General features: G+C 61.9%; 39 protein-coding genes and 1 rRNA gene (1 of these 40 only partly in view). 16 read left to right on the top strand and 24 right to left on the bottom strand.

Annotated elements, in window-relative coordinates:
- Positions 1-1444 (bottom strand): 16S ribosomal RNA (locus VIZ63_RS10805); the annotation flags it as partial.
- A 617-nt stretch (positions 1445-2061) separates the two neighbouring features.
- On the bottom strand, positions 2062-3270 hold the full coding sequence (gene tyrS / locus VIZ63_RS10800; RefSeq protein ID WP_331609608.1) for a tyrosine--tRNA ligase: 1209 nt from the start codon (positions 3268-3270) through the stop codon (positions 2062-2064).
- A 222-nt stretch (positions 3271-3492) separates the two neighbouring features.
- On the opposite strand from tyrS, the gene VIZ63_RS10795 reads away from it, so the two are divergent.
- Both VIZ63_RS10795 and ppk1 read left to right on the top strand, forming a co-directional pair.
- Complete coding sequence (locus tag VIZ63_RS10795; protein WP_331609606.1) at positions 3493-4791, top strand: OapA family protein; 1299 nt, start codon at positions 3493-3495, stop codon at positions 4789-4791.
- A gap of 88 nt (positions 4792-4879) precedes the next feature.
- On the top strand, positions 4880-6955 hold the full coding sequence (gene ppk1, locus VIZ63_RS10790) for a polyphosphate kinase 1 (RefSeq protein ID WP_331609605.1): 2076 nt from the start codon (positions 4880-4882) through the stop codon (positions 6953-6955).
- Positions 6956-6961: 6 nt separating this feature from the next.
- On the opposite strand, the gene ppx is transcribed toward ppk1, so the two are convergent.
- The 4 genes from ppx to VIZ63_RS10770 all read right to left on the bottom strand — a co-directional run bounded on the left by ppx (position 6962) and on the right by VIZ63_RS10770 (position 10254).
- Positions 6962-8461 (bottom strand): exopolyphosphatase, encoded by a 1500-nt coding sequence (ppx, locus tag VIZ63_RS10785; protein ID WP_331609604.1) that lies wholly within the window; start codon positions 8459-8461, stop codon positions 6962-6964.
- A gap of 104 nt (positions 8462-8565) precedes the next feature.
- Positions 8566-8925 (bottom strand): iron-sulfur cluster insertion protein ErpA, encoded by a 360-nt coding sequence (gene erpA, locus VIZ63_RS10780; RefSeq protein ID WP_331609603.1) that lies wholly within the window; start codon positions 8923-8925, stop codon positions 8566-8568.
- A gap of 83 nt (positions 8926-9008) precedes the next feature.
- Positions 9009-9428 (bottom strand): polymer-forming cytoskeletal protein, encoded by a 420-nt coding sequence (locus tag VIZ63_RS10775; protein WP_331609602.1) that lies wholly within the window; start codon positions 9426-9428, stop codon positions 9009-9011.
- Positions 9429-9513: 85 nt separating this feature from the next.
- Positions 9514-10254 (bottom strand): DUF6776 family protein, encoded by a 741-nt coding sequence (locus VIZ63_RS10770; protein ID WP_331609601.1) that lies wholly within the window; start codon positions 10252-10254, stop codon positions 9514-9516.
- A 137-nt stretch (positions 10255-10391) separates the two neighbouring features.
- Here VIZ63_RS10770 and hemJ point away from each other — a divergent pair, with 137 nt between their 5' ends.
- The gene (gene hemJ, locus VIZ63_RS10765) at positions 10392-10808 is read left to right on the top strand and encodes a protoporphyrinogen oxidase HemJ (protein ID WP_331609600.1); all 417 of its coding nucleotides are present in this window, start codon (positions 10392-10394) and stop codon (positions 10806-10808) included.
- Between the two features lie 37 nt (positions 10809-10845).
- On the opposite strand, the gene VIZ63_RS10760 is transcribed toward hemJ, so the two are convergent.
- Positions 10846-11430 carry an RNA pyrophosphohydrolase gene (locus VIZ63_RS10760; RefSeq protein WP_349261165.1) on the bottom strand — a complete coding sequence of 195 codons (585 nt, stop codon included), beginning with the start codon at positions 11428-11430 and terminating at the stop codon, positions 10846-10848.
- Positions 11431-11558: 128 nt separating this feature from the next.
- On the opposite strand from VIZ63_RS10760, the gene VIZ63_RS10755 reads away from it, so the two are divergent.
- Entirely contained in the window at positions 11559-12539 is a 981-nt protein-coding gene (locus VIZ63_RS10755) for an iron ABC transporter permease (RefSeq protein ID WP_331609599.1), read from the top strand.
- A gap of 6 nt (positions 12540-12545) precedes the next feature.
- Here VIZ63_RS10755 and VIZ63_RS10750 read toward each other — a convergent pair whose 3' ends face one another.
- The 5 genes from VIZ63_RS10750 to VIZ63_RS10730 form a co-directional block, all read right to left on the bottom strand.
- On the bottom strand, positions 12546-13586 hold the full coding sequence (locus tag VIZ63_RS10750) for an ABC transporter ATP-binding protein (RefSeq protein WP_331609598.1): 1041 nt from the start codon (positions 13584-13586) through the stop codon (positions 12546-12548).
- Positions 13576-15237: an iron ABC transporter permease gene (locus VIZ63_RS10745; protein ID WP_331609597.1), complete on the bottom strand. Its 1662-nt coding sequence runs from the start codon at positions 15235-15237 to the stop codon at positions 13576-13578. Before VIZ63_RS10745 ends, VIZ63_RS10750 begins: the two co-directional genes overlap by 11 nt.
- Before the next feature lie 10 nt (positions 15238-15247).
- Complete coding sequence (locus VIZ63_RS10740; RefSeq protein WP_331609596.1) at positions 15248-16267, bottom strand: extracellular solute-binding protein; 1020 nt, start codon at positions 16265-16267, stop codon at positions 15248-15250.
- 104 nt (positions 16268-16371) lie between these two features.
- Complete coding sequence (locus VIZ63_RS10735; RefSeq protein WP_331609595.1) at positions 16372-17460, bottom strand: GGDEF domain-containing protein; 1089 nt, start codon at positions 17458-17460, stop codon at positions 16372-16374.
- A 10-nt stretch (positions 17461-17470) separates the two neighbouring features.
- Positions 17471-18568: a prephenate dehydrogenase/arogenate dehydrogenase family protein gene (locus tag VIZ63_RS10730; RefSeq protein ID WP_331609594.1), complete on the bottom strand. Its 1098-nt coding sequence runs from the start codon at positions 18566-18568 to the stop codon at positions 17471-17473.
- 145 nt (positions 18569-18713) lie between these two features.
- Here VIZ63_RS10730 and pdxH point away from each other — a divergent pair, with 145 nt between their 5' ends.
- Positions 18714-19379, top strand: a complete 666-nt coding sequence (pdxH, locus tag VIZ63_RS10725; RefSeq protein WP_331609593.1) for a pyridoxamine 5'-phosphate oxidase — start codon at positions 18714-18716, stop codon at positions 19377-19379.
- A gap of 6 nt (positions 19380-19385) precedes the next feature.
- On the opposite strand, the gene VIZ63_RS10720 is transcribed toward pdxH, so the two are convergent.
- The 5 genes from VIZ63_RS10720 to petA all read right to left on the bottom strand — a co-directional run bounded on the left by VIZ63_RS10720 (position 19386) and on the right by petA (position 23079).
- Positions 19386-19805, bottom strand: coding sequence for a ClpXP protease specificity-enhancing factor (locus VIZ63_RS10720; protein WP_331609592.1), 420 nt, complete (start codon positions 19803-19805; stop codon positions 19386-19388).
- A 12-nt stretch (positions 19806-19817) separates the two neighbouring features.
- Positions 19818-20414, bottom strand: coding sequence for a glutathione S-transferase N-terminal domain-containing protein (locus VIZ63_RS10715; protein ID WP_331609591.1), 597 nt, complete (start codon positions 20412-20414; stop codon positions 19818-19820).
- Between the two features lie 64 nt (positions 20415-20478).
- Positions 20479-21237, bottom strand: coding sequence for a cytochrome c1 (locus tag VIZ63_RS10710; protein WP_331609589.1), 759 nt, complete (start codon positions 21235-21237; stop codon positions 20479-20481).
- A complete protein-coding gene (locus VIZ63_RS10705) occupies positions 21227-22480 on the bottom strand; it encodes a cytochrome bc complex cytochrome b subunit (protein WP_331609588.1) in 1254 nt (417 codons plus the stop codon). Before VIZ63_RS10705 ends, VIZ63_RS10710 begins: the two co-directional genes overlap by 11 nt.
- Complete coding sequence (gene petA, locus VIZ63_RS10700) at positions 22477-23079, bottom strand: ubiquinol-cytochrome c reductase iron-sulfur subunit (RefSeq protein ID WP_331609587.1); 603 nt, start codon at positions 23077-23079, stop codon at positions 22477-22479. Before petA ends, VIZ63_RS10705 begins: the two co-directional genes overlap by 4 nt.
- 323 nt (positions 23080-23402) lie before the next feature.
- Between petA and VIZ63_RS10695 the strand changes: the two genes are divergently transcribed.
- Positions 23403-24515 (top strand): S1C family serine protease, encoded by a 1113-nt coding sequence (locus VIZ63_RS10695; protein WP_331609586.1) that lies wholly within the window; start codon positions 23403-23405, stop codon positions 24513-24515.
- 45 nt (positions 24516-24560) lie between these two features.
- On the opposite strand, the gene murA is transcribed toward VIZ63_RS10695, so the two are convergent.
- Both murA and VIZ63_RS10685 read right to left on the bottom strand, forming a co-directional pair.
- Positions 24561-25820, bottom strand: coding sequence for a UDP-N-acetylglucosamine 1-carboxyvinyltransferase (gene murA, locus VIZ63_RS10690; protein WP_331609585.1), 1260 nt, complete (start codon positions 25818-25820; stop codon positions 24561-24563).
- A 2-nt stretch (positions 25821-25822) separates the two neighbouring features.
- A complete protein-coding gene (locus VIZ63_RS10685; protein ID WP_331609584.1) occupies positions 25823-26071 on the bottom strand; it encodes a BolA family protein in 249 nt (82 codons plus the stop codon).
- A gap of 145 nt (positions 26072-26216) precedes the next feature.
- On the opposite strand from VIZ63_RS10685, the gene VIZ63_RS10680 reads away from it, so the two are divergent.
- From VIZ63_RS10680 to mgtE, 9 genes are all read left to right on the top strand, one after another.
- Positions 26217-27200 (top strand): KpsF/GutQ family sugar-phosphate isomerase, encoded by a 984-nt coding sequence (locus VIZ63_RS10680; protein ID WP_331609583.1) that lies wholly within the window; start codon positions 26217-26219, stop codon positions 27198-27200.
- Between the two features lie 18 nt (positions 27201-27218).
- A complete protein-coding gene (gene kdsC, locus VIZ63_RS10675) occupies positions 27219-27725 on the top strand; it encodes a 3-deoxy-manno-octulosonate-8-phosphatase KdsC (RefSeq protein ID WP_331609582.1) in 507 nt (168 codons plus the stop codon).
- Positions 27722-28273, top strand: coding sequence for an LPS export ABC transporter periplasmic protein LptC (gene lptC / locus VIZ63_RS10670; protein WP_331609581.1), 552 nt, complete (start codon positions 27722-27724; stop codon positions 28271-28273). Before kdsC ends, lptC begins: the two co-directional genes overlap by 4 nt.
- Positions 28251-28931, top strand: coding sequence for an LptA/OstA family protein (locus VIZ63_RS10665; protein ID WP_331609580.1), 681 nt, complete (start codon positions 28251-28253; stop codon positions 28929-28931). Before lptC ends, VIZ63_RS10665 begins: the two co-directional genes overlap by 23 nt.
- Entirely contained in the window at positions 28928-29653 is a 726-nt protein-coding gene (gene lptB, locus VIZ63_RS10660) for an LPS export ABC transporter ATP-binding protein (protein WP_331609579.1), read from the top strand. The genes VIZ63_RS10665 and lptB overlap by 4 nt, the downstream gene beginning before the upstream one ends.
- 78 nt (positions 29654-29731) lie before the next feature.
- Positions 29732-31180: an RNA polymerase factor sigma-54 gene (locus VIZ63_RS10655; RefSeq protein WP_349261168.1), complete on the top strand. Its 1449-nt coding sequence runs from the start codon at positions 29732-29734 to the stop codon at positions 31178-31180.
- Positions 31181-31297: 117 nt separating this feature from the next.
- The gene (gene hpf / locus VIZ63_RS10650; RefSeq protein WP_331609577.1) at positions 31298-31609 is read left to right on the top strand and encodes a ribosome hibernation-promoting factor, HPF/YfiA family; all 312 of its coding nucleotides are present in this window, start codon (positions 31298-31300) and stop codon (positions 31607-31609) included.
- 126 nt (positions 31610-31735) lie between these two features.
- Positions 31736-32608: an RNase adapter RapZ gene (rapZ, locus tag VIZ63_RS10645; RefSeq protein ID WP_331609576.1), complete on the top strand. Its 873-nt coding sequence runs from the start codon at positions 31736-31738 to the stop codon at positions 32606-32608.
- Between the two features lie 194 nt (positions 32609-32802).
- Entirely contained in the window at positions 32803-34155 is a 1353-nt protein-coding gene (gene mgtE / locus VIZ63_RS10640) for a magnesium transporter (RefSeq protein ID WP_414703788.1), read from the top strand.
- Here mgtE and VIZ63_RS10635 read toward each other — a convergent pair.
- Positions 34120-35349: a patatin-like phospholipase family protein gene (locus tag VIZ63_RS10635; protein ID WP_331609574.1), complete on the bottom strand. Its 1230-nt coding sequence runs from the start codon at positions 35347-35349 to the stop codon at positions 34120-34122. The genes mgtE and VIZ63_RS10635 overlap by 36 nt on opposite strands.
- A 137-nt stretch (positions 35350-35486) precedes the next feature.
- Between VIZ63_RS10635 and VIZ63_RS10630 the strand changes: the two genes are divergently transcribed.
- Positions 35487-36026 carry a peroxiredoxin gene (locus tag VIZ63_RS10630; RefSeq protein ID WP_331609572.1) on the top strand — a complete coding sequence of 180 codons (540 nt, stop codon included), beginning with the start codon at positions 35487-35489 and terminating at the stop codon, positions 36024-36026.
- A gap of 86 nt (positions 36027-36112) precedes the next feature.
- Here VIZ63_RS10630 and VIZ63_RS10625 read toward each other — a convergent pair whose 3' ends face one another.
- The 4 genes from VIZ63_RS10625 to pyk form a co-directional block, all read right to left on the bottom strand.
- A complete protein-coding gene (locus VIZ63_RS10625; RefSeq protein ID WP_331609571.1) occupies positions 36113-37288 on the bottom strand; it encodes a VWA domain-containing protein in 1176 nt (391 codons plus the stop codon).
- Positions 37289-37311: 23 nt separating this feature from the next.
- Positions 37312-38160 (bottom strand): MoxR family ATPase, encoded by an 849-nt coding sequence (locus VIZ63_RS10620; RefSeq protein WP_331609570.1) that lies wholly within the window; start codon positions 38158-38160, stop codon positions 37312-37314.
- A gap of 105 nt (positions 38161-38265) precedes the next feature.
- The gene (locus VIZ63_RS10615) at positions 38266-40638 is read right to left on the bottom strand and encodes a penicillin acylase family protein (RefSeq protein ID WP_331609569.1); all 2373 of its coding nucleotides are present in this window, start codon (positions 40636-40638) and stop codon (positions 38266-38268) included.
- Positions 40639-40708: 70 nt separating this feature from the next.
- Positions 40709-41866, bottom strand: partial view of a pyruvate kinase gene (pyk, locus tag VIZ63_RS10610; protein WP_331609568.1) — the 3' portion only. Its footprint extends 276 nt past the window's final position; 1158 of the gene's 1434 nt are visible here — the last part of the coding sequence; its start codon lies off the right edge, out of view; it ends in the stop codon at positions 40709-40711.

Below are 41866 nucleotides of genomic sequence, written 5' to 3'. Positions count from 1 at the left end.
GGTTAGGCTACCTACTTCTGGTGCAGTCAACTCCCATGGTGTGACGGGCGGTGTGTACAAGACCCGGGAACGTATTCACCGCGACATGGCTGATTCGCGATTACTAGCGATTCCGACTTCACGCAGTCGAGTTGCAGACTGCGATCCGGACTACGATCGGCTTTAAGGGATTAGCTCCCCCTCGCGGGTTGGCGACCCTCTGTACCGACCATTGTAGCACGTGTGTAGCCCTGGTCATAAGGGCCATGATGACTTGACGTCATCCCCACCTTCCTCCGGTTTGTCACCGGCGGTCCCCTTAGAGTTCCCAACTAAATGCTGGCAACTAAGGGCAAGGGTTGCGCTCGTTACGGGACTTAACCCAACATCTCACAACACGAGCTGACGACAGCCATGCAGCACCTGTCTCTGCGCTCCTTTCGGCACTCCAGCTGCTAAGCTAGATTCGCAGGATGTCAAGGGTAGGTAAGGTTCTTCGCGTTGCATCGAATTAAACCACATGCTCCACCGCTTGTGCGGGTCCCCGTCAATTCCTTTGAGTTTAAACCTTGCGGCCGTACTCCCCAGGCGGAGAACTTAACGCGTTAGCTGCGACACCGAAGAGCAAGCCCCCCGACATCTAGCACCCATCGTTTACAGCGTGGACTACCAGGGTATCTAATCCTGTTCGCTCCCCACGCTTTCGCGCCTCAGCGTCAGTGTTGGACCAGGAAGCCGCCTTCGCCACTGGTGTTCCTTCCGATATCTACGCATTTCACCGCTACACCGGAAATTCCACTTCCCTCTCCCATACTCTAGCAATGCAGTCTCGAATGCAGTTCCCAGGTTAAGCCTGGGGATTTCACACCCGACTTGCAAAGCCGCCTACGCGCGCTTTACGCCCAGTAATTCCGATTAACGCTCGCACCCTCTGTATTACCGCGGCTGCTGGCACAGAGTTAGCCGGTGCTTCTTTAGTAGGTTACGTCAATACTCCGACGTATTAGGCCGAAGCTTTTCTTCCCTACCGAAAGGGCTTTACAACCCGCAGGCCTTCTTCACCCACGCGGCGTCGCTGGATCAGGCTTTCGCCCATTGTCCAATATTCCCCACTGCTGCCTCCCGTAGGAGTCCGGACCGTGTCTCAGTTCCGGTGTGACTGGTCGTCCTCTCAGACCAGTTACGGATCGTCGCCTTGGTGAGCCTTTACCTCACCAACTAGCTAATCCGACTTGGGCTCATCTATTAGCGCCAGGCCTTGCGGTCCCCGGCTTTCATCCGTAGATCGTATGCGGTATTAGCCAACCTTTCGGCTGGTTGTCCCCCACTAATAGGCAGATTCCCAAGCGTTACTCACCCGTCCGCCGCTCGTCAGCATGTATTGCTACACCTGTTACCGCTCGACTTGCATGTGTTAGGCACGCCGCCAGCGTTCAATCTGAGCCAGGATCAAACTCTTCACTTGAAGGCTTGAGACCTATCAAATGACGAGAGCATCCCAATCAAGCTCTACTGGCTAAATTGGTAAACTCATCGTCGTGTTGCGTTAGCAGACGACCGACGCGAGTTCCCACACAAATTACCTGTTTCGATTTTTAAAGAACGGCCAGTGCGCGGTGGCAAGGCAGAAGCGGAATGTTAAGCCGCTTTTTCACTTTCGTCAACCCCTTCGTTTTATCGAAGCGGTCACTTTATCTGTCTTTCTGTCGCTCAACCCGGTCGCCGTAGCGTCCGGGTCTTGCGAGGCGGCGCATCATACTGATGACGAACCGCGAGTCAAACTTTCTTTCGTTCGACCCGTTCGCCGTAGCGTCCGGGTCTCGCGAGGCGGCGCATCATACTGATGACGAACCGCGAGTCAACTCTTCAATTTCCTCTCGTTTCGGCCGGTGCGCTGTTGCGTCCGGGCCTCACGAGGCGGCGCATCATACTGATGACGAACCGCGAGTCAACAAACGTTTTGAATATATTTGGCCGATCCGCACATACACCGAATTGCTCCGGTAAATTCCGGAAATCAAGCTCGCTGCGAGACTAGCGACGGATGGTTCCGTTCTCGAATCATCATCTCGGGCGCGCAATTTACGCCGCGCGATTGATCGTGATCTCCTCGAAAACTCGTTTGCCGACTTGAAACAGATACGTCGCACCGGACTTAACTGCGGTCTTTGGGTCACTGACCTTTTCGCCATTGAGGCGAACGCCGCCTTGACCCATGAGGCGAAATGCAGCGGAGGTGCTCTCCACCAGGCCGCACTGCTTTAGCAATGCGGCGACGCCAATCGAGTCAGCACTGATGGTCACCGTTCGCTTCGGTACATCGTCGGGCACTTCGCCCTTCTGACTGCGTGAGCGGAAACGCTCGTATGCTAGTTTCGCGGCGGCGTCATCGTGGAATCTGGCAGTGATTTCCAGCGCCAGCTCGAATTTCACCTCCATGGGATTGCGACCATCCGTCACTTCGCGCCTGAAGCTCGCGAGCTGCGCATTCGGCCTGAAAGACAGCAGATCGAAGTAACGCCACATCAGGTCATCGGAGATGGACATCAGCTTGCCGAACATGTCGTCAGGTGCGTCGGTAACACCGATGTAGTTGCCCAGTGACTTGGACATCTTGTTGACGCCGTCCAGTCCTTCGAGCAATGGCATCGTAAGTACGACCTGCGGTTCCTGTCCGTATCCCTCCTGCAGCTGCCGACCTACCAGCAAGTTGAATTTCTGGTCGGTACCGCCGAGTTCGACGTCCGCGTGTAACGCGACGGAGTCGTAACCCTGGACCAGCGGGTACAGGAACTCGTGGATCGCAATTGGCTGTCCGTTCTTGTACCGCTTGCTGAAATCGTCGCGCTCGAGCATGCGGGCGACGGTATGTTTCGCGGCGAGCTGGATGAGCCCCGCCGTACCCATCTGCGCCATCCAGCGCGAGTTGAAGTCGATTCGGGTTTTTTCGGGATCGAGAATCTTGAAGATCTGCTGCTTGTAGGTTGCAGCATTGGCGTCCACATCAGCTGGCGTCAGCGGTGGTCGCGTTGCGTTGCGACCCGAGGGGTCACCAATCAGTCCGGTGAAATCCCCGATCAGGAAGATAACCTCATGGCCGAAGTCCTGAAACTGGCGCATCTTGTTGATGAGGACGGTGTGCCCAAGATGCAGATCGGGCGCGGTCGGATCGAAACCCGCCTTGATCCGCAAGGGCTTGCCCCGGCGTAACTTGGTGAGCAACTCCGATTCGAGAAGTATCTCGGAAGTCCCACGACGCAACTCGGCTAACTGTTCTTCAGGCAATAACATGCGTTCCACGACCAGCAACTTGTATCGCGCTGGACTCTAGGGGTTCGTCGGATTGCGTGCAAATTCGCTGATGGCGGAACGTTCATCAATGGTTGACGGTCTGGGTACCGATCTTCTATTTTCCCCGAAACTTCAAACTTACTGAATTACTGAGGAAGGGTCCTGCAGGTGCGACCAGATTCGAGGATCGGATTCGACTACAAAACAAGATCCGCGAAGCCCTTGTCCGCAATTCACGCGCGCTGGTTTGTCTCCGGTCTCATGCTGCCGCTGGCGGGAGCACTCATCGCCTACTTCGTCGCGCGTAATCCTGTCGAGGAGGCCCTACCTGGCGTCACGGCAATTGGCCAGGGAGTACTGCCGGCGCTTGAACCGGTAACGCTCGCGTTGCCCCCCGTCCCCGAACCGTTGGGTGACACGCTCGAATTTGTGGTTCGCCGCAATGACACGATGGATCGCATCTTCCGGCAGTTGAAACTCAGTCTGAACGACCTGGCAAACATTCGTGATGTCCCCGGCGTACGTCAAAGCCTCGATCGGCTGCGACCTGGTGACACGATCAAGCTCACGCACGACGAGGGCACGGTTTACGAACTCACGCGCCGGATCAGCGACACGGAAGTTCTTTCCGTCAAACGCAGCGACGACGGATTCGCCGCAGAGGTCATCGCCACTCCCATAGAGATGCGGACGATTCACACCCACGGGTCGATCAATTCATCCCTGTTCGTCGCGGCGCGCTCGGCCGGGGTCAGCGCGGATCTCATCATGCGACTCGTCAACGACATCTTCGGCTGGAAGATCGATTTCGCCCTGGAAATCCAGCCTGGCGACAGTTTTGACCTGGTCTACGAACAGAAATATCGCAATGGGCAATACATCGGTGACGGCAACATCCTCGCCGCCGATTTCATCAACCAGGGGAAACTGCATCGCGCCGTCTACTTCGAGTCCTCCGACGGCGAAGTCGCAGGCTACTTCGGCACGGATGGCCGCAGCATGAAGCGGCAATTCCTGCGGGCACCGCTCGATTTCACGCGGATCAGCTCCAACTTCAATCCGTCTCGCCGCCATCCAATCCTCAACACGATCCGCGCGCACAAAGGCGTCGACTACGCAGCACCGACTGGAACGGTCATCAAGGCTGCCGGCGATGGACGTATCGGATTCCTCGGCACCCAGGGCGGTTATGGCCGGGTTGTGATCCTCGAGCATGGCGCCGGCATAACGACGCTCTATGGCCACATGTCGCGTTTCGTGAACGGAATGCGCAACGGCCAGCGGGTGAGCCAGGGACAGACCATCGGGTACGTCGGCAGCAGCGGCGCTGCTACAGGCCCGCATCTTCACTATGAATATCGCATCAACGGCGTGCACAAGAATCCCCGGACTGTGCCCCTGCCCGATGCGAAACCGATCCCGGATCAGTACATGGCCGAATTTCAGCAGAAATCAGGGGCATTGCTGGCCGACCTCGATCGCACTCGCGATGCGGCAGTTGCGGTCGCGCCAGCCACCTGACCTCTCGCTGCTCGACACAGCAGGTCTGTAACACAGCAGGCCACAGACCCGTAGTATCCTCGGTTCGCCCTCCTCTTCGGCGACACCAATGCTCGATGTGAATTTCAAGGCGCCCGAGTACTACATCAATCGGGAGCTCTCCTTCCTCGATTTCAATTCGCGCGTGCTGGCGCAGGCACACGACGAAGCACTGCCACTGCTCGAGCGCATCCGCTTTCTGGGGATCTCCTGCTCGAACCTCGATGAGTTCTTCGAGATCCGTGTAGCGGGCCTCAAGCAGCGACTCGAACTCGGTTCGCTGGGGGGTGGTCCGGACGGGATGAGCGTTCCCGAGCAGCTGACCGCCATTCACGAGCGTGCGATGGCGATGGTGAAGGATCAGTACGACCTGCTGCATCACCTGGTTTTCCCGGCATTGGCAGCTCATGGCATTCAATTCGTCAACGGCAAGACCTTCACCGCGCGCCAGCATGCGTGGCTGGCCGACTACTTTGCCAAGGAAGTCGAGCCGGTTCTGACGCCATTGGGTCTCGATCCAGCCCGACCGTTTCCCAGAATTCAGAACAAGAGTCAGAACTTCATAGTTCGCCTCTCGGGCAAGGATGCATTTGGTCGCGATGCCGAACTTGCGGTCGTGCAGGTGCCTCGGGCACTGCCGCGCATCATCAGGCTGCCGCAGACGGATGAAGCGCCTGGCACGACTCATTTCGTGTTCCTGTCGGCCGTCATTTCGACATTTATCGCGCAGCTTTTCGGCGGCATGGCGGTTGAAGGCGCCTGGCAGTTTCGCGTCACGCGCAACAGCGATCTGTTCGTCGACGACGAAGAAGTGGACAACCTGCTGAGAGCCATCGAGGGTGAACTGGCGCAGCGACGCTATGGCGCCGCGGTTCGCATGGAAACCTCGATGGATTGCCCGGAAGACATCACGAATTTCCTGTTGCGCCATTTCGCATTGACGAGGAACGACCTGTTTCAGGTGAACGGTCCACTCAATCTGAACCGCCTGATGTCGATCTACGATCTGCTCGAGCGCCCGGATCTCAAATTTCCGCCGTTCACGCCGGCCATTCCGCGAAGAATCGTCGCAAAAGAAGATATTTTTGCGGTGATGCGCGACAGCGATCTGCTGCTGCACCATCCGTTCGAATCGTTCGTACCGGTCATCGATTTTCTGCGCCAGGCCAGCCTCGATCCGTATGTGCTGGCCATCAAACAGACGTTGTATCGCGCGGGGCCGCAGTCTCCGATCGTCGATGCGCTGGTCGATGCGGCTCGCAATGGCAAGGAAGTCACGGTCATCATCGAACTCATGGCGCGCTTCGATGAAGCTGCGAACATCGCGCTGGCCACGCGACTGCAGGAAGCGGGCGCGCACGTCATGTACGGCGTCGTCGGTTACAAGACACACGCCAAGCTGATCATGGTCGTGCGACGGGAGCACGGAAAACTACGGCGCTACTGCCACCTGGGCACCGGCAACTATCATCCGAACACCGCGCGTGTTTACACCGACTACGGACTGTTCACTTGCGATGAAGCGGTCGGCGAGGACCTGCACGAGTTGTTCCTGCAGCTCACCAGCCCGACACGCGTGGCGACCATGCAGAAAATCCTGCAATCGCCGTTCACGCTGCATGAGTCGCTGCTGGAAAAAACCCGGCGCGAAATCCAGCTGGCGCGCGCCGGCAAGCCGGCCCGCATCGTTGCCAAGATGAATGCGCTGATCGAGCCGCAGATCATCCATGCGCTCTACCAGGCGTCGGTCGCCGGCGTGAAAGTCGATCTGATCGTGCGTGGCATCTGCGCCCTACGCCCTGGAATTCCGGGAGTCTCCGAGAACATCACGGTACGTTCGATCGTCGGGCGCTTCCTGGAGCATTCGCGCGTCTATTACTTCCAGAACGACGGCGATCCCGAGATGTACTGCGCGAGCGCGGACTGGATGGAGCGCAATTTCTTCCGACGCATCGAGGTCGGATTTCCGCTGGGCCGCAAGCATCGCGATCAGATCCTTGCCGACCTCGAAACCTATCTCACGGACAACGTGCTGGCATGGCAGCTGCGTGCAGACGGCGAGTACGAACGATGCGTGCCGGGAGAACAGCCGCTGATGAATGCCCAGACAACGCTGCTGCGGCGCTATACCGAGTCTACCGACTGACGAAAATCAGACGACCTTCAGCCTGAAGCCGGTCGACCTCAGGTGTTCACACTCGTTGTCGAGATCCGCCATGGTGAGCGGATGATCATCGATCCAGCCGCGGGGAAATCCAATCTCCAGCGAGCGTCCCTTGGCCTGCAGCGCGATTCTCGGCAGTGCTGCAGCGCTTCGGCCGCGGTGGAGCAGGACCGCCAGCCGCAGAATCACGATCAGGAATTCCACCTTGAGATGCCAGGGCGGACTCAGATCCTCGAGATCCTCCAGATGGATCTTGCGTCGATGGGCACCGACGATGCACGCCAGGATTTTCTGTTCTTCCTGAGGGAATCCCGGCATGTCGGCGTGTTCGAGCAGGTAAGCGCCGTGCTTGTGGTAGTGCGAGTGCGACACGTCGAGTCCGATCTCGTGCAACTTGGCCGCCCAGGACATGACGAGCGCAGCGAATGGTTCCTCGAGCCCCCAGGCTTCCTGCGTCTGTGCCAGAAAGTCCTGCACGGTCGCCTCAACCCGCTCGGCCTGTACGACGTCGACGTGATAGCGACCCTGCATCGCGCGCACGCTGCGACTGCGAGCGTCCTCGTTCGTGAGGCGGCCGACCATGTCATACAGCAGCCCTTCGCGCAGGGCGCCCTCGGCAACCCGCATGTGCTCTATGCCGAGAATGCCGAGAATCTCGGCCAGGATGGCCAACCCGCCCGCGAACACCGGAATTCGTTCTTGCGACAATCCCGTCAAGCGCATCCGCTCGATGCTGCCGGCTCGTAAGGCCTGTTCAATCAGCGATTCCAGGGCGACCGGCGTGATTACGCCATCACTCACGCCGCGCGATCTCAACACGTCACTGACCGAACGGATCGTGCCAGATGCGCCGACCGCCTGATCCCAACCGTAGTCGAGGAACGTGGACCGCACCGGCTCCAGCTCCAGCCTCGCAGCGAGGCGAGCGCGCTTCATGCGCTTCTCGGTGACCTCACCATCGGCGAAAAAGCGCGAACTGGTGCTGACACACCCCATGTAGAGGCTCTCGAGCTTCCGTGCATGGACGCCTTCGCCGATGATGATTTCCGTGCTGCCCCCGCCGATGTCCGCTACCAACCGGCGGCCGGGTTCGCTGGGCATGCTGTGCGCAACCCCCAGATAGATCAGGCGCGCTTCCTCGATACCGGAAATGATTTCGATGGGATGACCGAGCGCCGCGCGTGCGCGGTCCAGGAACGCGCCCCTGCGTTTCGCACGCCGCAACGTGTTGGTCCCGACGACGCGAACACTTTCGGCGTTCATGTCACGCAGCCGCTGGCCGAACCGTTCGAGACAGGAGAGCGCGGTATCGATTGCTGTGCGATCGAGGCGCCCGGTCTCGTCCAGACCAGCGGCCAGTCGGACCATTTCGCGCAGGCGATCGAGAATGATGAGCTGCCCGTGCGAATACCGGGCGACCACCATGTGAAAGCTGTTGGAGCCCAGATCGACGGCTGCGATGACGTCCGGGACTTTGGATCGGGCCATGAATATCAGGTCTAGGCGGTAGGCTCTGGGCTGTAGCCAGAATGAGAAGACGCCGCTTCCGCATTCCGACCTACAGCCTACGACCTACAGTCTACAGCCTCATTTCAGGCAGAGAATGACGAACCGCAGCCACAGGTGGTGGCGGCATTCGGATTGCGAATGACGAACTGCGCACCTTCCATGTCCTCGCGGTAGTCGATCTCCGCGCCGGAGAGGTACTGGATGCTCATGGGATCGACGAGCAGCGTGACGCCGTGATTCTCCACCTGGGTGTCACCCTCTTCGATGTTCTCATCGAACGTGAAGCCGTACTGGAAGCCAGAACAGCCACCGCCTTGCACGAACACGCGCAGCTTCAGGTTCGGATTCGCTTCCTCGCGGATCAGTTCGCCCACCTTCGCTGCAGCCGCGTCGGTGAACAGCAGCGCAGAGGACGAGTCGAGAGTAGCTGTTTGGGTGGACATGACGGGCTTATGGGGGCAGAGGAACCGGATTCAAGTCTACGCAGCACCCTTCGCCGGCGTCAAAAGGGGGTGTTGAAACAGTGTCATGACGTGCTGTCAGCAACCGCCTCGACTGGCACGGCGGATGAAGTCTTCCCCGGGTCGGTCTTACGGGGCTCATGGATCATCTTGCCATTGATCTCGGCGCCCATTTCCATTTCGATCAGTCGGTAGTACACATTGCCGGTGACCTTGGCGGTCGCCCCGAGCTCGACACGTTCGTGAGCCAGGATGTCGCCATTGACCGTGCCATTCAGAATGACATGGGGGACTGCCACCGCGCCCTCCACCACCCCGCTGTCGCTGACGCTGAGCGTAGCGCCGGACTCGGCCTTGGCGTCGACGTTGCCCTTGATGTGGCCGTCGAGGTGGAAGCCCCCGGCAAACTGGACGTCGCCGATAATGCGGGTGCCGGCACCGATGAGCGTATCGATGCGCTGGGGTTTGGGTTTGCTTCTGAACATGTGCAGGGTCCCTGACCGATGACTGGCGACAACAGGGTGGGGTCTATCCTGTGGCCGGCCGGACGAGCGGTAAATCAGCCCTTCCCTAGCTTTGGGCCTGTACCTGCCACGGATAGGACTCCTTGACCGGGGCAAGTCTGCCCGATCGCACCTCCACCGTGACTGCACGTGGTTCAAAGTCTGGAGGCAGGACGATGTCCTGGTCGATCTCCTGGAAGTACCGGAACTTGAACTCCACGGAGCCGTCGGCCCGGGTTTCGCCGCCAATTTGCGACAGCGGCAGAACTTCCGCCGCATTGTTGCGCACCCCTTCGATGGCGATGCTCACGACCCCGGAAGCCGCCGTGTCCTGGCGCATGGATTGCAGCAGCACGAGCTGCAGGTGGTAGTGATTCTCGGCCCCGCCAGCGCTGACCTGGAACCCCTGGACCCGCAGTCCGCCGATGCCATCTTCGGGGGCGACAATGCCGCGGTAGAAGGTCAGCTCCTCCCGGTGTTTCAAGACCTGCGACTGCAGACCAGACAGGCTCTTTTCGACTTCCGCGTAGGCCTGCTTCTCGACATTCCGCGCAAGTTCAGCGGCCGCGAGTTCGGTCTTGAGCTTTTCGTTGGCCTCACGCAGCGTTTCCATTTGCGAGGTGAGTTCGCGCCGGCGCTGAATCTCGGCGAACTTGCTGTATCCGCCCTGAAAGCGTCCGGTCTCGTAGGCAACGTAGAGCAGCAGCAGCGCAGCGAGCGCTCCGCTCACGAGGAGCAATCGACGCTGCCATTGCGGGCGCGTACGAATGACGAACTGCCCTGTGCGCATACCGCTGGTGTCAGCCATTCACCTCAATCCCATACATCCCCAGCCCCCAATGCATATCGTCATCAGTCGCGGTAACCTGCCCGCATTAAAACACAGCCGCGGACACCATCCGCGAATCCGTCGTCCCTATCCGCCTGCCGACAGAAAGGTTGCCCATGCTCTGGTTAAAGGCATTTCACATCGTCTTCGTCATCACCTGGTTCGCGGGCCTGTTCTATCTGCCGCGACTCTTCATGTATCACGCCGAAGCGACCGACCAGGTCGGCATCGAGCGCTTCAAGGTCATGGAACGACGCCTGTTCGTGATCATGACCATCGGCGCCACGCTCGCAGCGATCTTCGGGGTTTCACTGCTGATGAGCGCACCGGGCCTCATGAAAGCCGGCTGGATCCACGTCAAGCTGACGCTGGTGGTGCTGCTCATTGGCTATCACATCTGGTGTCAGCGACTGATGGTCTCGCTGCGCGATGGCACCAATCGCCACTCGGCCCGCTGGTTTCGTATTTTCAACGAAGCGCCGGCCCTGCTGTTGATCGCGATCGTGGTGCTGGCGGTCGTCAAACCGTTCTGACGAGGTGCGATCAGTGAGTCCACGGGTTCACTGATCGCTACTGACCGCTCGTTTCTTCCTGCTCCGACTGCCCCTTCCTGCGCGCGAGATTGCGCAGATTCTTTTCCCCCGCTGACCAATCCGGCAGCGCGGGCGGATCTGCGGGCCAGGCGCGATGCGCCAGTTCATCCAGGGCTCGCACGTACACGGCACGTTTGAAGTAGATCACTTCGCGGACCGGCGTCCAGTAGTCGACCCAGCGCCAACGATCGAATTCCGGCGTACTGGTGGAATCGAAATGCAGCCGATCCTCCGGCGCCGTCAGTCGCAGCAGGAACCAGCGCTGCTTCTGACCGATACAGCGCGGCTGGCTGTTGCGCCTCACGTACTGCCGCGGCAGTCGGTACCGCAGCCAATGACGTGTCGCTGCGACCAGTTCAACGTCGGACTGCTCCAGACCGATTTCTTCCTTGAGCTCGCGAAACAACGCCTGTTCCGGAGTTTCGTGACGCAAAACGCCGCCCTGCGGAAACTGCCAGCCTCGGCCGCCGGGACGACCGCCCAGAAATACCTGGCGATCATCGCGGCACAGCACGATTCCGACATTGGCGCGAAAACCTTCGGCGTCGATGAAATCTGTCATGTGTGCGGCGATTGTTCCACAAGGCTCCGCGCTGAACTACCCGCAAACGCAAGACGGGCGCGCATTGAATCTGCTCACACCACCCCCTTACCCTTGCGCCCCGTCCTCCGTTCCCACAACCTGCACCCTTGTTCGCAACGACTCACAGAATCAGCTCGGTTTACGGCCTGCTCGCCCTCGCGGCACTCGTGGCATTCGCGTTGTCGCTGCTCACGGGCAGTCTGATGCTGAGTCCGGTCCGGCTCTGGGAAGGGCTCACGGGCTCCGATACGCTGGCGCGATCCGTCGTGCTCGATCTGCGTCTGCCGCGCACGCTGACGGCCTTCGCGGCCGGCGGCCTGCTCGCCATGGCGGGTGTCCTCATGCAGGTCCTGCTGCGCAATCCTCTGGCGGATCCGTTCGTCATGGGCATTTCTGGCGGCGCCGCAGTCGCTGCTCTGGCGGCCATGCTGCTGGGATTGACCGGGCTCACCGTCGATGTTTTCGCGACGCTGGGCGCGCTGGCCGCGACACTGATCGTGTTCGCGCTCGCCCACGGTGAAGGAGGCTGGACGCCCACGCGACTGCTGCTCACCGGCATCGTGATGGCCGCTGGCGCCAGTGCCCTAGTGAGTGTGTTGCTTGCGATGGGCAACGACAACGAGCTGCGCGGCATGCTGTTCTGGCTGATGGGCGATCTCTCCATGAGTTCCCGGCCCTGGCCGCTGCTCATTCTGTTCGTGATCGCGTTGCTCGTCGCATTGCCGTTCTCACGGCAGCTGAATGTCCTCGCGCGCGGTGAGTTGCAGGCACGAGTGCTGGGGGCGCCCGTGCAGGGGCTGCGCATTGCCATCTTCGTGGGAAGTTCGATCCTGACAGCGGCCACCGTGACGAGCGCCGGAACGATCGGGTTCGTCGGCCTGGTCACTCCGCATCTGGTTCGCCTGATGCTGGGTTCCGATCACCGCTGGGTCATGCCAGCCTCGGCCATGTTGGGCGGGACACTCGTGATGCTCGCCGACCTGTGCGCCCGTACGCTGCTGGCGCCGCGGCAATTGCCGGTGGGCGCGCTGACAGCCATCGCTGGAGTACCGCTGTTCCTGGCCCTGATGCGACGATCGCGGCGGTAACGCGCGTCACTGCCGCGTAAACGCCACCACGTGATCCGGCTCGATCCGGATGCCGATCTTCTCGCCCACGGCATGATTGTGGTGACTCGGCACCAGCGACAGTACACGCGCGCCGCTCGGCAACTCGAGCGTGTAGAGAAATTCGGCGCCACGAAACGCGCGATGACAGACCTCCGCCCGATATTCACTGGCATCGTCGTGAATCACATCGTCCGGCCGTAACAGCAGATCCACGCTCGCGCCTTTCATCCAGTGAGCCTGGCCGTTCGCGCGCATGACGCCGATCTCCGTCTGTACGGCATTCTCGGCGATCACCTCGCCCGCAATGAACACTCCCTGGCCGACGAAGTCCGCGACGAAGCGGGTGGCAGGGCGGTGATACAAATCGTAGGGCGAGGCCCATTGCTCGAGTTGGCCTGCGCGCATCACACCGATCATATCTGCGACCGCAAACGCTTCCTGCTGATCATGCGTCACCAGCAGCGCGGTGGCATTGAGGCTTTTCAGCACCGTTCTGACTTCCGCGCTCAGACGCTCGCGCAACTCGACATCAAGACTCGAAAACGGTTCGTCCAGCAACACCAGCTCCGGTTCCGGCGCCAGCGCGCGAGCCAGAGCCACGCGCTGTTGCTGGCCGCCTGACAGTTGATGGGGGTACTGCTGGGCATAATCAGCGAGACCCACGGTTTCGAGCATGTCCTGCACACGCCCCGTGCGCGCGGCGGCAGCAGTCTTGTGCAGACCGAATGCCACGTTCTGCGCCACCGTCAGATGCGGAAACAGCGCATAGTCCTGAAAGACCATGCCAATGCGGCGCTCACCAGGCGACATGGTGAATCCTGGCTGCGCGAGGAATCGTTCACGGGCACGAATGGAGCCGCCGTCCACGGGCTCGAATCCGGCGATACAGCGCAGCGCGGTGGTCTTGCCGCAGCCGCTCGGACCCAGCAGGCATCCGATCGACCCCTGCGGCAATCGCAATGACAAGCCGTCGACTGCGCGACGCTCGCCGAAAACCCTGACCACATCCTGCAACTCAAGCCACATTGGAATTTCCACGACTCAGCATTGCTGCAGGCACCAGGCCCACCGCGACGATCAGCACCGCCGGCAGCGCCGCGCGCTCCCATTCACCGTTCGATGTCATGTTGAAGACACGCACGGCAAGCGTGTCCCAGCCGAAGGGACGCGTGATCAGCGTAATCGGCATTTCCTTCATGACGTCCACGAACACCATGATGGCCGCAGTGATCAGGCTGGAACGCAGCAAAGGCACATGGACACTGCCCACGAGGCGCGCTCCGCCGACACCGAGACCGATCGCGGCTTCATCGAGGCTGCGGGTTACACGCTGCAGCCCACTTTCGACGGGATGAAACCCCACAGCGAGAAAACGCGCCATATAGGCCAGCAGCACTCCGAGCAGTGTGCTCTGCAGAAGCAGCGTGGGCGCCGACGTCCCTAACAGATCGTTCAGCAGTCCCTGCAGAGCGTTGTTCAGCAGGATGAGCGGAAGAATCGTCCCGACCGCGAGCACGGTTCCCGGAACGGCGTATCCGAGCGTCGCAAGCCTGACGATGGTGCTGTTGAACAGCGACGGCTGCCTGCGGAGCAGGTAAGCAAGCACCAGGCTCGCTGCGACGATGATGAGGGCCGCGGACGTCGCCAGCACCAGACTGTGAGCTGTGAACATCCAGTAGCGCGCATCCAGATCGCGGCTCGCCCGCATGATCGCCCACCAGACCAGCTGCAGCAGCGGCAGCAGGAAGGCCAGCATGAAGATGCTTCCGGCATAGATGCTGGCCAGCCATCGCGTGCGAGCGCCGAGCGGCTCGCGGGTCTGATAGCTCACGTCACGAGCACTGGTGTAGCGCACACCGGCACGCGAACGACGGTCGACGAACAACGCTATGAGGATGAATACCAGCAGCACCGCCGACAGTTCGAGCGCGGCGTGCACGGAAAACATGCCGAACCAGGCGCGATAGATCGCTGTCGTGAAGGTGTTGTAGTTGAAGATCGAGACGGCGCCGAAGTCGGCCAGTGTCTCCATACAGATCAGCGCAATACCGCCGGCGATCCACGGCCTGGCCATCGGCAAGGCAACTCGCCAGACGGCTGCGCTGCGGCTGTAGCCGAATGTCTGCGCCACTTCCAGCGCCCGTTTGCCCTGCGTCAGGAAGGCATTGCGGGCCATCAGGTAAGCGTACGGATAAAACGCAAGCGACAGCACCGCAATCACACCGCCCGTCGAACGAATCGGTGGCACCCACGCGGACGAGCCTGTCAATGATCGCAGCGCCGTTTGCAGCGGGCCGGCATAGTCCAGAAATCCGATGGCAACGAATGCGAGCACGTAGGCAGGGATGGCCAGCGGCAGCAGCAAGGCCCATTCCAGCCAGCGCCGACCCGGGAACTCGCACATCGAGGTGAGCCATGCGAGCGAGGTGCCTAACGTGCCTGCGATCAGCGCCACACCGATCACGAGCTTGACCGTATTGATGGTGACGTCTGGCAGCACGTACTGCGCCAGGTGCGCCCAGACTTCCGTCTCCGGTGAGATGAGCGCGCTCGCGATCACCAGCAGCGGCAACACTGCCGGCAGGCACAGCACCACTGCGAGCGTCGAACCACGCCACGCTCCCACGCCCGACATAGGCGAGACCATCGGGGCCCGGGCGGCGCCTGTGGAACTCAAGGTGCGCCGGTCAGAGGTAGCCGGCGCGATCCATCAATCGCACGGCCGCAGGTTGTAACTCGCCGGCGCGAGCAACATTCAGCGGACTGGGCTTGAACTCACCCCAGGCCGCCACTTGCTCCGCCGGCTGCGCGGCAGGAGACGCCGGAAATTCAAGATCCATCCCGGCGAACATCGACTGTGCCCCGGGCTGTGACAGCCATTCGAGGAACTTCTGCGCCTGCTCGGCGCGCGGCGCGTTCGTCGTGACGCCCGCTCCCGAAATGTTCACGTGAGTGCCGGACCCGCGCTGATCAGCCCAGAACAACCTGAGAGGAATCTTCGGGTCGTCCCGCTGCAGGCGACCGAAGTAGTACGTGTTGACGATGCCGACATCGCACTGCCCCGCGACGATGGCCTGCATCAGGGAGGTGTCGTTGGCAAAAACCGGTGCGGCGAGATTCGCGACCCACCCGCGCACGATCTTCTCCGTGGTTTCTTCGCCGTGCTGCGCGATCAGCATGGCCACGAGCGACTGGTTGTAGACCGACTTGGACGTGCGCAGGCACAACTTGCCGCGCCACTTCGGATCGGTGAGCGACTCATAGCTGTCCAGATCTTCCGGCTTCACACGATCCGTGCTGTACACGATCGTGCGTGCACGCACGGTCAGACCGAACCAGCGATTCTGCGGATCGCGCAGGTGCTCGGGGATGTTGGCGTCCAGCGTCGCCGATTCGATCGGTCGCAGTACGCCGAGTTGCGCGGCATGCCAGAGGACACCCGCATCCACAGTGATCAACAGGTCCGCGGGGGAATTCTTGCCCTCCGCGGCGAGGCGCTGAATCAGAGGAGCGGCATCGTCCGTGATCAGCTGAATCTTCTGGCCAGTTTCCTGTGTATAGCGATCGAAGATTCCCTTGACGAGTTCTTCGTTGCGGGCCGAGTAGACCACCAGTTCCGACGGCGCCGGAGCGCAGGCAGCGAGCAAACTGACGAATGCAGCAATCAGTACCGTCGAAAGACGACCGGGAAATGCATGGATAGACAAGTGCGTACCCTTCAAATGCGAATCACTCTCATTAAGATGGTAACACGATTGCGGAGTACGCAGACACGTTCTTCTATTTCAGGCAAGACCCGATGTGACTGCAATCAGGCCAGTTCGACGCGATTGCGGCCATTCTGCTTCGCGCGATAAAGCGCGCTATCGGCCTCCGCCAGCAGGCGCTCCGCCGCGGCCTTCAGATCAGATTCATTGCGATCGAGGACGATCCCGGCGACGCCGATGGATACCGTGAGATCAAGGGATACGCCGTCAATTTCGAGCGGCGCGTCCGCCACCGCGATGCGGATGCGCTCGGCCAGTGCCGCCGCCTGTTCGGGACTGATGCCTGGCGCAAGTACGACGAACTCGTCACCACCGAAACGGGCAGCCGCGTCGCTGTCGCGAATGTGTGAATCGACGCGCTGCGCTGCCTCCCGCAACGCCATGTCGCCTGCCAGATGCCCGTGCCGATCATTGATCTGTTTGAAGCGATCCAGATCGATCAGCAGACAGGTAAGGCCCGTTCCCTGCCGCTGCGCGCGTGCCAGTTCTTCCTTGAGCCGGGCATGCAGATAACGCCGGTTGTGCCACCCCGTGAGGAAATCGGTGAGGCCGCTGCGCACGAGCCGGGCGCGGTTCACGGCATTCTCGATCGCAAACGAGGTGATCACGCCCAGGTGTGCGAGGAAATCGGTCGCCAGATGCCGCGAGAAGCGCTTCTCGTCATTGCTGCCGAAATTGAGACTGCCCTGGAGCCGATCGTTGCGGCGCAACGGAATCAGCGCGACGCTGCGCAGTGCCTCGACCTTCGGGAACAGCAGCTGGTGATCGCAGCCCATGTAGGGCCCGAGCCAGGGCTTGTGAAACGAACTGAACTGCGGCGCGATGCCAACGAGGCTGTCGACGAAGATCACCTGAGGAAAATCCTCGGTGTTGATGTGATCGGCGATCAGCAGATGGCGGATCTCGTGTTGCGGATCGCACAACAACAAGGTCACGTGTTCCAGTCCGTACGAGACACGCAGCCCCTTGCAGATGGCTTCGAACAGCTGCGCGAGAGTGTCGGCCTTCAGCAGCTCCAGCTCACGTTCCTGGCTGCGTTTGAGCAGGCGTTCGTTGTTGCCCGCCTCTTCCACCAGCGCGGCGATGCGTGCCCGCAGTTCCCGTGTCTCATTCTCGAGGTCGCGAAGAGACACGGTACAGCCCTCATGCTTCCCGAACGCGTCCGGCCAGATATTCGCGGCCCTGCTGCATCATCGCGGCGAATTCAGCGGCATTGTCGTTCGACACCGCCGACCACAATTGTTCGACGGCAGCACGCAGCGCTGACAGCGATTCGCGGCCATAGTCGTTGAGACTCTGAATCTCGAAGTACAGTTCCGGGCTCTCACGAGCCACGCGCGTGGCTACATCGACCTGCGCGTCATAAGTAGTACTGGAGAGCTGCGCGAGCCGCGGCGCCGCCTCGCCACTGTTCGCAAGTGCGGTGAAGAACGCGATATTCAGTGCATGCGAGAGTCCCAGCACATAAGCGATCAGTCGATCGTGCTCATCGAGCGACATGACCACGTGCTCAGCCATGGTGGATGCAAACAGGCTCCGCGCCTCCTCGATGGCCTCGGCGTTGCCGGCATCGACGAAGATCACGTGTCGGCCCGAGAGCAGTTCGGTGTCCGGACCGAACATCGGATGCACGGAAGTAATGCGGCAACCCGCTTCCTGCATGGCCCTGATCCCGGTCCGCAGCGGCGACTTGAGAGAGCCGATATCGAACACGATGCCGCGCGGTTTGCGCGCCGCCAGTTCATGCAGGACGGTATTGGCAATCTGCAAGGGCGTCGCAATGACGATGAGATCGTGATCCAGCGGGGTTGCGCGCCAGTCCAACACCGTGGTGAAGCCTTCGAGACTTCCAGCCGGATCGGCGATCACGACGTGATACCCCTGCGAGGCGAGAAATTCGACGAACCAGCGACCCATTTTTCCGGCGCCGCCGATCACCAGCGCCGAGCGTCCGCTGCCACGACCGCCGGCAGCCACCCGCATGCGTTCCTGCGTCGTCAGAGAACCGCGGATCAGCAGCCGCAGCACGGACTCGGCGAGATCGGGAGACAGATCCATCGACGCGGCCATGTCACGGGCCCGCATCAATACCTCGCGTTCGCGCTGGAAGTCACGCGTGCCGCGACCGGTCGCACGCTTGGCTTCCGCAACCTCGCGGCTGAGGCGCTGGCGCTCGGCCACCAGGCCGAGAAGCTGCGCATCCAGCGTGCTCAGACGCGTACGTATTTCATCGAGAGTCATCGCGAGAATCACCGGCGGGAGAGGTTTTGCGCCGTTGTTTTACGGCAGTGCACCGGGTTCGGGCAAGCGTCGATCGGCGGCGACGGTCGCCACTGGCATAATCTCCGCCCGCGATCACAGCACTACCCCAACAGGCGCGCGATCCATGTCTGACAATGAATTCCTGCCCGAACCCCTGCCTGGCAGCCCATTGCCCCTCTTTGCGGGCTGGTTTCGGGAAGCGCGGAGCCGCGCGCAGCAGCCGAACCCTGATGCGATGGTGCTCGCTACCGTCGGCGAGGACGTATCCCCCGCCGCGCGAGTCGTGCTGTGCAAGCGCGTCGATGAGCAGGCGGGCTATGTCGTGTTCTTCACCAACTACGAGTCACGCAAGGGCCGCGAACTGCAGAGCCAGCCGCGCGCGGCTGCCGTCATCCATTGGGACTCGATGCATCGGCAGGTGCGGATCGAAGGACCTGTGATCCGCTCACCCGCGGCGGAAAGCGATGAGTACTTCGCAAGTCGTGCACTGGCGAGCCGCGTTGGCGCCTGGGCCAGTGCGCAGAGCCAGCCTCTGGCATCGCGCGAGACGCTGGCGAACCAGGTTCGGGCTATCGCACAAAAATTCGGCGTTTCCGTCGATGCGACCGGCGGCGAGGTGCCGCGCCCGCCGCATTGGGGCGGATATCGGTTGTGGATCGAATCGATGGAACTGTGGGTCGAGGGGCCCGGCAGGGTTCACGATCGCGCGATCTGGAAGCGCTCGCTCACCCGACAGGATGAGTTTTCGTTCGCTGCCGGGAACTGGCAGACAACGCGACTGAACCCCTGATCGTTCTTATTTCACTACTTTGAGCGTTGGCCTGGCGCGCTTCACTTCACCGCTGGGCGGCATATCGGGCGGGGTCGTTGGCGGCGGCGCGGGAGCGTCGGCCTCCGAGAAAATCATTCCCTGCCCGGTCTCACGCGCATAGATCCCCAGCACCGCTGCGATCGGCACGCTGACATCATGCGTTGCCCCGCCGAAGCGGGCGCGAAACACCACGCCTTCGTTGCTGAGATTGAGCCCGCTGGTCGCATTGAGGCTCACATTGAGAATGATCTTGCCGTCCTGGACATACTGTCGCGGCACATCGACGCCGCTGATGGATGCATCGACCACGATGTGCGGTGTCTGCAGATTGTCCGAGATCCATTCGTGCATCGCGCGCAGCAGGTAGGGCCGGCGGGACTTCAGGGGCGGTGACTCTGTCATCATCAATTGTCTGTGCTACGCACGCAGATCCTGTTCGGTCCGGGACAAGCTGTGCCGGAAAGCTGGGCGCGAGAACACCAGATTCATGTATCGCGTAATGGCGGGCGCTTGCGCCCCCAGGTCGATATCCCATGCGCCGAGTCGCCAGAGCACCGGCGCGATGGTCGCATCGACCAGCGAGAAATCATCCGACAGGAAAAATGGTTTGGCCTGGAACACATCGGCGCTCGCCAGAACACTGTCGCGCAGGATCTTGCGCGCCGTCTGACCTTCCTTGCGATCAGTGTTCTTGATCTGATCGATGAGTCCGTACCAGTCGCGCTCGATGCGATACAGCGCCAGGCGAAACTGCGCACGGGTGACCGGATCGACCGGCATCAGCGGCGGGTGCGGAAACCTCTCGTCCAGATATTCCATGATGACGCGCGAGTCGTAGAGCACGAGATCGCGATCCACCAGCGTCGGCACGCTGTGGTACGGATTCAGGTCGAGCAGGTCTTCCGGGAGGTTGCCGTCATCCACGTCGATGGATTCGACGTGGATGCTCTTCTCGGCCAGCACGATGCGCGTGCGGTGACTCCACACGTCATCGGCCTTTGAGAAGAGGGTCATCACACGCAGTGCCCCGGCAGGATCGATCCGGAGAATGTCTTCGCGTCACGAGGACGCAAGGACATCACTTCACGTCCTTCCAGTACTCCTTCTTCAGGAAATACGCCAGCAGGAAGAATATCGCCAGAAACCCCAGCACCTTGAGCCCGAGGCTCTGGCGCTTGAGTTGCATCGGCTCGCCGATGTAATCGAGGAAGTTCACCGTATCGCGCACGAACAGGTCGTATTCCTGCGGTGTGAGGCTACCCTTCTGCACCAGCTCGAATCCGGCGAATTCCTTGTGCACGGCGTTGTGTTCCGCGTCGCTCTCGCCCTTGTAGACCGCCTTCTGGTAGCCCTGCAGCTCCCACAGCACATGCGGCATTGACGCGCCCGGCAGCACGGTGTTGTTCACGCCGGTCGGCCGAGTGGGATCCAGGTAGAACGACTTGAGGAACGTGTACAGAAAATCAGCGCCGCGCGAACGAGCGATGAGTGACAGGTCAGGCGGTGTGCGGCCGAACCAGTGAGCAGCGTCATCGGGACGCATCGCGACACTCATGGTGTCGTGCGGCCGTTCGCCCGTGAACATCAGGTTGCGCATGACCTGGTCTTCCGACAGGCCGAGATCCTTGGCCAGCCGGTTGTAACGCACATACTTGGCCGAGTGACAGCCAAGGCAGTAGTTCACGTAGTTGCGAGCGCCACGCTGTAACGAAGCGACATTGCTGACGTCGTTGTGCGCCGCCTGCAGGGAAGCACCGCTCCCCGCCGCTGCGGCTGGCAACGCTGCGCCGAAGAACAGGCTCAGCGCGATGGTGATGACTGGCTTCTTAATGAGCATCGTAGGTCACTCGTTCAGGCACGGGCCGCGTCTGATCAGCGCGCGTGTACCAAGGCATGAGGAGGAAGAAAGCGAAGTAGAGGATGGCGAAGATCCGCGCCGCGATCGTGTAGCCCGGTGTTGCAGGCTGCAATCCGAGGTAGCCGAGCGCGACGAAGCTGATCGCGAAGACGATCAGGAAGGCGCGATACAGCCAGCCGCGGTAGCGCACCGACTTCACCTTGGAGCGGTCGAGCCACGGAATGAAGAAGAAGGCGACCACGGCGACACCCATCAGGATGACGCCCAGCAGCTTGTCCGGCACCGCACGCAGGATGGCGTAGAACGGCGTGAAGTACCACACCGGCGCAATGTGCTCCGGAGTCTGCAGCGCATTCGCCGGTTCGAAGTTGGCGTGCTCCAGGAAGTAGCCACCCATCTCCGGGGCGAAGAACAGCACGCAGGAGAATAGCGCCGCAAACACCACGAAGCCGACCAGATCCTTGACCGTGTAGTACGGGTGGAACGGAATGCCATCCACGGGATGACCGTCCGGCCCCTTCAGCTTCTTGATCTCGACGCCGTCCGGATTGTTCGAACCCACTTCATGCAGCGCCAGGATGTGCGCGATCACCAGGAAGATCAGCGCGATCGGCAGCGCCACGACGTGCAGTGCGAAGAAGCGGTTCAGTGTGATGTCGGAGATGTAGTAATCGCCGCGGATCCACTCGACCAGCGACTCACCGATGCCGGGAATCGCGCCGAACAGCGAAACGATCACCTGCGCGCCCCAGTAGGACATGTTGCCCCACGGCAGGAGGTAGCCGAAGAAGGCCTCGGCCATCAGGCACAGGTAGATCAGCATGCCGAAGATCCACACCAGCTCGCGCGGATTCTTGTACGAGCCGTACATGATGCCGCGGAACATGTGCAGGTAGACGACGATGAAGAACGCCGAGGCGCCGGTCGAGTGCAGGTAGCGGATCAGCCAGCCCCACTCCACATCGCGCATGATGTATTCGACGGACGCGAAAGCCTCGGCGGCCGAGGGCTTGTAGTTCATCGTCAGGAAGATGCCGGTGACGATCTGCAACACCAGCACGACGAGCGCGAGCGAGCCGAAGTAGTACCAGAAGTTGAAGTTCTTCGGCGCGTAATACTCGCTGGCGTGCTCCTTCATCATGCGCGTCATGGGGAAACGCGCATCGATCCAGCCGACCAGCGCGCTGAGCCGCGAGCCCTTGTTGGTTTCCGCGGCGCTCATGAAGCGACCTCCGAATCGGCGCCGATCTGAATGACGCCCTCGTTAAGAAAGCGGTACGGAGGTACGCGCAGATTGGTGGGAGCCGGCACGTCCTTGAAGACGCGGCCCGCGAGGTCGAACTTCGACCCGTGGCAGGGGCAGTAGAAACCGCCTGGCCAGGTGGCGCCGAGTTCCGCGTCCTGCGGCTTGAAACGGTCGAGCGGTGCACATCCCAGGTGGGTGCAAACGCCAACCAGCACCAGGTATTCCGGCTTGAGGGCCCGGCTGTCGTTCTTCGCGTAGTCCGGTTGCTCGGACTCGGCAGATTCGGGATCGCGAAGGGAATCGATCACGGCCGGCGACGTCAGCGTCGCGAGCATTTCCGGCGTCCGGCGCACGATGAAGATCGCCTGGCCGCGCCAGTTGACCTTGATGATGGCGCCCAGCTCCAGCTTGCTGACGTCGGCATCGACTGGCGCACCCAGTGCCTGCGCGCGTGCGCTCGGCTTCCAGGATGCGAGGAATGGTACGGCGGTCAAACCCGCCCCGATGACACCTGTTACGGTGGTTGCGACGAGCAGGAAATGTCGCCTGCCGCGGTCAACTTGCTCTTCACTCATCCACGATCTCCGCGAGCCGGTCGTGCTGGCTCTACCCCAATTGATTCGTAGCTTCGCTTCATTCGCCGCACTGATACACCAGAGTGCAGCGGCAGGAACCCGACAGCGCAGGGCGCAACGCGCTCCCTCGCAGACAGTCCGCGCGAACGGCGGCGTGCGTCTTGCGTTAAGTTCCAAACACTGAAGGAATTCCGCATTATACACACATTGAATACAGCGCTGATAAGCGCCGGTCGCGTGCGTGGCATGACCGGATCCGCTTTAGGACCTACCCACCGGACCTCGCCGCGGCCGAATGCATGGCAACGCTGAAACAAAGCCTCGTGTTTTTACTGAAGTGGACGCTGGTGGGTCTTGCCATCGCCTGCACGATTCTGCTCGTGCGGGCGAATGTCACCGGGCGAGCGCAGACCAGCGATAACCCGGGCACCACAGTCCCCGGACTTTCCAACGTGACGAATGCAGCCCAGCCGCGTCGGTCCTTTGCCGATGCTGTCGCGCGGGCGGCGCCCGCGGTGGTGAACATTCACACGGCGCGGGTCGTGAGCACTTCGAACGCGCCGGCCCCGACCCGACCGATGTTCGAACAGAATTTGCCGGCTGTTCGCAGGCGCGTGGAAAGCAGCCTTGGATCCGGCGTCATCCTCGATTCCGCCGGACACATCGTGACGAACATGCACGTCATCCGCGGCGCCGCGGAAATTCGCGTACAGCTTGCGGACGGACGCGTGACCAAACCCACCGTCGTCGGCACGGACGCGGACACGGATCTCGCCGTTCTCAAGATCGACCTGCCGGATCTGCCGACCATGCCGATGGGTCGCTCCGATGAACTGCGCGCCGGCGATATCGTGCTCGCCATCGGCAACCCGCTCGGCCTGAGTCAGACCGTGACGCAGGGAATCGTCAGTGCCATCGGCCGCGGCAGCCTACGGCTCGTTACGTTTGCGGATTTCATTCAGACCGATGCCGCGATCAATTTCGGTAATTCCGGCGGCGCGCTGATCGATGTGGACGGCGACCTCATCGGCATCAATACCGCCGTGCTTGCACAACAACTCGGCACGGAAGGCATCGGCTTCGCGATTCCCGTCAATCTGGTGCGTGGCGTGATTGGTGACATCATCGAATTCGGGCAGGTACGCCGCGGCTGGCTCGGCGTGCACGTGGTCGGCGATACGAGCCGCCGCTTCAGTGCGCCCGTCATCGGGCTGGTCGATCCCGGCAGTCCTGCCGAGCGCGCGGGGCTGCGGCCGGGAGATCTCATCCTCGAACTCAACGGCAGACCCGTCCTGACCGATCAGGAAGCGCTGACCCAGACCGCCGCCATGCGCCCTGGATCCGACATTGAAATCCGCTTCCGTCGCGGTCAGTCAATCATGACGGCGCGCGCCACGCTCGAACAGCGGCCGGCAAGTGACGACACGGCCCAATGACCGGTCGGAGCCCGAACCGCTGAACATTTCGCCAGAGCACAGGGCTCAGCCAGGCATTCGACGAATCTGCGCGCCGAGTTGTTCGAGCTTCTCTTCGATGCGCTCGTAGCCGCGATCGATGTGATAGATCCGCAGCACGTCCGTCGTGCCCTGCGCAACGAGCCCGGCAAGCACGAGGCTGGCGGAAGCGCGCAGGTCTGTGGCCATCACCGGAGCGGCCGTCAGCTGCGGCACGCCGCGAATGATTGCGGTATTGCCTTCGATGCGGATGTCCGCACCCAGGCGTCGCATCTCCAGCATGTGCATGAAACGGTTTTCGAAGATGGTTTCGGTCACCGTCGCGACACCATCGGCGATGGTGTTCAGTGCTGCGAATTGCGCCTGCATGTCCGTCGGAAATGCCGGATGCGGCGCGGTCCTGATGTCGACTGACCTCGCCCGCTGACCGTGCATGTCGAGTTCGATCCACGAATCGCCGACGGCGATGCTCGCGCCAGCTTCACGCAACTTGGCCAGCACCGCATCGAGGTACTCGACCCGCGTACCCTTCACTTTCACCCGCCCGCCGGTGATAGCGGCGGCGACCAGGAACGTCCCGGTCTCGATGCGATCCGGCAACACGTCATAGCGGGTGCCGCCCAGACGTTCCACACCGTCGATCGTGATCGTATCGGTGCCGGCGCCGCGAATTTTTGCACCCATCGAATTGAGGAAATCCGCCAGGTCGACGACTTCGGGTTCGCGCGCGGCGTTCTCGATGATGGTCTGCCCCTCGGCGAGAGTGGCGGCCATCAGCAGATTCTCGGTGCCCGTGACTGTCACAGTTTCAAGAACCAGGCGCGCACCTTTCAGCTTGTCGGCACGCGCACGGATATATCCGTTCTCTATATGGATGTCCGCACCCATGGCCTGCAGACCGGCAACATGGATATTGACGGGCCTCGCACCGATGGCGCAGCCGCCAGGCAGCGAGACATCCGCCCGACCGAAACGCGCCAGCAGCGGACCGAGCACAACGATCGAAGCGCGCATCGTACGCACGAGTTCATACGGCGCCACGCAGTCGCGCACCGTCGACGCATCGACTTCGACACGCATCTTTTCATCGATCGTGACACTGACGCCCATGCTGCCCAGCAGCTCGATCATCGTCGTGACATCACGCAGGTGCGGTACGTTGCCGACGGACACTGGTTCCTGCGCCAGCAATGTGCCGGCGAGAATCGGCAGCGCCGCATTCTTGGCGCCGGAAATCTGCACTTCCCCATTGAGGGGTGTGCCGCCGCGAATCTGCAGCTTGTCCATGGTCAGGCGTCCAGTGGCTGTGCCGGCATTTCCGACGGCGCGAGGACCTGCATGGTCAGCGCATGTATTTCCCGTCCCATGTACGCACCGAGAGTGCCGTAGACGAGTTGGTGGCGCTGGATCATGCGCTTGCCTTCGAATTGCGGCGCCACGATCACCGCCTCGAAATGTGTGTCGTCACCGGACTCGACCCTGACGTCGGCGCCTGGCAACCCGGCTTCGATCATTACTCGGACTTCGGCGGCATTCATGATGGGTACTTCGCAGCGGATTCAGCAGATGGATTCGCGCGGCAGTGATGCGCGAGCGGAACGGGCGGGCATCTTAAATGAACCGCGCGGATTCTTCCGCACCCCGAACACCCTCGATTCAGGTTGCCGCGCTATCATGCGCCTCATGAAATCGTCACTCGGCGCAGAAAAGCTCGTCTCCCGAGCCAGGCAGGTCCTGAGCATCGAATCGGCTGCAGTCGCTGCGCTCGAAGGCCGTATCGGCGAACAGTTCGTCGCTGCGTGCCGCCTGATCGATGAATGCAGCGGCCGTGTCGTCGTCACCGGCATGGGCAAATCCGGGCATATCGGCGACAAGATCGCGGCGACGTTCGCCAGCACGGGTACTCCTGCATTCTTCCTGCATGCCGCGGAAGCCAGTCATGGCGACATCGGCATGATCACCGCCCGGGACGTCGTGCTGGCGCTGTCCAATTCCGGTGAAACCCCCGAACTGCTCGCCATCCTGCCGGTAATCAAGCGGCTGGGAGCGAGCCTGATTGCATTGACCGGCAAGCCACAATCCTCGCTTGCGCGCGCCGCCGACGTGCTGCTGGACGTGAGCGTCACCCAGGAAGCCTGCCCACTGAATCTCGCACCGACGGCCAGCACGACCGCCACGCTGGCGATGGGCGATGCTCTGGCCGTCGCACTGCTGGATGCACGCGGTTTCACCGAAGAAGACTTCGCGCGATCGCATCCCGGCGGCAGCCTGGGGCGCAAGCTGCTGTTGCATGTCGAAGACGTCATGCGCACTGGTGAACGATTGCCGAAAGTCACGGTCGATACGTCGCTGCATGACGGCCTGATCGAGATGAGCGCGAAGGGATTGGGCATGACCACCGTCGTCGACACACAGGACAAAGTCCTCGGGGTCTTCACGGATGGCGATCTGCGACGCCTGCTGGACAAGCCGTTCGACCTGCATCGATCGACCATGGGCGATCTCATGAAGCGCAATCCGAAGAGCGTGCAGCCGCGGATGCTGGCCGCCGAAGCCGTGCACGTCATGGAGTCGAGCCGGATTACCGCACTGCCGGTGATCGATGCATCCGGAACCCTGGTAGGCGCACTGAACGTTCATGATCTGTTCCGCGCCGGCGTGATGTGAGGCACGGAGCTGAACTGCATGGATACCCTGATCGAACGCGCCAATGACATTCGCCTGCTCGTGCTCGATGTGGACGGCGTCCTCACGGACGGCCGCCTCTATTTCTCGCCGAAGGGTGAGGAAATGAAGGTGTTCCACGTGCGCGACGGCGCCGGCATCGTGCAACTGCTGCGCGCCGGCATTCAGATCGCCGTCATCTCCGGCCGGCAGTCGCGGGCGGTCGAGCGGCGCATGACGGAACTGGGAATCACCTGGATCCGTCAGGGCATCGACGACAAACTCGCTGCGCTGCGTGAACTGCTCGATATCCTGGGTCTCGGTCCGCAGGCCGTTGCGAGCATCGGCGATGACACGCCGGATCTGCCGATTTTCGAAATCGCACGACTGTCCGTCGCTGTCGCCGACGCGCACGCGAGCGTCAAATCACGCGCGCACTTCATCACGCAGGCAAACGGCGGACAAGGCGCCGTCCGTGAGATCTGCGATCTCATCCTCGAAGCGCAGCGGCGCATCGCAACGTCATGAACTGGTCCTGGATCATCGTCTCGTCCCTCCTTGCCGCCATTGCGATCGGCGTGGGAGTGCTGTCGGGTCGCAATCCCGTAGTCGATGCGGTCACGGACATGCCGCACCAGCCTGCCTATTACCTGAGGGATGCCGTGGTCACCCAAACCGAACCGAATGGCGCGCCCGGCATGCGACTGATCGCGCATCGCATCGAACAACAGCCCGGCGACGAGAGCTTTGCTCTGCAGACCGTGCGTGTGGACTATCTCAAGGTGCCCGACAAACGCTGGTACCTGTCGGCCGACCGCGGCTTCGTGCCTCCTGATTCGCATGTCATCCAGTTCACCGGCAATGTCGAACTGCGGCCCATCGACGGGCCGGCGACGACCTTTCTGCGCACAGAAGAATTGAGCGTCGATCCCGACAGGAATATCGCCTACACAACCACATCTCCGGTCGCGATCCGGTTCGGCACTTACTCGATGCGGGTCAAGCGCTTCGAGGCCGATCTCAAGACCGAGAGAGTCAAAATGGAGTCGGTGAATGGCCGTTCCGAAGCGAGCTGAACACTCTGCGTTCTGGTTGGGTTCGGCCTTGTTGCTGACCCTCGGGTCGGCGCAGGCCGCCCAGACGCCTGCACTGAGCACGGAGGACATCCATCTCGCAGCCGACCTGCTGGATTCCGATGCGCGCAATGACGAACACGTGATGACTGGCAATGTGCGTATTACGCAGGGCCCCATGTCGATGGAAGCCGACCAGGCGACGGTGAACGGGCTGCAGAGCGAGAACAGTCGCTGGAAGTTCCAACGCAACGTGCATATCCGCACTGCCGAAGCGGATCTCAAATCGACGTCAGCCGATGCCGTATTCACCGCCGGCCGCATTGCCGAGGCGACCGTGCGCGGCTCCCCTGCGACATTCCAGCAGTTGAATGGCGCGACGCCCGACAAGAACGTCCGCGGCCGTGCCGGTGTCATTGAATATGACTTCGGCAAGGGCACCGTCAAAATGACGCAGGATGTCTGGTTCAGCTATGGCGGCAACGAGTTCCGCGGCGACACCGTGATCTACAACGTCAACGACGAACGGGTCGTGGTCAATCCGGGCGGCGCCAGCAGCAGTAACTCCGGCGGTCGGGTCAACATCACCATCAAGCCCGGTTCTCCGGTGCAGCTCCCAGGCACAAAGCCCCGGCCCGACAAGAACGGAAGCACCGAATGAGTCGTCTGCTGGTCGAAGGTCTCGCCAAGCGCTATCGATCGCGGCAAGTCGTCAAAGATCTCTCCATCGAAATCTCGAGCGGCGAAGTGGTCGGCCTGCTCGGCCCGAATGGCGCCGGCAAGACCACGGCCTTCTACATGATCGTCGGGCTGGTACCGATGGACAGCGGCCGCATCGTCCTGGACCAGAACGACATTTCCAGACTCCCCGTACATCGCCGCGCGCGCCTGGGGCTCGGCTACCTGCCCCAGGAGGCCTCGGTATTCCGCAAACTGACGGTCGCCCAGAACATCCTGGCCATTCTGGAAACGCGGTCCGAACTGAACCGGGAAAAGCGCGAGGCAGCGCTCGAATCCCTTTTGGAAGAACTCCACATCGGTCATATCCGCAACAGCGTCGGGCAAAGCCTGTCGGGCGGCGAACGGCGGCGTGTCGAAATCGCCCGCGCGCTGGCCGCGGAACCGCGGTTCATGCTGCTGGATGAACCCTTTGCGGGCGTCGATCCGATTTCGGTGCTCGACATCCAGCGAATCATCCGCCACCTCACGGCACGTAATATCGGCGTGCTCATCACCGATCATAACGTCCGGGAAACATTGGGGATTTGCAGTCGTGCGTATATCGTCAGCGGCGGCTCGGTCATCGCATCCGGGACTGCGGACGAGATCCTTGCCAATGAGGAGGTTCGTGAGGTGTACTTGGGCCACGACTTCCGCTTATGACTTATTAAGGATGGCCGGAACGACGAACGAGTCTGCGTCGTCCCGGCGGATTGACGACCAGGTACGACGCCCCGAATGCTGAAACCCGCACTGCAGCTGAGACTTGGCCAGCAGCTCACGATGACTCCGCAGCTGCAACAGGCCATACGCCTGCTGCAGCTTCCCGTACTCGAACTGCAGGCGCAGATCCGTGAGGCGCTTGAAACCAATGTGATGCTCGAGTCGGAAGACGAGGCCGGCAGCCTCGAAACCGGCGATACGATCGTCGAACCGCAGCAGTTCGAATCCGCCACCCCCGCACAATCAGCCGAGGTCGTCGAAGCCGTTCCGGAAATGGAGCCCGTGGACGACCAGGACTGGAGCGACAACCAGATCACCGGCCAGGCCGATACGCCCTGGTCGGGTGACGATCTTTCGCAGGACTTCTCCGACACCAGCGGCGAGACACTCCAGGAACACCTGACCTGGCAGCTCGAAATGACGCGATTGAACGAGCGCGACAGACGCATCGGCGCCGCCATCATCGACGCCATCAACGACGACGGCTACGTCATCGAGCCGCTCGAGGAGATCGCCCGCAACCTGCAGCCCGAAGTCATCGCGACCGTCGCCGACCTCGACCGCGTGCTGCTGCACATCCAGGCCATGGATCCGGCCGGCGTCGGCGCGCGCTCGGTCAGCGAGTGCATCCAGTTGCAGTTGCGGCAGCTCGATCCGGCTACCCCCGGACGCGAAACCGCTATCGGCATCGCGGCCGACTATCTCGATCAGGTCGCCGAGCATCAGTACTCGCTGCTGCGTCGCCAGCTGCGCGTATCGGAAGAGGAACTGGAATACGCACTCGTCCTGGTGCGTGGCTGTCAGCCACGGCCGGGGTCGAGCGTGCACTCGGTTCCTGCCGAGTACATCGTCCCGGACGTCTTCGTCCGTCGCATCGAGCGGGGCGGCTGGGCGGTGGACATCAACCCCGCAAGCCTGCCGCGCATCCGCGTCAACCAGGGCTATGCCAGCCTGATCGGCCGGTCAGCGGATCACGCCATGCTGCGCACTCAGCTGCAGGAAGCACGCTGGCTGATCCGCAGTCTCGAAATCCGCAACGACACGCTGCTGAAAGTGGCGCGTTGTATCGTGCAGCGCCAGTCGGCATTCCTCGAGAACGGCGACGAATACATGCAGCCGATGATCCTCAAGGACGTCGCCGAAGCCGTGGAGATGCACGAATCCACGATCTCGCGCGTCACGACCAACAAGTACATGCACACCCACCGCGGTGTGTTCGAGTTTCGTTACTTCTTTTCCAGCCACGTGGCGGCGAGCGACGGCACCGAAATGTCATCGACCGCCATCCGCGCCAAGATCCGCAAACTGGTGGCACAGGAAGACTCCGACAAGCCGCTGTCCGACAGCCGCATTGCCGAGATCCTGTCGCAGGAAGGAGTCCAGGTCGCTCGCCGTACCGTCGCGAAATATCGCGAGGCACTCGGCATACCGCCGTCGAGCGACCGTAAACGGGTTTCGGCGAGATAGCTTACGAGGACTTGAACGCCCACGAATCCACCCGATCACATGCAGTGCAACCGGCGGATGGCAGTACTCCGGTTGTGGATGTCAACTCTGCCGGATTGCCCAAGTTTTGGAGGCGCCATGCAATTGAACGTCACCGGTCACCACGTGGATGTCACTACATCCCTCAAGGGCTACGTCGAGAAAAAGCTCGACCGCATCGTCAGGCATTCAGACCACGTCATAGACGTTCACTGCATTCTCACCGTCGAGAAATTGCGACATAAAGCGGAGGCCACCGTCGCGCTGAGCGGCGCCACGGTCTACGCCGACGCCACCGATCCCAACATGTACGCCGCCATCGATGCACTGGCCGACAAGCTCGACCGGCGCGTCAAGAAGCACAAGGAAAAGCTCGGCAACCACTACGCGACCAGGCCTGCGATTTCCTGATCGCGCACCATTGCGGGTCGCAGTGAGGCGATCCGACGCACCCAAGGCCCCGCGGTTCGCGCCGCGGGGCCTTCTTTTTTTCAGTCCCCTACCCGTCCGTCATCGCGGCCTGCTAGCCTCCGCGCCATGCGCCTGGTCATCGTCAGCGGTCTGTCCGGCTCCGGCAAAAGTGTCGCCCTTCACATGCTGGAGGATCTCGACTACTACTGCGTGGACAACATCCCCGCGGGCCTTCTGCCGATGTTCATTTCGCACACAGTGCGCTCGCATGAGTCCACCTACGGGTCGACCGCCGTCGGCGTCGATGCCCGCAATCGCCCGGCCGAGATTGCTTCCGTCCCGAACCTGGTTGCCGAACTCAAGCGCAGCGGCGTCGGTTGCGAAGTCCTGTTCCTGCGCGCCGACGAGGAAGTCCTGCTCAAGCGCTACAGTGAAAGTCGCCGCCGGCATCCGCTGAGCCGCGATGGCACTGGCCTCATCGACGCACTACGCCAGGAAAAAGATCTGCTGGCGCCGATTGCAGACGCCGCGGACCTGATCCTCGACACTTCACGGACCAGCGTTCATGACTTGCGGGAACTGATCCGGCAGCGCGTGGCCGGGCGCTCGGCGGATCGTCTGTCCATCCTGTTCGAGTCCTTCGCGTTCCGTCACGGCGTGCCGGACGACGCAGATTTCGTTTTCGACGTGCGCAATCTGCCCAATCCCCACTGGGAACCCGGTCTCACGCATCTGACCGGCCGCGATGCGGCGGTCGCGGAATACCTCGATCGTCATCCGGTCGTCACACGCATGTTCACCGACATTGCCGGTTTCCTCGACCACTGGATCCCCGAGTTCGTCAGGAGCAACCGCAGCTATCTCACCATCGCCATCGGCTGCACCGGCGGACAGCATCGCTCGGTGTACCTGGTCGAACGCCTGACCGAACATTTCACCAAACGCTATCCGCTCGTGCACGCACGCCACCAGGTCGTCGGCGACGCCAGCCGTCGCTGAAGAAGACCCAGGAGATTTCCACAGGGATCACGGGGAACCATTGGGTTCGAAGCAGAAGAATCTTTCTGCGCCCCGTGTGGCCCCGTGTTCCCCGTGGAGTTCCTCTCGGCCTTCTGACATCGCAGACATTTCGTCTAGAGCCTGCGGGACTCTCCCGCTACACTGCGCGCCACTTCGCGGTGGGCTCTTGCATGATGGCCGAGTCTCAGGTCGCAAAAATCAGTCGGCTCGCGGCGCTACGCACAGCGCTCGAGCAGGGATCCATGCGGCATGGCCATCGAATGGTCAATTCGCTGCACCCTGCTGAAATCGCCTCGCTCATCGAATCGCTGCCGCCGGCCAAGCGCGAGATCGTGTGGGAATTCGTCGACCCCGAACTCGAGGGCGACGTCCTCATCGAACTGAACGAAGAAGTGCGCGCCGAACTCATCGGCGGCATGGACGCGGATGAACTGATCGCGGCCACCGAAGGCATGGAGGTCGACGACCTCGCCGATCTGATCGGTGACCTGCCCGAGACACTCAACCAACGTGTCCTGCAGTCAATGGACTCACAGGACCGTGAGCGACTGACCGCAGTGCTGGCTTTCGAGCAGGACAGCGCCGGCGGCCTGATGAACCTCGACGCCGTGACCATCCGCCCGGATGTCACGCTGGAAACCGTACTGCGCTATCTGCGCATGCGTGCGGAATTGCCCGAACGCACCGACCGCCTGTTCGTGGTGAATCGTCACGACCTGTACCTCGGCGGCCTCGACATCACACGCCTGCTGACCGAGGACCCCGAATCCACCGTCGGTGAACTCATGGACTCCGCGGTCGAAGGGATTGCGCCGGAAACGCCGGCTCGCGACGTGGCCAAGCTGTTCGAGGACCGCGACCTCGTGTCCGCAGCGGTCGTCACAGCGGACGGACGCCTGCTGGGCCGTATCACGATCGACGACGTGGTCGACGTCATCCGCGAAGAAGCCGATCACTCGGTGTTGAGCATGGCCGGCCTCGATGAGGACGAGGACATGTTCGCAGGTGTGGCGCGCAGCGCCCGGCGACGCGCGGTCTGGATGGGCGTGAATCTCGCCACGGCCTTCCTCGCCGCGAACGTTGTCGGCCTTTTCGAAGCCACCATCGAGAAAGTGGTGGCCCTTGCGGTATTGATGCCGATCGTCGCCAGCATGGGTGGCATTGCCGGCAGTCAGACGCTGGTGCTGATCATCCGCGGCATCGCATTGGGCCAGGTGGAACAGACCAACGCCCGCTGGCTGCTCCTGCGCGAAATCAGCGTCGGCATGTTGAACGGCCTGTTCGTCGCAGGCTCGGTCGGCCTTGCCTCCGGCCTGTGGTTTCAGGACTGGAGGATCGGCGTGATCATCGCCGCGGCGCTGATGATCAATCTGTTCGGTGCGGCCATCGCTGGCGTCGGTGTGCCGCTGGTACTGAAGCGGCTCGGCATCGATCCGGCATTGGCCGGTGGCGTCATCCTGACGACGTTCACCGACTGTATCGGCTTCGCCTCATTGCTGGGTCTCGGCGCGCTGTTCCTGACGTGATGACAGTCGCTGCAGCACGCCGGTCGCGCCCGTCGACGCCACGGAGTGACCGCCGATGAAGGCCAGCAGATCTTCCGAACGTTTCATCGCATCCTGATAGCCGAGCGCGATCAGCTCGCGCGTGAACGTATCCTGGAACAACAGGTAGCTCATGAGCTGGCCGCCGCCGGTGTTCAGCGCGCCCATCGTTCGCAACAAGACCCGCAGCGAACGCGGCAACGAGCCTACGTGATGCCGCGCGATTTCGGAGATATCGCGGCTCGGCAGGATCACCAGCAGCTCGATCTTGCGCATCCGCGTCTCGCCCGGCCCGACCGACAGCCCCTGCTCCACGAGATGATTGATCTGAATCAGCCGCTCCATGTCCGAGGAGAGTCCGTCGGTGAACAGGGCATCGAGCATGTAGCCGAAGATCTGCCCGAACGTCGGACAGCTGGGCGGCTGCGACGCATTGCCATGCGCGTCGTTGCGTGTGCCGATGACCAGCAGGCGGTCAGCGCCGAGATGGATGGCCGGACTGAAGGGACTCGACTGCCGCATCGCGCCGTCGCCGTAATACTCATCGCCCATCAAGACCGGTGGAAATACGAACGGCACAGCAACACTGGCCATCAGGTGATCGAGCGATAGCTGCGTAGGCTCGCCGACTCTGCGCAGGCGATTCCACGGTGAATCCCCCTGCTTCGATTCATAGAAGGCGACGGAACGCGCGCTGACATAACCGGCGGCCGCGATGGCCAGTGCGTCGAGCTGGCCCGCGTCGATGGAGCGACGCACGGCGGCGAAATCGAACTGCTGCTTCAGCAGCTCGCGCAGGGGCGAATTGTCGAACAGCGATTTTGGCGGCGGCAGCAACCAGCCGCCGGACATCATGGACAGCAACCAATGCAGACCCGATCGCATCATGCTGATCGTGTCGGCGCGGAACACATGCTGGACGTGAAAATTCCGCCAGACGCGCTCGAGATTGCCGACTGCGACGCGAAAGCGCTCCGCATGCACCGCGAGCGCAGTCGCATTCACCGCACCGGCCGATGTGCCCGTGATGATCGGAAAAGGATTCGACGCGCGGGCGGGCAACAGGTCGGAAATCGCACGCAACACGCCGACCTGATAGGCGGCACGCGCGCCTCCGCCGGGCAGGACCAGGCCGAGCCTGGATTCGGGAAAGGCAGGGCCTCGGTCAGTTGTCACGGCTGGATCTCAGCAGACATTCGCCAATCGATCGAAGCGGCACGGACGGACTCGTGATTTGCCCTGGTTCACGATTAGTATGGCACAGTGATTCTGTCCATCGCCCCAGCGGTGGCTGTCCAAGTTCTGGAGCTGCCATGAAACACCTGTCCGTTGCACGCTGTCTGACTCTCGGAATCCTGCTGTCGTGGTTCAGCCTGCTGCACGCCGATCCCCAACTCGGCAGCCCGGCCCCGGAATTCAAACTCCAGGACCAGAACGGCAAGTGGCAGCAGCTCAAGGACTACCGCGGCAAATGGGTGGCTCTGTACTTCTACCCGAAAGACCAGACACCCGGCTGCACCACCCAGGCCTGCGAATTCCGCGACAACATTTTCGCCTTTCGGGACGCCGGTGCAGTGATCCTCGGCATCAGCGTCGATGACGTCGAGTCCCACAAGAGATTTGCCGAGAAGCACGGCCTGCCCTTTCCGATTCTCGCCGATCCCACCAAGGCCACCGCGAAGGAATACGGCGTGTTGAAGAAATACTTCGGCACCCTCGAAGCCGCGCGCCGTGACACGTTCCTGATCGATCCGCAGGGACGGGTCGTCAAACGCTACATGGACGTGGATCCGAAAGGACACTCCGAGGTGGTGCTGAAAGATATTAAGGAACTGCAGAAGAAGGCGAGCTAGGAGTGTCTGGCTAACCGGCTAACCGGCCGGAATGATCCGTTCTCTGTTCTGGCCAGTCGGCAGTTAGCCAGTTAGCCGCGCCGCACTCAATGCAGCGCTTTGATCGCCTGATCCAGCCCCGCCAACGTCAGTGGAAACATCCGGTCGTCGACCAGCTCGCGCGTGATCTGCACTGACGGCGTGTATTCCCAGCGCTGCTGCGGCTCTGGGTTCAGCCACACGTGGTGGGGCCAGGTGCTGGTGAGGCGCTTGATCCATACGGAACCGGCTTCCTCGTTCCAGTGCTCGACGCTGCCGCCCGGTTGCACGATTTCGTACGGGCTCATGGTCGCATCGCCGATGAAGATCAGCTTGTAGTCATGACCGTAGGTACGCATGACTTCCATCGTCGATGCCTTTTCGCTGTGGCGGCGATGGTTGTCCTTCCACACTGATTCGTAGACGAAGTTGTGGAAATAGAAGTATTCGAGATGCTTGAACTCGGTGCGCGCCGCTGAGAACAACTCCTCGCATACCTTGATGTGGTCGTCCATCGAGCCGCCGATATCGAGAAACAACAGGATCTTGATCGCGTTGTGGCGCTCGGGAACGAACTTCAGATCGAGCATTCCCGCGTTGCGGGCGGTCGAGGCGATGGTGTCATCGAGATCGAGATGATCGGCGACGCCTTCACGCGCGAACTTGCGTAGCTTGCGCAAGGCCACCTTGATGTTGCGTGTACCCAGTTCGACGTTATCGGCCAGGTTCTGATATTCGCGCTGGTCCCAGACCTTCACGGCGCGGCGGTTGCGCGATTCATCCTGGCCGATGCGAATGCCTTCCGGGTTGTAGCCGTACGCACCGAACGGCGACGTGCCGCGCGTGCCGACCCACTTGTTGCCGCCCTCGTGACGTTCCTTCTGTTCCTCGAGACGCCTCTTCAACGTCTCCATCAGCTTGTCCCAGCCGCCGAGCGCTTCGATCCTGGCCTTCTCCTCGTCGCTCAAAGTGCGTTCGCCCAGCCGACGCAACCAGTCCTCGGGGAGCTGCTTCAGCAATGAATCGAAGACTTCCTCGACTCCCTTGAAGTGCGCGGCGAACGCCCGGTCGAAGCGATCGAAGTGCCGCTCGTCCTTGACCAGGCAGGTGCGCGACAGATAGTAAAAATCCTCGGCGCTCGCATTGGCGAGACGGGCATCCAGCGCCTCCAGCAGCACGAGGAATTCCGTGATCGACACCGGCACGCCGGCGTCGCGGAGCTTGAAAAAGAATGGGATGAGCATGACTGACGACGCAGAGCGGACCGCTACTGCCTTCTGCGATTCAGAAATACCAGCTGTTCGAACAGATGCACATCCTGCTCGTTCTTCAGCAGCGCGCCGTACAGCGGCGGAATCGCCTTCTTCGGATCGTCGCTGCGCAGCACCTCGGGAGGGATGTCTTCCGCGAGCAGCAACTTGATCCAGTCGAGCAGTTCGGACGTCGATGGTTTTTTCTTCAGGCCCGGTGTTTCGCGCAGTCTGAAGAAGGCGCTCAGGGCTTCGGCCAGCAGGTCCTTCTTCAGCGTCGGATAGTGCACCCCGACGATCTGTTCCATCGTTGCTGCATCGGGAAAGCGGATGTAGTGGAAAAAGCAGCGACGCAGAAAGGCGTCCGGCAGCTCCTTCTCGTTGTTGCTGGTGATGATGATGATCGGGCGGTGACGTGCCTTGATCCACTGGCGCGTCTCGTAGACGTAGAATTCCATGCGATCGAGTTCGTGCAGCAGATCGTTGGGGAACTCGATGTCCGCCTTGTCGATCTCATCGACCAGCAGCACGGGCTGCACGTCGCAGTCGAACGCCTCCCACATGCGTCCCTTGACGATGTAGTTGCCGATGTCGTGCACCTTGGCTTCGCCGAGCTGCGAATCGCGCAGACGCGAGACGGCATCGTATTCGTACAGACCCTGCTGCGCCTTGGTCGTGGACTTGATGTGCCAGCGATACAGCGGACGCTGCAGGGATCGCGCGACTTCCTCGGCGAGCTGCGTCTTGCCCGTGCCGGGCTCGCCCTTCACGAGCAGGGGACGACCGAGCGTGACTGCCGCATTCACGGCCATCATCAGATCTTCAGTCGCAACGTAGTTGTCGGTACCGGCGAAACGGGAGGGCATGGAGGCTCCGAAATAAGGCCAACGGGTGATCGGCCGACTGGTCAACTGGCTTACTGGCTAACTGGCCAGAGTCAGTTTGCCAGTTTGCCGGCCGGGCGGCTCGGTTCAGGGCTTCAGGAGCAACGCGTGCTCAGCGTTTCCCGGCAGCAGGGGCAATGGCTCTCCACGAACCCACGCCTCGTGACCCGCACCGTAGAACGGCGACAGTGGATGGTCGACCGGCCCGCCCGGCATCTGGAACAGGCCTTCGGCTTCGCGGCCGGGCGAGACGACCATGCGCTGTGAGGCACCAAAGGCCGGGGCCTGCGCCAGCGGCATCGCAAAATCGCCATGCATGGCCTCGGCGGGCATATCGAGCCAGCGTGCAGCAAAGGGCAAGGCATCCGAGAGCGGATGACGCATCGCGAGCGTGTTCTGCCGACCCCACGTGCACGGATCGGCACAGTCCTTGGCCAGGGCGAGGATCGCGGTGTCGAACGAGGCGAGCAACGCCTCTTCCCAGGTGGCGTAGCGCGGATCGAGCATGTGCGCCGGCCGCTGCGTCACGAGCTGCCAGAGTGCCCCTTCGAACTGCGCCGACGGCTCGAATTTCGTCTGCGGATACTGCAGGCGCGCCTGCGCCGTGAGCGCATCGAAGACTTCCTTGCGCACCTGCTGCCTGAATGCACGCACGATGGGATAGCCCTGATCTGCGGCGCTGGCCCGGCCGCTCCACCGTTCGATGCGGTCGCGCGCCTGCGCGCGCGCGGGCTGATCCGCCAGCGCCTTCTCATCCAGCAATTGCAGCAGCAGATCGCGCCAGCGAGTGAGGAACAGCGCGCGATCGTCGGTCTGGATCCTGGCGAGGTCCGCGGCTGTCGCGTTGGAGAGTGAGAGCAGATCGTCGCGAATCTGTGCGGCGCGGGCACCCAGGTCGTAGCCGCCATCGCCCAGGAAAGTCAGCCAGGTCCCGACATCGATCGTGCGCGTATTGGCGGTCCACAGACGACCGGGCGCTGGATCGATGATGCGTGGATATTCCTCCGGCGCTCGCCAGCCGACCCAGCCGCTGCCGGGCGCCCGCCACGACGCAGGCTGCGTCGAATCGTAGTTGGCACGAATCGGCACCTGTCCCATCAGCGTCCACCCGATGTGACCCTGGTGATCCACGGCCAGAAAATTCTGCACCGGCGCGCCGGAACGGTTGGCTGCCAGCAGTGCCTCCTGCACGGTCGACGCATTTTCGAAGTCGAGCATGCGCACATTGGTGGCGCGCGGATCATGCGCCGTCCACGCCAGCGCCAGCGGCCGCCCCTGCGCATCCTGATTGACGATGGGGCCCCACCGGGTCGTTTTCACATCGAGGCTGACCGGCGCTGCACCACGCACGGCGATGATCTCTGCGCGCTTCGCAAACGCTTCGGCAGTGTCGCCAACGAGGTAGCGATCCGGGTTCGTCGGATCGACCTCGATGATCACCAGGTCGGTCCAGTCACCGTAGCTGTTCGTGAAGCCCCACGCGACCCGACCGTTGCTGCCCACGACGAGAATCGGCAGGCCCGGAAGCGTCACTCCCACCAGATCCCGCGGCGTCTCAGCTCCGCCCTGCGCGCGCATGCGCGCCCGATACCACACATGGGGCAGTCGCAGGCCGAGATGCATGTCGTTCGCCAGCAGCGCCGCGCCGCCGGCTGCGCGAGTCGCATCCACCGCCCAGCTGTTGCTGCCGACCATCGGCTTCTCTGCGAGATCGGTGCCCGACGGCGGGTTCGACAGTGCCGCCTCGCGCGGATCGCCTTCACGCAGATCGAAGATCTCCGGACCGGGAATCGCGGCAACGCGCCACGAACCGCCCGTGACCGGCGCATCCCATTCCGTCCCGAGCGGATTCATGAAATCGAACAGTGCCGGCGGCAATGCCGCGCGCAGCTGCGAGCGTGCGAGTTCTTCGGCGCCGGTCGAGTCGTTGAGACTCAGATACATGGAGAACGCGGTCAGCACGGAATCTTCCGCCAGCCAGGCGCCAGGACGGGTGCGCAACGCGAGGTATTCCCAGGGCCTGGCACGCGCGTTTTCCAGGGCCTGGTTCACGCCCGCGACATAGGCATCGAGGATTTGCCGATCTGCCGCCGGCATCTTCTCGAGGACGCGCTGCGCCACCCTGCGAAATCCATGGATCCGAAAGCGCTTGTCGGTATCGAGCGCAGCCGGGCCCAGCAGTTCGGCCAGTTCGCCCGCGGCGACGCGACGCATCAGGTCCATCTGAAAATATCGATCCTGCGAGTGCGCATACCCGGTGGCATACGCCAGCTCCCGACGTGACGCCGCGGTGATCGTCGGGGTGCCGATGGCGTCCCGCTCGATGACTGCGGTGACACCGGTTCCGGCAACGTCGCCATCCAGCTGCGGCAGGCTGCCGCGGAACATGAGATAGACCGCGATGGCCGCCAGCAGAAGGAGCGCAACGGCGGCGATGACAGCGCGACGCAGCAGGTGCATGTGGATCCTGACCTTCCGGGAACAGCCTGGATTATGCGGCGGATCGCGAACCGGCGATTACCCGCCCCCCTCAGATCCTCACTTCCAGAATCTTCATCGAATTGGTCTTGCCCGAGACCCCCGACAGCTCGCCCTTGGTCAGGATGATGCGATCGCCGGCATCGACCATCTTCTTCTGCAGCATCAGTCGGAAAATATCGCCATAGACCGCCTGCGCATCCGTGTGCGTGATATCGAAGTTCACCGGGTACACGCCCCGATACAGCATGACTCGACGACCGGTCGCTTCATGCCGCGTGAACGCGTAGATGGGAATGTCGGTACGGATGCGCGACATCCACAGCGGTGTCGAGCCCGATTCCGTCAACGCCACGATGGCCTTCACCTTGAGGTGATTGGCGGTGTACATCACCGCCATGGCAATCGCCTCATCCGTCTTCTCGAAGAGCCCGCCCTCGCTGCGATGGCGGATCGGCGAATGCGACGACTCGTATTTCTCGGCGCCGAGAATGACCTGCGCCATCGCCTGCACGGCCTTCACCGGATACTTGCCCACAGCGCTTTCGCCCGAGAGCATCACCGCATCGGTGCCGTCCATCACGGCATTGGCGACGTCCGATACCTCGGCGCGGGTCGGACTCGGATTGTGGATCATCGATTCCATCATCTGCGTCGCGGTGATCACTGCGCGGTTGCGTTTGCGCGTGGCCGAGATGATGTGCTTCTGCAGCCCCGTCAGTTCAGCGTAACCGACCTCCACGCCGAGATCGCCGCGCGCCACCATGACCGCATCGCTCGCCTGGATGATGCGGTCGAGATTCACGATGGCTTCGCTGCGCTCGATTTTCGCGACCAGCTGCCCGTGACCACCCTCGGCGCGCAGCAATCGCCGCGCTTCGTCCATGTCGGAACCGTCCCGCGCAAACGAGACGGCGAGATAGTCGACGCCGAGTTCTGCCGCAAGTTTGATGTCGATCCGGTCCTTGTCGGTCAACGCTCCCGCCGACAGTCCACCACCCTGCTTGTTGATGCCTTTGTTGTCCGAAAGTTCGCCGCCGACGATGACGCGCGTGTCGATACGGGGCCCGTCCACCGCTGTCACCTCCAGCACGATCTGCCCATCGTTGAGCAGCAACACATCCTCCGCCCGAACATCGCGCGGCAAACTCTTGTACGCCACGCCGACGCTGGTGGCAGTTCCAGCCCGTGGATCCAGTGACACGTCCAG

This window comes from Povalibacter sp. (assembly GCF_036520495.1).
Lineage (GTDB): Bacteria > Pseudomonadota > Gammaproteobacteria > Steroidobacterales > Steroidobacteraceae > Steroidobacter.
This window is presented reverse-complemented; position numbering and strand designations above follow the sequence as displayed.

Excerpts from the sequence above, each read along its gene's own strand:
- VIZ63_RS10630 (WP_331609572.1), top strand. The coding sequence starts at position 35,487 with ATGAAACACCTGTCCGTTGCACGCTGTCTGACTCTCGGAATCCTGCTG.
- VIZ63_RS10715 (WP_331609591.1), bottom strand. The coding sequence starts at position 20,414 with ATGACCCTCTTCTCAAAGGCCGATGACGTGTGGAGTCACCGCACGCGC.
- VIZ63_RS10760 (WP_349261165.1), bottom strand. The coding sequence starts at position 11,430 with ATGACAGATTTCATCGACGCCGAAGGTTTTCGCGCCAATGTCGGAATC.
- lptC (WP_331609581.1), top strand. The coding sequence starts at position 27,722 with ATGAACTGGTCCTGGATCATCGTCTCGTCCCTCCTTGCCGCCATTGCG.
- murA (WP_331609585.1), bottom strand. The coding sequence starts at position 25,820 with ATGGACAAGCTGCAGATTCGCGGCGGCACACCCCTCAATGGGGAAGTG.
- VIZ63_RS10720 (WP_331609592.1), bottom strand. The coding sequence starts at position 19,805 with ATGATGACAGAGTCACCGCCCCTGAAGTCCCGCCGGCCCTACCTGCTG.
- hemJ (WP_331609600.1), top strand. The coding sequence starts at position 10,392 with ATGCTCTGGTTAAAGGCATTTCACATCGTCTTCGTCATCACCTGGTTC.
- tyrS (WP_331609608.1), bottom strand. The coding sequence starts at position 3,270 with ATGTTATTGCCTGAAGAACAGTTAGCCGAGTTGCGTCGTGGGACTTCC.
- VIZ63_RS10710 (WP_331609589.1), bottom strand. The coding sequence starts at position 21,237 with ATGCTCATTAAGAAGCCAGTCATCACCATCGCGCTGAGCCTGTTCTTC.
- petA (WP_331609587.1), bottom strand. The coding sequence starts at position 23,079 with ATGAGTGAAGAGCAAGTTGACCGCGGCAGGCGACATTTCCTGCTCGTC.
- pdxH (WP_331609593.1), top strand. The coding sequence starts at position 18,714 with ATGTCTGACAATGAATTCCTGCCCGAACCCCTGCCTGGCAGCCCATTG.
- erpA (WP_331609603.1), bottom strand. The coding sequence starts at position 8,925 with ATGTCCACCCAAACAGCTACTCTCGACTCGTCCTCTGCGCTGCTGTTC.
- VIZ63_RS10680 (WP_331609583.1), top strand. The coding sequence starts at position 26,217 with ATGAAATCGTCACTCGGCGCAGAAAAGCTCGTCTCCCGAGCCAGGCAG.
- ppk1 (WP_331609605.1), top strand. The coding sequence starts at position 4,880 with ATGCTCGATGTGAATTTCAAGGCGCCCGAGTACTACATCAATCGGGAG.
- hpf (WP_331609577.1), top strand. The coding sequence starts at position 31,298 with ATGCAATTGAACGTCACCGGTCACCACGTGGATGTCACTACATCCCTC.
- VIZ63_RS10730 (WP_331609594.1), bottom strand. The coding sequence starts at position 18,568 with ATGACTCTCGATGAAATACGTACGCGTCTGAGCACGCTGGATGCGCAG.
- kdsC (WP_331609582.1), top strand. The coding sequence starts at position 27,219 with ATGGATACCCTGATCGAACGCGCCAATGACATTCGCCTGCTCGTGCTC.
- rapZ (WP_331609576.1), top strand. The coding sequence starts at position 31,736 with ATGCGCCTGGTCATCGTCAGCGGTCTGTCCGGCTCCGGCAAAAGTGTC.
- VIZ63_RS10775 (WP_331609602.1), bottom strand. The coding sequence starts at position 9,428 with ATGTTCAGAAGCAAACCCAAACCCCAGCGCATCGATACGCTCATCGGT.
- VIZ63_RS10665 (WP_331609580.1), top strand. The coding sequence starts at position 28,251 with ATGGCCGTTCCGAAGCGAGCTGAACACTCTGCGTTCTGGTTGGGTTCG.
- lptB (WP_331609579.1), top strand. The coding sequence starts at position 28,928 with ATGAGTCGTCTGCTGGTCGAAGGTCTCGCCAAGCGCTATCGATCGCGG.
- VIZ63_RS10620 (WP_331609570.1), bottom strand. The coding sequence starts at position 38,160 with ATGCCCTCCCGTTTCGCCGGTACCGACAACTACGTTGCGACTGAAGAT.
- VIZ63_RS10770 (WP_331609601.1), bottom strand. The coding sequence starts at position 10,254 with ATGGCTGACACCAGCGGTATGCGCACAGGGCAGTTCGTCATTCGTACG.
- VIZ63_RS10625 (WP_331609571.1), bottom strand. The coding sequence starts at position 37,288 with ATGCTCATCCCATTCTTTTTCAAGCTCCGCGACGCCGGCGTGCCGGTG.
- mgtE (WP_414703788.1), top strand. The coding sequence starts at position 32,803 with ATGGCCGAGTCTCAGGTCGCAAAAATCAGTCGGCTCGCGGCGCTACGC.
- VIZ63_RS10750 (WP_331609598.1), bottom strand. The coding sequence starts at position 13,586 with ATGTGGCTTGAGTTGCAGGATGTGGTCAGGGTTTTCGGCGAGCGTCGC.
- VIZ63_RS10615 (WP_331609569.1), bottom strand. The coding sequence starts at position 40,638 with ATGCACCTGCTGCGTCGCGCTGTCATCGCCGCCGTTGCGCTCCTTCTG.
- VIZ63_RS10705 (WP_331609588.1), bottom strand. The coding sequence starts at position 22,480 with ATGAGCGCCGCGGAAACCAACAAGGGCTCGCGGCTCAGCGCGCTGGTC.
- VIZ63_RS10685 (WP_331609584.1), bottom strand. The coding sequence starts at position 26,071 with ATGAATGCCGCCGAAGTCCGAGTAATGATCGAAGCCGGGTTGCCAGGC.
- ppx (WP_331609604.1), bottom strand. The coding sequence starts at position 8,461 with ATGGCCCGATCCAAAGTCCCGGACGTCATCGCAGCCGTCGATCTGGGC.